Below are 54297 nucleotides of genomic sequence, written 5' to 3'. Positions count from 1 at the left end.
GCCTTGACCTACCTCGGCGCCGCCGCCTTCACCGGCTATGGCAACGCCAGTGCCAACGTCATTACCGGTGGTTCAGGTAACGATTTGCTGCTCGGCGGCGCGGGCGGTGACCGCTTCGTCGGTGGGGCCGGTGTCGATACCGTTTCCTACGCCGACACCAATACCGGCATCACCCTGAACTTCAAGACCGGCGAGCACACCGGAATCGCTGCCGGTGACACCTTCGAAGGCATCGAAGTGTTCCGTGGCTCGGCTGCGGCCGACCGCTTCGTCAGCGATGCTGTCGCGCACACCTTCGAAGGTGGCGGCGGGCTCGATACCCTGGATTACTCCGGCTCCGACGCGGCGATCACCATCAGTGTCGATGCGGCGAACCGTGGTACGGGGGCGGGTGGCGATGCTCAGGGAGACGTATTCACTGGTATCTCGTTCGTGGCGGGTTCGGTGTTCAACGACACCTTCACCAGTTACGGCTCGACCACGTTCCAGGGGGGAGCGGGGGACGATGTGTACTACCTCTACGGCAACTCCGTGGTGTCGGAGCTGGCAGGCGGCGGTTATGACGAGGTGCGCACCACCTTGGCCACCTACCGCCTGACCAACGAGGTCGAGGCGCTGACCTACCTGGGTACCAGCAACTTCACCGGCTATGGCAATGCCAGCGACAACGTCATCACTGGCGGTATCGCTAACGACCTGCTGTTCGGCGGTGCTGGCGCGGACCGGTTCGTTGGTGGTGCGGGTACCGACACGGTGTCCTACGGCGATGCTGTCGGCAGTGCTGGTGTGACGCTGAACTTCAAGACCGGGGTGCACGAAGGTATCGCTGCCGGCGACACCTTCGACGGCATTGAAGTGTTCCGTGGCTCGGCTGCGGCCGACCGCTTCGTCAGCGATGCCGCCGCACACACCTTCGAAGGTGGCGGCGGGCTCGATACCCTGGATTACTCCGGCTCCGGCGCGGCGATCACCATCAATGTCGATGCGGCGAACCGTGGTACGGGCGTGGGTGGCGATGCCCAGGGTGATGTGTTCACCGGTATGTCGTTCGTGGTTGGTTCAGCGTTCAATGACACCTTTACCAGTTACGGCTCGACCACGCTCCTGGGTGGAGCGGGGGACGATGTGTACTACCTCTACGGTAACTCCGTGGTGTCGGAGCTGGCCGGTGGCGGTTATGACGAGGTGCGTACCACGCTGACCAATCACCGGCTGGGCAACGAGATCGAGGCGCTGACCTATCTGGGGACCAGCAGCTTTACCGGCTACGGTAACGCCAGCGACAACATTATCACTGGTGGTATTGCCAATGACCTGCTGTTCGGCGGTGCTGGCGCAGACCGGTTTGTCGGTGGTGCGGGTACCGACACGGTGTCCTACGGCGATGCTGTCGGCAGTACTGGTGTGACGCTGAACTTCAAGACGGGTGTGCATGGAGGCATTGCTGCTGGCGACACCTTCGACAGCATCGAAGTGTTCCGTGGCTCTGCTTCCGCCGATGTGTTCGTCAGTGACGCCACCGCGCATGTCTTCGAGGGGGGTGGCGGTGCCGACACCTTGGACTACTCGACTTCCGATCAGGCGATCACCATCACCGTCGACACTTCTGGTCGTGGTACCGGTGTCGGTGGAGATGCCGAGGGTGACGTGTTCACGGGTTTCACGACCGTCATCGGGTCCAGCTTCGACGACACCTTCACCACTTCGGCGGCAACGACGGGGCTCGCTGGCGGCGCCGGCAATGATGTGTACTATCTGTACAACAATGCCTTGGTGACCGAGATGGCAGGGGGCGGCTATGACGAAGTGCGTACCACCCTGAACAACTATCGCATGACCAACGAGGTCGAGGCGCTGACCTACCTGGGTACTGCCAACTTCATTGCCTACGACAGTGCCAGCGACAACACCATTACTGGTGGTGTCGGCAACGACATGTTCTATGCCGGTGCCGGTGGTGCCGATCGCTTCATCGGTGGCGGCGGTACCGACAGCGTTTCCTACGCCAACAGCAATGAAGGTGTGACCCTCAACTTCAAGACCGGTGTGCACGGTGGGGTGGCGGCTGGCGATACCTTCGACAGCATCGAGAAGTTCTATGGTTCCAATCGGGAAGACGTGTTCGTTGCCAATGACGAGGTCAATGTGTTCGATGCCGCAGCCGGCGTCGATTTGCTGACGTTCGCCTCGGAGGGCGCAGGCATCGTACTGAACCTCAACAACACGGGGGTGGATACCTTCCTGAACTTCGAAATCTTCGAGGGTTCGGGCTTCAATGACACCTTGATCGGTACCGGTGCCAACGAGAACTTCATCGGCGGTGCCGGTGCCGACACCATCAACGGCGGTGCGGGCAAGGACTTCGCCTGGTACGTCAACAGTTCGGCGGGTGTGTCGGTCAACCTTGCGACCGGCGCAACCTCCGGCGGCGATGCCGAAGGCGATGTGTTGACCGGCATCGAAGGCCTGGCAGGCTCAGCCTTTGATGACGTGCTCAACGGTGACGCCGGTTCGAACACCATCTTCGGTGCCGAGGGCAGTGACATCATCAATGGCGGGGCTGGCAACGACTTCCTCTATGGTGATGGCATCTACTACGGTGATTTCGGGGTGTTCGCGCGTAACGAGAGCAAGACTGTCACACAGGCCGACATCATCAATGGTGGTGATGGCGATGACACCATCTATGGCGGTGGCAATGACCTTGGCGCTGTCCTGCACGGCGATGCTGGCAACGACACCATCCAGACTGCCCGCGGCACTGCCTACGGTGATGATGGCAATGACAACCTGGCCGGCAACGGCATCGGCTACAAGCTGTACGGCGGGGCTGGCGCGGATCAGCTGAAGATGTACGCCTCCGGCTTCGCCGATGGTGGTGAAGGGGGGGATACCTACACCGTTGATTCCTGGGCGCAAGTGACTATCCAGGACACCGGTGCTGCTGGCGTCGACAAAGTCATCCTGAAGAAATTCGAGGCGTTCAGCGACGTTGTCCTCAGTCGCCTGGGCGACGATGCCTTCCTGTTCACCAAGACCAGCTGGGAAACCGGCAAGCTCGACTCAGGGGTCAAGCTGACTGACTGGTACGCCGGCTCGAACACCATCGAGTCGTTCCAGACCAACAACGGAGACACCTTCACCATCACCTGACAGACAAGTGTCGCTACAAGGCGTCGAGGGCGGCCAGCCCTTGCCGCTGCCGGCTGCCCGCCGCCGAGATTTTGTCTCGCGCGCGCCGGGCTTTTCAGCAAAGGCCCCGTAAACCGGGGCCTTTGCCGTTTTTAAGTTAGTTGGCGCGAAACTTGCTCGACGCTTGCCACAGCCACGGCGACCGGCAATCGATCGCCCGTGCAGCGGAGGATGACTGTGGACAAGATGCTTTACGTGGCCATGACCGGCGCCAGCCAGAACGCGCTGGCGCAGAAGGCCCATGCCAACAACCTGGCGAACGTTTCCACCAACGGTTTCCAGCGCGACCTGGAGCAGGCGCGTTCGATGCCGGTGTTCGGCGACAGCTTTCCGGCGCGTGCTTTCGCCATGAGCGAGCGCCCGGCCACCGATTTCAGTGCCGGCCCGTTGGTTGAAACCGGCCGTGAGCTGGATGTGGCGGTCACCGGTGATGGTTTCATTGCCGTGCAGGCACCCGACGGCAGCGAAGCGTATGTGCGTACCGGCAGCCTGAACATTGACGCGCTCGGCGTGCTGCGGGCCGGCAATGGCATGGCGGTCATCGGCAACGGCGGCCCGATCGCCATTCCGCCAGAGCAGAAGGTCGAGATCGGTGACGACGGCACCATCAGCATCCGCGCCATGGGCGAAGACCCGCGGGTAATGGCTGAGGTGGATCGCATCAAACTGGTCAACCCGGACACCAAGGGCATGACCAAGGGGCTGGATGGCCTGATCCATACCACCAGCGGGCAACCCGCAGACGCCGATGTGAATGTGCGTGTGGTGTCGGGTTTCCTCGAGGGCAGCAACGTCAATGCCGTCGGCGAGATGACCTCGATGCTGGCGCTGTCCCGTCAATTCGAACTGCACGTCAAGATGATGAGCGCGGCCAAGGAAGGCGACGAAGCCATGGCGCGTGTTTTGCAAATCGGCTAATCACATTTGAACGAGTGCCGTAAAACAGGCGCACGAGGAGAACACTAAATGCTTCCGGCTCTTTGGGTCGCTAAAACCGGCCTGTCCGCCCAGGACACCAACCTGACGGTCATCTCCAACAACCTGGCCAACGTTTCGACCACCGGCTTCAAACGTGATCGTGCCGAGTTCCAGGACCTGCTGTACCAGATCAAGCGCCAGCCTGGCGCGCAGTCCACCCAGGACAGCGAGCTGCCTTCGGGCCTGCAGGTCGGTACCGGTGTGCGCGTGGTCGGCACCCAGAAAAACTTCCAGACCGGCGGGCTGCAGAATACCGAGAACCCGCTGGACATGGCGATCAATGGCCGCGGTTTCTTCCAGGTGCTCCAGCCTGATGGCACCGTGTCGTACACCCGCGACGGCACCTTCCACCTGAACTCCGACGGCCAGGTGGTCACCGCCAACGGTTTCGCGCTGGAACCTGCCATTGTCGTGCCGCCAGATGCACAGACCTTTACCGTGGGTCAGGACGGTACCGTGTCGATCACCACCCAGGGCAACCCGGCTGCGCAGATCATCGGCAACATCCAGACCGCCGATTTCATCAACCCGGCCGGTTTGCAGGCCATGGGCAACAACCTGTTCCTCGAAACCGCCGCCAGCGGCGCACCACAGGTCGGTACCCCGGGGTTGAACGGCTTCGGTCTCACCTTGCAGCAGACCCTGGAAAACTCCAACGTCAGCACGGTCGAAGAGATGGTGAACATGATCACCACCCAGCGCGCCTACGAGATGAACTCCAAGGTCATTTCCGCCGCCGACAAGATGCTGTCGTTCGTCACTCAGCAACTGTAAGCCCTGGCGGCCCAGTCACTTCGGGCCGCCGATAAACCGCACGCTGCTACAGCGCCTGCAAGAGGTAAGTGTCATGTATCGTCTGTTGTCCGTTTTCGCCCTGGGGGGGGCGGTGTTGCTGGCTGGTTGCGTCGCACCGACGCCCAAGCCCAACGACCCGTACTACGCGCCGGTTCTGCCGCGCACCCCGTTGCCGGCAGCGGCCAATAACGGCTCGATCTACCAGGCCGGCTTCGAACAAGGCTTGTATACCGACCGCAAGGCGTTCCGGGTGGGTGACATCATTACCATCACCCTCAACGAGCGGACCTCGGCAAGCAAGAACGCAGGCTCCCAGATCCAGAAGAACAGCAAGGCCGATATTGGCCTCACCTCGCTGTTCGGTACCGTGCCCAACACCAACAACCCGCTGGGCAGCGGGGACCTCAGCCTTGAAGCAGGCTACAGCGGCGATCGCTCCACCAAGGGCGACAGCAAGGCCACCCAGGGCAACACGCTCACCGGTTCAGTCACCGTTACCGTGGCCGAAGTGCTGCCCAACGGCATCATTGCCGTACGTGGCGAAAAATGGATGACCCTGAACACCGGCGAGGAGCTGGTGCGCATTGCCGGCCTGATACGTGCCGATGACATCGCCACCGACAACACCGTGCCGTCCACCCGTGTGGCTGACGCGCGCATCACCTATTCGGGCACCGGCTCCTTCGCCGATGCCAGCCAGCCCGGTTGGCTGGACCGTTTCTTCATCAGCCCGCTCTGGCCCTTTTGAGTACGGATGACCATGTTCAACGCTAGGCGGTTGATTGCCGCGACACTCCTTCTGTCCTGCGCGTTCGGCGCTCACGCCGAGCGTTTGAAGGATATCGCCAGTATTTCCGGCGTGCGCGCCAACCAGTTGATCGGCTACGGCCTGGTTGTCGGCCTGAATGGTACCGGTGACCAGACCACGCAAACACCATTCACGTTGCAGACCTTCAACAACATGCTGTCGCAGTTCGGCATCAAGGTGCCGCCTGGGTCTGGCAACGTGCAGCTGAAAAACGTGGCGGCGGTGTCGGTGCATGCCGACCTGCCGGCCTTCGCCAAGCCTGGCCAGGTCGTCGACATTACCGTGTCGTCGATCGGTAACTCCAAGAGCCTGCGTGGCGGCAGCCTGTTGATGACCCCGCTCAAGGGTATCGACGGCAACGTCTACGCCATTGCCCAGGGCAACCTGGTGGTGGGTGGCTTCGATGCCGAAGGCCGTGATGGCTCGAAGATCACCGTCAACGTTCCGTCGGCGGGCCGCATTCCTGGTGGTGCATCCGTCGAGCGTGCCGTGCCCAGCGGCTTCAATCAGGGCAACAGCCTCACCCTCAATCTCAATCGCCCAGACTTCACCACGGCCAAGCGCATCGTCGACAAGGTCAACGAATTGCTCGGCCCTGGCGTGGCCCAGGCCCTCGATGGTGGTTCTGTGCGGGTGACCGCGCCCATGGACCCAAGCCAGCGCGTCGACTACCTGTCGATCCTCGAGAACCTCGAAATCGACCCGGGCCAGGCCGTGGCCAAGGTCATCATCAATTCGCGTACCGGTACCATCGTCATCGGCCAGAACGTCAAGGTCTCGCCGGCCGCCGTCACCCACGGCAGCCTGACCGTGACCATCACCGAAGACCCTATCGTCAGTCAGCCGGGGCCATTCTCCAATGGCCAGACTGCGGTCGTGCCGCGTTCGCGGGTCAATGCCCAGCAGGAAGCCAAGCCGATGTTCAAGTTCGGCCCCGGTACCACGCTGGATGAAATCGTCCGTGCAGTGAACCAGGTAGGTGCGGCGCCAGGCGACCTGATGGCGATCCTCGAAGCCCTGAAGCAGGCCGGCGCATTGCAAGCCGACCTGATCGTGATCTGAGGGGGCGCCTGATGAATCCAAAAACTCAGGTGTCCAGCCAGATCGACAGCGGCGCCTACACCGACCTCAACCGCCTGAGCGCGCTCAAGCATGGCGATCGGGACAGTGAGGGCAATGTCCGCAAGGTCGCCCAGGAATTCGAGTCGATGTTCATCAGCGAGCTGCTCAAAGCATCGCGCAAGGCCACCGATGTGATGGCCGATGAAGACAGCCCGATGAACAGCGACACGGTCAAGCAGTACCGCGACATGTACGACCAGCAATTGGCTGTGAGCATGTCCCGCGAGGGTGGCGGTATCGGCCTGCAGGACGTGCTGGTGCGTCAGTTGTCCAAGAGCAAGGCTGCCTCTGTGAATACCAGCCCGTTCCCACGTATCGAGGGGCATGCCCCAGCGTTGTGGGCGTCGAAAGTCGCAGCGCCAGTGCATGCCGAGGCAGGTGCGGGTGTGCGTAATGACGTGGCGGCGCTCAATTCGCGGCGCCTGGCGCTGCCTGGCAAGCTCACCGATCGGCTGCTTGCCGGCATCGTTCCGTCTGCCGGCGCCCCGGCCACAGCGACCAACACGGCGGCATTGCCGCGTCGTGTCGACATCCCGGTCGGTGGCGTTGCAACCGGCGATTGGGAGCCGGCCAAGACGTTCGCGGCCCCGGGCGGCAATCTGCAGATCCTCGGGCGGGCCGTGGCGCAGCCTCCGCTTGCGCCGAAAAAGGCATTCGCCGACAGCGACGCCTTCGTCGAGACCATGCTGCCGATGGCCGAACAGGCTGCCAAGCGCATTGGCATCGACCCGCGCTACCTGGTGGCGCAGGCTGCCCTGGAAACCGGCTGGGGCAAGTCGGTCATGCGCAATGCCGATGGCAGTAGCAGCCACAACCTGTTCGGGATCAAGGCAACCGGCAATTGGCAGGGGGGCGAGGCGCGTGCGATCACCAGCGAGTTCCGCAATGGCGCGTTCGTCAAGGAGACCGCCGCGTTCCGTTCCTACGACAGCTACCAGGACAGTTTCCATGACCTGGTAACTTTGCTGCAGAGCAATTCACGCTATCAAGATGCAGTGAGCGCCGCCGATAAACCAGAACAGTTTGTGCGAGAGCTGCAAAAGGCCGGTTACGCCACCGACCCCAATTACGCCAGCAAGATCTCGCAGATCGCGAAGCAGATGAAGTCGCAGCAGAGCTACGCAATGCTCGGTACCAGTACACAACTTTAAGGGCAGGGAACCATGGCGAGTTTGATCAATATCGGTATGTCGGGGCTGGGTGCCGCCCAGTCCGGGATGTACGTCCTGGGTAACAACATCGCCAACGCCGATGTTGAAAGTTACTCTCGCCAACAAATGGTGCAAAAGACCAAGGGTGCCCAGCAGGTTGGCCAGGTATTCATGGGCACCGGCACCACCCTGGCCGATGTGCGACGGGTGTACAACGCCTTCATCGAGAACCAGTTGCGTACCACCACGTCGCTCTCCAGTGATGCCAACACTTATCTTAATCAGATCGGCCCGCTCAACACTGCCCTGTCCGGCGCCGACACCGGTATCACTGCCGCACTCAAGAGCTTCTTCAGCGCCATGCAGGATGCTTCGGCCAAGCCCACCGAAGATGCCTCGCGCCAGTTGCTGCTGACCAGCGCACAATCACTTGCCAAGCGTTTCAATACACTGTCGGCGCAGTTCACCCAGCAGAACGCCAACATCAACGGCAGTCTCGGGTCGATGGCCGAGCAGGTGAACAACATCACCAAGACCATCGCCGACCTCAACCAGCAAATTGCCAAGCTCGGTGCTGTCAATGGTCAGCCCAATGACTTGCTTGACCAGCGTGATGGCGCGGTGCGCGAGCTGAACAAGCTTGTCGGCGTGGATGTGGTGGAGCGCGAGGGCAGCTACGACATCTACCTGAAGAATGGCCAGTCCCTGGTGCTGGGCAACTCCACCCAGACGCTGGGTGTGGAAGCTGCCCCGACCGACCCGACGCGCATGAACCTTGTGCTCAACCGCGGTTCGACCAAGATGGACGTCACCGATAGCACTACCGGTGGCGAAATCGGTGGCTTGCTGCGTTACCGCAGGGACACCCTCGACCCTGCCCTCAACGAACTGGGCCGTGTGGCATTGGTGGTCGCCGACGCGATCAACAGCCAGCTGGCCCAGGGTATCGACAAGAATGGCCAGTTCGGTGCCACCCTCTTTGGCGATATCAACAGTGCAGCGGCCGTTGCCGGGCGCAGTATCCCCAAGCTGGGCAACAGTGCTGGCTCCGGCAACCTCGATGTGCACATCAAGGACAGTGGCAAGCTGACCACCAACGACTATCAAGTCGTCTTCACCAGCGCCACCGAGTATTCCGTGCGCCGGTTGCCCGACAACACCGAGATGGGCAGCTTCGACATCACGACCGACCCACCTCCCGTAATCGACGGTTTCACGCTCAACCTCAATGGTGGCGCCCCGGTTGCCGGCGACAGCTTCAAGATCACCCCGACCCGCAATGCGGCGGCCAGCATGGAAACCGTGCTGACCGACCCGAGCCGCCTGGCCATGGCCAGCCCGCTGACCGCCACCAGCGGTTCGGGCAACAAAGGGACCGGGCAGATCACCCAGCCGAATCTGACGTCGATGCTGGATATCTACGACGCCAAGCAGCGCTCGGACATGCAGGCCGGGCTGAAGTATTCGACCCCGGTCAAGCTGGTGTTTGGCGACGATACCGTATCGCCTCAGGCGTACACCATGTACGACGCCAAAGGTAACTCGATCGGTAGCGGCACGGTCATCCCTGGCCAGGAGAACAAGCTGCAGCTGTCTGTGCCAATGGTCGATGGCAGCGGCAACCCGATCAACGACGCCAGCGGTACGCAGATGAAGTTCTCGTTCGAGATGAGCATCTCCGGCGCGCCCAAGAGTGGTGACAACTACACCGTATCGCTGGCCAAGGCCGGTTCTGCAGACAACCGCAATGCACAGTCGGTGATCGACCTGCAGACCAAGCCCACGGTCAATACCGGCGATGGCAGCAAGGGCATCAGCTTCACCGATGCCTACGCCAAGCTGGTATCCAATGTCGGCGGCAAGACCAACCAGGCATCAATGGACAGCGACGCCACCAACGCGCTGCATGGCTCCGCGCTGACCAGCCGCAACTCAAGCTCCGGGGTGTCGGTGGATGAAGAGGTCGGAAACCTGGTCAAGTTCCAGCAGTACTACACCGCGTCGTCGCAGATCATCAAGGCGGCCCAGGAAACCTTCGCAACCTTGATCAACAGCCTTTAAGGAGCCGTAGGCCATGCGCATCTCCACTCCGCAGTTCTACGCCAGCAGCAGCGCCAATTACGAGCGTACTTTTGGCAATGTCAACAAGACCCAGCAAGAAGCCAGCGATTTCATCCGCGTGCGCACCGCCGCCGATGATCCGGTTGGCTATGCGCGTCTGTTGCAGCTCGAACAGCAGCAGAACATGCTCGACCAGTTCAAGGGCAACATCACCAACGTGCGCAACGCGCTGGGCTCCAGCGAAAGCACGCTCAATGCCATTGGCGCGGTGCTGCAGCGGGTCAACGAGCTGGCCATGGGCTCCGGCAATGCCGGCTTCACCGATGCCGACCGCAAGGCCAACGCCTCTGAGCTTGCCTCCCTGGAAGACCAACTGTTCTCGCTGATGAACAGCCGAGACGAGAATGGCAAGTACCTGTTCTCGGGCTCCAAGGGCGACACTCCGCCTTACGTGCGCAATTCCGACGGTACCTACAGCTATCAAGGCGACCAGAGCCAACTCATGCTGCAGGTGGGCGACATGCTCAGCCTGGCCGCCAACGAGACGGGCTATAGCGCGTTCGAGCAGGCACTCAATACCAGCCGCAGCGAGACCAAGCAGACTGCGCCACTTCCCGATGACGGCCGTGTGAGCCTGTCCAATGGCCAGGTCTCCGGCAGTGCCACCTACAACGACCGTTTCCGTAGCGGCGAGCCCTACAGCGTCGAGTTCACCAGCAGCACCGAGTACAAGATCCTCGATGCAGCGGGCAATGATGTGACCTTGGAAGCCAGTCAGGGCGGCAAATTCGACCCCAAAGGCGATAACATCAGCATCAACTTCCGCGGTGTAGACCTGCGCCTGAAGATCGATTTCAAGCCAGGTGACGAAGCCAACCCGGACGCGGCCATCGCCGGCCATACGTTCAGCCTGAGCTCCAAGGCCGACTCGATTGCCGGTACCCGCAGTCCAGGCAATACATCGTCGGAGCAGATCACCGACGCCAAGATCACCGACCCGACCGCCTACAAGGCCGCATTCCCGGGTGGTGGTGCTGTACTCAAGTTCACCAGTGCCACCGACTTCGAACTGTATGCAGCACCAATGACCGCCGACAGCCGCCCGATTTCCTCGGGAACCCTCAGCGGAAACACGGCCACCGCCGCAGGTGTGAGCTTCGAATTGTCCGGCCCGCCAAGCGCTGGGGATTCGTTCGGCGTCAAGGTCGATACTCACCAGAACCAGAACATCCTCAACACCATCGGCCAGTTGCGCGGCGCGCTGAACACCCCGCAGGACCATGATCCGGCTGCTCGCCAGGCCTTCCTTGCATCGCTGGATTCGGCGATCGGCAACATTGGCAGTGCCACTAACCAAGTGTCATCTTCCATCTCGGCCATTGGTGGTCGCGGCCAGGCCCTCGATGTACAGGCTGAAACCAACGAGGCCCTGGGTATCGAGAATACCAAGACCCAGGGGTCGATCCGCGACAGTGATATCGGCGAAGTGATGATGCGCCTGGAGATGCAGAAGAACCAACTGACAGCCTCGATGCAATCATTCGCTAAGATTTCCAGCCTGTCGCTGGTCAACTACATCTGAGCCACGCTGCTGCGCCGAATGGGTCAACTACGCGCAGCTCTGCCTCACCCTGTTCCGGGGTGAGGCACTTTGCGACGTTGCCAGAGGCCTTCGGGTGCTGAGCGGGGCAGGGTGTCGCCCTGTAGCGAATTTCTGTTTTGAGTGAGTACCTGTGAGCGCAAAACCCCTTGTCACCATCGCCATCCCTGCGTTCAACCCTGAGTTCTTCCGCGCCACACTGGCCAGCGCAATCGCCCAGGATTACCCGAATCTGGAGATTGTCGTGTGTGACGACAGCCCTGGGGGCGAGATCGAGGCGATCTGTGATGAGCTGCGTGTCACTTCGCCAGCTCCCTTGCGCTATGTGCGCAACTCGGTGCGCCTTGGTTTCGCCTGCAACCTGCTGGCCTGTCTGACGCACGCCTCGGGCGAGCTGATCAAGTTCCTCTGTGACGATGACACGCTTTTTGCCGGCTGTATCAGCCAGCAGGCCAGTGTGCTCGGCGAGTCGCAGCAGATCAGCATGGTCATTTGCCAGCGCCTGTTGTGCGCCGCCGATGACGTGCTGTTACCTTCACGCGCGCTGAACTTCGTTATTTCCATGCACAGTGCAGTGCTGCATGGCACCGACCTGCTGGAAAGCGTCGCCGATGATGCACCCAACCTGTTCGGTGGCTTGAGCCACGCCTTGCTGCGCCGTGCCCAGGTCGAAGCGTATCTGCCCACCCTGGTGCAGGATGGGCAGGGTTTTTCCGCTCGCCTGGACCTGGCGCTCTACGCTTGCGTGCTGCGCCGGGGGCAGCTGGCGAGCCTGGAGCAGGTGCTGAGCATGGAGCGGGTGCATCCGGGGCGTCTTAGCCATCAAGGCACCATGGTCGAGGCGTACAAGAGCGACACCCAGTGGCTGCTGCAGATGCTCGCCGAACGTAATGCCGAGCCGGCGCCCGCCCACGGCTGGGTGCGCTACATGCCGTTGGCGGACTACCTGGAAAACCCCCAGCAGAAGTGGGATGAACTCGATCTGCGGCGCTTCTTCGGGGCGCAGATGGCCAACTTCAACCAGCAGATCGGCACCCACAGCCTGAGTTTTGCCGAGCTGTACGCTGAATGGCTCGAGCATCGCCGGCTGTCTGCCGGGCAGGAGCGGCTCTTGCCCAAGCGTGTGGAGCAATGGCCAAGCCAGCCCGGTATCGCGGTGGTGGTGTTCTGTGAGGCGGGCGACGAAAAGGTGCTGGGTGCAACGCTGGACAGTCTCTGGCAGCAATCCTACCCGGCCGTGCAAGTCCTGGTAGTGATGCCTGAGGGTTTCGAGCGGCCGGTGCAAGAGCGTGTTCGTTACCTGGTGCGTGGCGATGCCGAGTTCGCCTCGCTCAATCAATGGCTGGCTGACGGTCCGTCACCCGACTGGCTGTTCCTGCTGCGTGCTGGCGACTGCCTGCATACCCATGCGCTGGTGATTATGGCCGAGCGCATGGCGCTGCGTGGTGACAGCCTGTGCCTGTACGTCGATGAGGGTGCCAACGACAGCCTCGCCGCGTCGGCACCGATCTTCAAGCCGGATTTCAACCTCGACCTGATGCGCAGCCTGCCCTACGTCGGGCGACTGTTGGCATTCAACAATGCGGCGGTGCGTGAGCTTGGGGGCTTTGACGCCAGCTTCGAAAGCCTGGCGCCTCACGACCTGCTGTGGCGAATGATCGAGGCTCACGGGCTACAGGTGGTCGAACATATCCCTGAGGTGTTGGTGCAGTGCCGACACGGCTATGCCGAATGGCTGGCCGACACTGCAGGCCACGTCCAGGCGCCGCGGGTGCTGGAGGCGCACCTGCGGCGCCTGGGTGTGGAGGCGCAGGTGCAGGGAATTGCTGGCAGCCTGATGACTCGGGTCACCTACCTGCACCCCCAGGTCGCGAGCGTTTCGATCATCATTCCTGCCGTTGGCGATCTGGCGGTGCTGGTGCGTTGCGTCGAGTCTGTGCTGGCCAGTACCGCGCATCCCGATTTCGAAGTGGTACTGGTCGCCGGTGCCGGGGCGCCGGACGATGTTCGTGCCTGGCTCGACGGTTTGCGGAATCTGGGGAGCGAGCAATTGCGGGTGCTCGATAGCGCCGCCCTGGGTCGAGCACAGTGCTTCAACGAAGGCAGTGTGCACGCTCGGGGCGACTATCTGCTGCTGCTGGATGCCGGCTGCGTGCTGTTCGAACCGCAGTGGTTGTCGGAGCTCCTGCAGCTTGGCCAGCGTCCTGAAGTCGGGATGGTCGGGCCCAAGTTGTTCGACAACAGTGGAACCGTGGTCTCGGCGGGCCTGGTCTTGGGGATGCAGGCCACGGCGGCCACTCCGTTCCTGGGTTGCCCGGTGAACGAAGACGGCTACATGAACCGGCTGAGCCTGGTACAGAACTGGAGCGCGCTGAGCCTGGACTGCCTGTTGGTGCGGCGTGAACTGTTTGCCGAGCTTGGGGGGCTGGACACAGCCGCGCTGCAGGCATCGCTGCACGACGCCGACCTGTGTCTGCGGGCGCGGGCGGCTGGTTATCTGTGTGTGTGGACGCCGTTCGCGCGTGTGGCCAAGCTGGGCACCCAGGCGGCCGAGGAAAGCTCACCGCGAAGCTGGCAGGACGACCGTGATGCTTTGTATGCGCGTTGGCTGGCCTGGGTGGCGAATGACCCGGCCTACAACCGCAACCTCAGCCTCAAGTTGCCGAACTTCAACTTCGACCCAGGATTGCGGGGGGGATGGGATCCGTTTATCGCGCGGGCCATGCCGTCTGTCCTGGCGTTGCCGAGCAGTACCTCGGCGGTCGGACACTATCGAGTGGTCCAGCCGTTCAATGAGCTGGAGCGGTCGGGCTGGATCCAGGGGCGTATCGACTACAGCGCGCCGGGGCTGATCGACCTCGAGCGGGAAAAACCCGATGTGGTGATCCTGCAGTGCCGCTACCTGCCCGCGAATGTCCGGGATATCGAGCAGTACAAGCGCTTTTCCAGTGCGCGGCGCATCTACGAGCTGGACGACTACATCATCGAGCCGCCAAAGAAGAACGACCATGCGCGTAACATGCCGAGCAACATGCGTGAGCTGGTCAGCAAGGCCATCTCCCTGTGCGACCGGGTGGTGGTCTCCACCGAGCCTCTGGCCGACGCGCTGTCCAGCATGCACCAGGACATTCGTGTAGTCCCCAACATGCTCGCCGCATCGCTGTGGAGCGGGCTGACCAGCCAGCGCCAGACCAGCGTGCGTCCGCGTGTGGGATGGGCAGGGGGTACCAGTCACCGCGGTGACCTGGAATTGATGCTGGATGTAATCAAGACCTTGGCCAGCGAAGTCGACTGGGTGTTCTTCGGCATGTGTCCAGAGGCGCTGCTGCCCTACGTCAAGGAGTTTCACCCGGGGATCTCCTTCGCGGACTATCCGCGCAAGCTGGCCAGTCTCAACCTGGACCTGGCCGTGGCGCCGTTGGAGCAGAACCTGTTCAACGACTGCAAGAGCAACCTGCGCCTGTTGGAATATGGCGCTTGCGGCTTCCCGGTCATCTGCACCGATACCAAGGCATACGCAGGCTACCTTCCCTGCACGAGGGTCCGCGAGAACACCACCGAGCAGTGGCTGGACGCGATCCGCATGCACCTTGCCGATCCGATGGCCAGCTACCGCCAGGGTGATGCGTTGCGCGAGGCGGTCCTGCGAGACTACGTACTGAACGAACACCATCTGCAGCATTGGGCCAACGCCTGGCTGGCTGACTGAATCCTGGCGCCTGGCCAAGCCAGGTGCCGAACCCCTTGAACAGGTGCCCTATGAACGAAACAACACTCGGATCGCGTGATGAAGTGACCGTCGTCCTGCTCGGGCATGAGCAGGCGGATCACCGTGCTCGTGCGGCGCACTACTATCAGCGGGCTGGCGTGCCGTGCCAGGGCCTGACGCCGGCAGCGGTGGTCGATGCTGCCGCCCTGGGAGAATTGCTGGCACAGGTGGCGACGCCGTTCGTTTGCCTGGCGCTGGATGCCGATTTCGTCCTGGGTGCCGCGCTGGACAATGCGGTGCGGTACCTGCGTGCCCAGCCGGAGGTAATGGCCGTGCAAGGCCACGCCCTGGCCTATGCGCCCGGTAATAGTCAGCTGACCTACCACAAGGTGGGGGAAGCTTTCGCTGCACATCCCGGGGAGAGTGTGCTGGATCGCTTGCGACACTACGCGGACGCCGAACAGCAAGCCTGGCGTGCGGTAATTCGTACGCAGGCGCTACGGGCCGCACTGGTGTCGCTGCCGGAAGGGCTCGATGCTGCAGGCTGGCGGGTGGCTTTGTCCTGCGCAATCCTGCTGCTCGGGGCAGTCGCCCATCTGGAGCAGACCGATGTGATCTGCGAATCGCAGCCTGAGAAGCTGTCCTCTGCCGTGCGCGAGGAGCGTATGGTCCAGACTGTGCGGGCTTTGCGTCAGTGGGGCGGCGGGCATGACGCGAGCGTCCTGTGCGCTGATGACGGCTTCGAGGCGCTCAATCGTTTCGTGCGCAAAACCTGGTGCCAGGGCGAGCAGCCGCTTCTCTTCACCTCGCGCTGGACCAGCGTGATCGATGACCCGGCGCGTTCGTTCGAGCCCGAGCAGCATGTGGAACTGCCTTATTACAATCGCCCGTTGTTCGATCGGTTGACCGAGGTGGAGTTCCTCTGTCATGCCTGGCCGACCGGCAAGCGTCATCGGCATGCCCTCGAGGGGGCCTGGGTCCGTCAGCGCGACCTGCTGGTGACGCACCCCAATGACACCCGTGAGAGTCTTGAGGAGCGTTACTGGAAGGCGCTGGGCCTGGGCCTTTTCAATGTCCAGGTGTGCCGCTCCCTCAACCAGGTGCTGACCGGTGAGGACAACACGCACCATGCCCGTGAGATGGGGGACTGGATGGCGCGGCTGCTCGGGGTGCCGGACAGCGAGACACGCCATTCCCTGCTCGACACGCCATCGGGGCAGGTGCTCGCGGCGATCGATGCGGCCACCCCGGATGAAGCTGCGCGCAAGCGGGTGCTGGCCCACCTGGCCAAACACCCGGCGCCGCAGATCGCCTTCGTCGTACTTGACCTGAACAACGATGATCTGGCCTTGCAGGCAACCTTCGACAGCCTGTTGGCCAGCGGCGTGCGCAATTTCAAGCTGGTGGTGCTCAAGGCCGGCAAGCCGCCGGCGATTACCACCGCGCGGGACACCTTGCACTTCATCCAGGTCGCAGAGGGCAACTGGGTCTCGCATCTGAACCAATTGGTGCGCCAGTTGCCCAGCGAGTGGCTGCTGTTGCTCGAGGCCGGCGATGTGCTTCTTGCTGGCGGGCTCATGCGCCTGGCGGTAGAGCTTGCCCAGGCCCCGGCTTGCCAGGCCATCGCCGCCGACGAAGTCCAGCGTGACAGTGATGGGCGCCTGTTCGCCGTGCGCCGGCCTGGCAGCGATCTGGACCTGTTGCGTAGCCAACCGGGGCTCATGGCGCGGCACTGGCTGGTTCGTCGTCAGGCCGTGCTCGACCTGGACGGCTACAACGGTACCGACCCGCAGACCCTGGATTATGACTTGCTGTTGCGCCTGGTCGAGCATCACGGTGCAGCCAGCCTGGCGCACATGGATGACTACCTGGTGGTCAGCCAGCAACCTTCCTCGGCATCCACCGAGGAGGCGCGCAAGATCCTCAATCGCCACCTCACCCAGCTGGGCTATCGCCCGCAGATCAGTGAGCAAGGGGCAGGAGGGCTGGCGATCGAGTTCCGCCATAGCGCCACACCGCTGGTCAGCATCGTGCTGGCGGGCGAGGTCGAGCCTGCGTGGCTGGCCGGCATTTTCCAGCGAACCCGCTACCCGCGCTACGAAGTGGTACTGGCGCTTCCCGGGCAACCTTCAGCGGCCCAGGTCGAAGCGTTCCAGGCATTGGGTGGCCGACTGCGGGTCGTAACCGGCGAAGTCGTGGCAACGCATCGGCAACTGCTCGGCCTGGCGGCCGGCGAGGCACGTGGCGATTACCTGGTGTTGCTGTCGCCGCATTGCCAGGTCATTACCCCGGCCTGGATCGAATCGCTGTTGAACGAGGCGCAGAGGCCTGAAGTAGGGGTTGTCGGTGCCAGCCTGTGGGCGGCTGACGGTACGTTGGCGCACGCAGGCTATCAGCTGCTGGCCGGCCCCAAAGTGCATGCCCCCTGGCGGCAACTGTCGCTCGAGGGTGCCGCCAAGGCCCGCTGGCCGCTGTCGGTACGCAGTTGTTCCGCAGTCTCGGATGGTTGCCTGATGGTGGACCGTGAAGCCTTCGTGCACTGCGGTGGCCTGCCGGTCGCAGGGGATGTCGGCGTCGGCTTGAGCCTGGCGGTCGCCCAGGCTGGGTTGATGGTGGTCTGGACGCCTCGCGCGCAGTTGCTTGCCACGGACCTGCCGGTCCTGGGTGATGAGGCGTCTTCGCAATTGGCGGCGCATTGGCCTGAGGCTTTCCAGGGAGATGGGCAGCTGGATTCCCTTGGCGCGGGTGAAGCGCCACCGTCCAGCAACTGGATCGCTCAGTTGGGATAATTCAACGCTATTGCGTCTAGTGGTAGATGCATGGTTGTGGACTGTTCCTGGCAACCGACTTGCCAAGCATGGCCGCCTACGGGGAGTGCAGTTCTCCGAGGCGGCCATGTGTCGTTTCGAGGGGCGGCGGAGCGTCTTGAGTCCGTGCCCATTGCACAAATTACAGGTAACAGGAATTGGGGGGCTGTGCATACCCAAGAAATAGTGCGCTGAATTAAAATTGCATAAATGCATTGCTTTTAAATGCGTAAATGCATAGAATTTCCTGGTTGGCACCTACGGGTGCCGGGGCGCGATCAATCATCTGTGATTGGCACGGAGCTCGCGCAGAAAACTCAAGGAAATTAAACGATGAAAAAAATGTTGAGCCGGATTTCGATCTTGGCCATTGCTTTTGGTGCGGCCCTCACCGTGCAGGCAGGCGAAGCTCCATTGGGATACTGGAAGCTGACCACATATCATGTGTCCAGCGGTGCTGTTGCCACTATTCAAATGGTCTGTTTCAAGCCCGACAAGACCTGGTATTCCACTACTGAAGCCAAATGGAATGGTGCATGGTTTGCCAACGGCAGTGAAATCCAGTGGTATGGCAATGTGCCGCTCGCCCATTACGGCAATGTCGCGACTATTGGTATCGGTGAGATGTCGACGCCAACCAGCATGTCGGGGAAGTATGCCGAGTGGTCGGCACCGGGGGCGACACCGTACAGTTTTGACAGGCATTACACCTATGCGCTGACTTATCAGCAGGCTGACTGTCCGCCGCCAAAACTGTAAATCGAAATCTGCCAAGGCCAGGTGCTATCAAGAAAGCGCGCCAACCAGTATCGCGGGTTTCAGTGCTTGGCGCATTGGGTGCGTCTGGTCATGCCTGGCATCCCGGGGCTGGCCGGCGGGGGCTTCGCTATCCGTCCAAAACCGCTTTGATAGCTGTCGGGTAAGGCCGGGAGGGCTGCGGCCCCTGTCGAAATCCATTCCGCGACTGTCTCCATGAGCGTCATCAAGGGAGCAAGGTGCTCCGTGCTTCCAGCTGGGCACGAGCTGGCGCGGGATTTGCAAAAGCCGGGCTACAAGCCCGGCTTTTTCTTGCCTGGCGGCGATTTATTGACAGGCTGAATGCAGTGCCTGTGCTGTGCCTATGAGGTTCGGGATGCAAAAGAAAGTGGCGGTGGTGCAATCGAACTACATCCCGTGGAAGGGGTACTTCGACCTGATTCGCAGTGTCGACGCGTTCGTGCTCTATGACGATGTCCAGTATACGCGTCGCGACTGGCGTAATCGCAATAAGATCAAGACCGCCCAAGGTGAGCACTGGCTCAGTGTTCCGGTAAAGAACCGTGGTCGATACGAGCAACTGATCAACGAAGTCGAGGTCAGCGAGGCGGATTGGGCGGCCAAGCACTGGAAGACAATCGAGATGAACTATCGGCGAGCCGCCTGCTTCGATCAGATGGAGCTCCCAGTTCGCACGCTCTACGAGCAAGCCGCCGCGGTCACTCGTCTTTCCTCCATCAACCAGCTTTTCATCACCGGCCTGTGCGCTCTGCTCGGTATCGATACACCGCTGTTTCGCTCCGAGGAGCTGGGGCGTAGCAGTGAAGGTAAGAACGAGCGGTTGATACATCTTTGTCAGGCCCTTGGGGCGACCGAGTACCTATCGGGACCGGCAGCCAGCAGCTATCTGGACGAGGCTGCGTTCGCCGCAGGCGGCCTTGAGGTCTCGTACATGAGCTATGCCGGCTATCCGGAGTATCCGCAGTTGTTCGGTGGGTTTGAGCACGCGGTCAGTGTCCTCGACCTGCTTTTCAATACCGGTAGTGAAGCATCCACCTTTCTGGAGCGTCATCCATGAGCACAGATATCTTGCAGGGTGTGGCGGATTACTATTCGTCGCGTATTCGTGCGCATGGCGCAACTCCAGAAGGGGTCGACTGGAATGGCAGCGCTTCCCAGCAACAGCGTTTTGCCCAGTTGCTTAAATTGGTGCCTGTCGAAGAGCAGCATGCGGGTTTCAGTCTTATCGATGTCGGGTGCGGCTACGGCGCGTTGTTGACCTGGATGCGTGAGCAGGGAATGGCTGTGGACTATCACGGTTATGACCTCTCCGAGCAGATGATTGCCGCAGCCAGGCAGCAGCATCCGGCTGATGACGCAGTGCGCTTCGAAGTGGCCGAAAGTGCGTCGCGGCAGGCGGATTATGCGGTCGCCAGTGGCATCTTCAACGTTTGTCAGAACACCGCTCGCGACGAGTGGGAGAGGTACATCGCCGACGTATTGCGTGCGATGGATGCCTGCAGCCGCAAAGGCTTTGCCTTCAATTGTCTTACCTCGTACTCGGACCCGCCCTTCATGCGTGATTACCTGTATTACGGTGATCCTTGTTTCTATTTTGATCTGTGCAAAAGAACCTACTCCAGAGAGGTGGCACTCTTGCATGACTACGGCTTGTACGAGTTTACCTTGCTTGTGCGCAAGTTTTCCTGACGCGCCGTCCTTATCCCTCTTTGCCTGGAGAACATCATGCTCAAAAGCGGTTCCACTTCTGTCACCCAATCCAGCGATAGTCAGCTCGACGCGCGCGAGCAACTTTGGCAGGCGTTCGCGAACGCACCTCTTGATGATGCTGAGAAAGAGCGAAATCTTGGTTTGTTCATTCGTTCTGCATCCTTGGCGCGAATGCTGGCAATTTCCGATCTGTACCGGGACATCGTTCGCCTGCCCGGCTCGGTGCTCGACTTCGGAACCTGGCGTGGGCAGAACGCCGTACTCTGCGAAAACCTGCGCGCCATCTTCGAGCCCTTCAACAAGCAGCGACGTATTGCTGCGTTCGACACTTTTGCGGGTTACCAATCCCATGCCGGCGACGGCAAGGTCGCCAACGTCAATTTCCAGGACGGGTGCTATGCCACCGGTAACGGTTACGCGGACTATCTGCGGCACTTGCTGAGCTTGCATGAAGGCATCAACGCACTGCCGCAGGTACCAGGCGGTCATCAAATCGTAGAGGGTGATATCAAGGATACCCTGCCGCAGTTCATCGAAGAACAGCGGAACTTGCTGGTGGCGCTGGCCTTCTTCGATATGAACCTTGAAGGGCCGACGCGCTTTGCCCTCGAGCAGATCCTGCCGCGTTGTCTGCCGGGCTCGCTGCTGGTGTTCTTCCAGTTGCAGCGCGACTTCCTGCCAGGTGAGGGCTATGCCTATGTAGCCGAAGTACTGGGGAAAGTGCGCCACGAGATCAAGCGATCGGAAACCTATCCGTCGCTGTGCATCGTCAAGCTTCTGTAAGGGGGTCACCATGTTTCTGATTGTTGGTAATGGCATGGTCGGCCTGGCTATCGCCGCAGGTTTGTCGCGTAGTGTTCCGGGCGAGTGCATTCAGGTTGTGGGCCCGGCAGCGCGCCCTTACAGCGCCTCCATGGCGGCTGCGGCAATGCTCAACTCTTTCGCCGAACTCGAGCCTGGCGCACTCGATCAGCCGCGTGATCGTCTGAAGTTCGAGTTAAGCCAGGCATCTGCTCGTCTGTGGGGAGATTTCGTAAAAGAATTCGATATTCCCGCTGAGCACTACCGTCTGGGTACTGTGCTGATAAACAACAACGCATCCAACCGTTTCGAGGATGCCGCCTTCGATGCCATCGCTGGTTATCTTGATGAGTTCGACGAGCCTTATGAGCGCGTCGATCCGCAGCTGGAACCCGCCTATGTGCCGGGTGAGCGCTATCGTACGCGCCAGGCTTTTTTCCTGCCGCGCGAGGGCGTGCTCAATCCGGATGGTGTGATCCATGCGCTGCAGGCCACCTTGGAAAGGCGTGGTGTGCGCTTTGTCGATGGCGTGGTGAAGTCGCTCGACAAAGTCGCCGGTCGGACTCGTGGCGTGACCCTTGAAGACGGGCGCGTACTGAGCGCCGAGCGGGTTGTGTTGGCCAACGGCAGCATGGCCACGCGCCTCTGGCAGGAGGAAGGCTGCATTCGTGTGATCAATGGCGCCGGCGCCACGGTGGTGTTGAAGAACCCAGGAATACAGGGGCGCTATGTCCTGCGCACGCCAAATCGTGGCGGTGCCTGCGGAATCTACCACGCGCCCTACCAGGGTGATCAGTTCGTCGTCGGGGCCACCAATCTGGTGACCACCGCCGACGAGCACTTCCCTCGCGCAGAGTCGATGGCCGCGCTGATTAACGGTGCGATCAACCAGGTCAACCATCTGCACCGTACCAGTGGTTTCATTCGTTACAACTTTGGCTATCGTCCGCTGAGTCTCGATGGCTATCCGGTCATCGGCCAGCTTAACGACAACACCTTCATTGCTTCCGGCACTCGTCGTGATGGTTACCATTTTGCGCCATGGTTGGCCGACAACCTGGCCGCCTTGCTGCTGGACAAGTCGATTTCGTCGCAGGCCAGCAGCTACTTCGAGTTCACCCGGCCGCAGCGTAGCGCATGGCTCGACCAGTCGGTGGAGGCATGCTGTCGCAAGTACGCGGCAGTCAAATGCTCGGCACTGTCGCAGCACGGCTTGGATGCGGGACATACCGATGCCGATCAGGCGCTGGAGCAGTATTACTACCAGCGGGCGCGCGCCTTCTTCGACAAGCATGAGCTCGAGCGAACAGTTCAGGTCGACTTCCTGGATGCCCTGCTGGGTGGCTACCTTTCCCTGTCGGACTTCGCCTGAGGCGTGGATACCGGAGACATGAACGTGAACAAGCAGATCATTCCTTTCAATAAGCCATTTGTGGTTGGCAAAGAGCTGTTCTATATCGCCCAGGCGGTTATGAATGGTGGCATCGCCGGCGATGGGCAGTTCACGCGCTTATGCCAGGAATGGCTCGAGGTCAACCTGGGGTGTCCCAGGGCGCTGCTGACGCATTCGTGCACGGCAGCCCTCGAGATGGCGGCGATCCTGGCGGATATCGGGCCGGGAGATGAAGTCATCATGCCGTCGTTCACTTTCGTGTCCACTGCCAACGCTTTCGTGCTTCGCGGCGCGGTGCCGGTTTTCGTGGATGTGCGCGAGGATACCCTCAACCTGGACGAGCGCCTTGTCGAGGCCGCCATCACCGAGAAGACCAAGGCGATTGTCGCGGTGCATTATGCGGGGCAGCCTTGCGATATGGCTGCCTTGCTGCACCTATGCGACAAGCACGGTCTGATTCTCATTGAAGATGCCGCCCAGGCGATCCTCGCCCGGGATAAAAATCGCGCACTGGGGACCTTTGGGCATCTGGGATGCCTGAGTTTTCATGAAACGAAGAATGTGATCAGCGGTGAAGGAGGGGCGCTACTCATCAACGATCCCAAGTTGATCGAGCGGGCTGAAATCATCTGGCAGAAAGGTACCAATCGCAAAGCCTTTTCCCGAGGCGAGGTGAGCAAGTACACCTGGGTGGATGTGGGGTCGTCTTTTCTCCCCAGCGAGCTGACGGCTGCTTTCCTCTATGCCCAGCTAGAGCAGGGAGAGAGCATCAATGGACATCGTCGCGCTTTGTACGAGTCCTATTACCACCAACTAGAGCCTCTTGAAGCGGACGGTTGCTTGACCTTGCCTTGCGCACCGGGTGGCAAGCCGGCCAACGCCCATATTTTCTATGTATTGATGCGTAGCAACGAGGCGCGTGGAGAGTTGATCGCGTTTCTTCGCGAGCGGGGGATCTATGCTGTGTTCCACTACGTGCCCTTGCATGATTCCCCGGCAGGCCTGCGCTACGCGCGCAGTGTCGGTCAGTTGCCTGTCACTCAGCAAGTTTCTGCAAGCCTGCTGCGCCTGCCCCTCTATTCCGACATGACCAGCGAGCAGGTCACCGAGGTGTGCGAGGCGATCTTCCAATTCTTCGCAGGTAGGCAGAAGGCGTAACGGCCTTGGCTCGGCGACTGTTCAGCTGATTTCTGGAGTTTTTACCCCATGTCGAATTCCGTGCAGGTGGGCGCGGGCCTTGAGCAGGCCATGAAGCGTCTTCGGTTGATGTATGCCCGGCCAGAGCACCCGTACTACATCATGGCGCCGGATTACCGGGAAACCTCATCGGGGATTGCCTCGCTTCATTACCTCTGTCACCTGCTCAACCTCAACGGGCGAGAGGCCTACATCCTGGGCGGCAAAGTGGTGAACCCCGAGCTCAAGACGCCGTTGCTCGATGATGAGGCCAGCGAGCGTCACAGACTTGCTGGTCGGGTGCCAATCGCGGTCTACCCCGAGGTCACGGTGGGCAACCCCTTCCATTGTTCGGTCGTGGCACGCTTTCTGTTGAACTTCGAAGGTTTCATCAGTGGGCGAGGAATGGAGGCGGCTCCCAGTGACCTGTGTTTCTACTCAGGCAAGCTGATCGCGCAAGACCACGGTCGTCCGGAGGGGGACCTGTTGTGCCTGCCTACCATCGATGTGGACCTGTTCTGTGCCGGAGAGCCAGTTGATCGGCGTGAAGGCCGGTATCTGTATCAGAATCGCCATCCGCTCGATGCCATTGACTATTCGATACTGCCAGAGGATATCCGCCTGCTGAGCATGGCGAACGCTCTGACGTTGTCGGAGTTGGCGCAGCTGCTTCGCCGGGCGGAGGTGATGTATACCCATGAATGGTCGATGACCTGCGTAATCGCGGTGCTTTGCGGGTGCCCGGTCATTTTCATACCCGGCCACGGCATCGACCAGGCCTTCCTTGACGCCAGCTTTGTCGGCAGTGCCGGCTTCGCCATGCTGGATCGCGAAGATGCGTTGGCACATGCCCGTGGCGGCCTGGATGGCGCGCTGCAGCGTTATGTCGAGCGAACGGCGCCGTTCTGGACTCAGCTTGAAGTGTTCATCGCCAAGACGCAGGCTGCCGCCCGTCGTGAAGCCGTGGGTGATCGGCTGGGAGGGCGTGGCTGGCTGCGTCAGCGCTATCCCCGGCCGCGACAGATGCAGGTGATTGATGAGCATCTGGCCAGTGCTGCTGCTGTGCGTTTTGTCGTGCTGGTAAAGGACCGTGGTGACGATGCAGCGCTGGCGGTTACTTTGGATAGCCTGGCTCGCGGCCTGTATCGGGGGGTGCGGACCTGTGTGCTGGATAGAGATGGTTCCCGGGCGGGATCGGTCACGGCCATTGATGCCTGCCTGCAGGGGGGCTCCGATGAATGGTTCATGCTGGTCGATGCAGGCACCGAGTTTACCGCCAGTGGTTTGCTGATGACGGCGCTTGAGCTGGTTCGGGCCTCGTCGGACTGCCTGGCTGTCTACGCTGACGAGGCCTTGTGTCAGGCGCAGGGTGTGGTCGAAACCGCGCTACGCCCTGATCTGAATCTGGATATGTTGCTGGCTTTCCCGGAGAGCCTGTCACGACATTGGCTGTACCGATGCGATGCCTGGCGTCAGCTAGGCGGTTTCAACGACGCTGCTGGTCGTGCGCTCGAGCTGGATTATCAGTTGCGTTTGATCAGTGAGCGCGGGTTGGGATGCGTTGGTCATGTCAGTGAGCCGTTGCTGATTGGCAATGCGCTGCTGCTACAGCCGTGCGAAGACGTCTGCGCGGTCATCGAAGCACACCTGCAGGGGCGAGGATATGACGGTGCTCGAGCGTTGCCATTGCCCGCTGCTCCTGGTCGCTATCGAATCGAGTATGCCCATCAACAATCGGTCTCGGTCAGCATCATCATCTTCCTTGAAGGGCAGCTGGTGAGCTTCCAACGTTGTCTGGAGAGCTTGCTGAAGCAGACAGCTCACGTCGAGTACGAGGTTTTGCTGGTTGAGCCAGGCGGCGATGATGAGGTGCTGCTGGACTGGCTGGCGATGGTCGGGCAAATGGGGGAGGGACGCTTCAGGGTCCTTCGCTTCGAGCCCGGCCATGCACGCGCGGCCATGTGCAATGCGGCAGCCGAGCAGGCTCGTGGCGATTATCTGCTATGGCTGGATGCTGATAGCGTGGTGCTTGATGATGATTGGCTGCCCACGTTGCTCAATCATGCCCAGCGTCCGGAGGTGGGGGCGGTTGGTTGCAAGCTGTTGTCCCGCGATGGTGCTATCCATCAGGCAGCCCTGGTGATGGGGCTGGGGGGCGGGGTTGGGCGTGCCTTCGAGGGGCGGTCGGTGCAGGATCCGGGTTACATGGGGCGCCTTGGGCTGGAGCAGGATTGTTCGGCTGTCGGTGGTGAGTGTCTCATGGTGCGCCGCTCGCTGTTTGTCGAGCTTGGTGGCTTCGATACCGATCCGTTGTATTCCCGCTGGGCGGCTGTGGACCTGTGCCTGCGGTTGGCTCAGGCGGGTTATCTGAATGTCTGGACGCCTCACGCCAGGGTATTGCTGGATGCTCCGCCGCCTGCGCCGGCCAGTGCCGAGCAGGAGGAAGCGCTATATGCGCGCTGGTTGCCGCAGTTGGCGCATGATGCGGCGTACAACGTCAACTTTTCGCTGAGTACCGGCGAGGAGTTCGCCGTTCAGGGCTATGAAATGAGTTGGCGACCGTTGCAGGGGGTGGTGCCAAGCGTGCTGGCCTTTGTGGTCGATCAGGAGCAGGCAGCACCCTCGCGGCTGCTGGAACCCATGGAGTCCTTGCGTGAGGCAGGTCGTCTGGAGGGTGCAGTGGTCGCCGGGACATTGTCAGTCGTGGAAATAGAACGCTTCAATCCCTCAAGTGTTGTCCTGCAGGGGGCGCTGGATGAGGCTGGGTTATTGACCTTGCGTAGGCTGCGAGCTTTCTCGCAGGCGTTCAAGGTCTACGATCTGGATCGTTATCCGCAGGACCTGGGCGGTGCGCAGTTGCTTCATGCCGAAGATCTGGAGCGGCGTATCCGGCCCGCAGTGATGCAGGCTGACAGGGTGCTGGTTGCAACAGCTGCCGCAGCCGAGAGGCTGCAGGGTTGGCATGACGATGTCCAGGTGCTCGAAAATGTGCTGCCAGCTTCGTGGGGACGCTTGCAAGGGGGGCGGCGCGCAGGAGAGAAGCCCCGCGTGGGATGGCTCGGGTGTCGTGATGCGTACCTGCTCGCCGAAGTAGTGCCGGTGCTGGCGGGCGAGGTCGACTGGGTTGTGCTGGGGGACTGTCCTGCCAGCTTGTTGCCCTATCTCAAAGAGCATCATCATGCTGTGGATGCGCAATCCCTCGGCGTCACCCTGGCTGCCTTGGACCTGGACATCGCCCTTGTGCCGATGGGCGAGTCTGAGGTGAACGCATTTTCCGGTGACGTGCGTGTGCTCCAGCATGCGGCGTGCGGTCAGTCGGTAATCTGTAGTCGGGTGGCTGGCTTCGCAGGTGGCGATACCTTGCCATTGTCGAGGGTGAGCAATCAGGCCTGTGACTGGATTCGGGCGATACGTCTGCATCTTGATGATCGTGATGCATCTGCGGCCCTTGGCAGCGCCCAGCAGGCGATGGTGCGCAGTGATTGGTTGCTCGAGGGACAGAGGCTGGACGCCTGGCGACGCGCCGTGCTCGTGGGTTGATCAGTAGGTGAATGGACAACAAGGGCGCCAGGAGTGGCGCCCTTATTGTTTGCATTGGCTTGCATGGGGTGGAGTGACCCATGCGGGGCGGTATCAGCAGAAGCTGATATTGTGCTGCTGGCTTCCGTAGACCACACGCGCTGCGGTGATCAACTGGTAGGGGATTTCGACGTAGGGGACGTCCGAGTTGGTCAGGGCCATGTCCATCAACTGAACGAGCATGGAGTTCTTCCTGACCAGAATTACATCCGACCAGTCGGTATTGGTCATGGCGACCGGGATGAAATCAGAGCGTTTGATGAAGCTGCCCAGTGCTTCGAGCACGCCCAGGTTCTGTTTGGTGCCATTCGGGCTGTGGCAGCAGTCATTGAGCATGATGAAGCCGTCTTCGGCGACCAGGTCCTGGTAGTACATCAGGTCGCGCAGGATATATTCGTACTGGTGGTTGGCATCGATGTACACCAGGTCGAACTTGCTGATGTCGGTTTCCTGTCGGATTTTTTCGATGGCGCCGATGGTCTCGGAACGGATAATTGTCACTTCCGGCAGGTGGGTGAAGCGTTCCCGGCATTCTTCGTACAGTTTGTCCCAGGTCTGCTGGTCGTGAAGCGAGCCCCCGTAGTAATAGGCGTAGGTATCGACTGGAGCGACCCAGGGCGGCAGTTGATCGAAAGGGCTGTACGCATCGTTGGCCGCCTTGCTCCAGCTGTCGATGAGCACCATCTTTTCCGGCGAGAGCGCCGAGTGAATTTTTAGTGCGTTTTCTCCGCGCAGAACCCCTAGCTCGGCGACGATCGGACGCTTTTCCATTATTTGGAAAAGTGCGCCCAGCAGCGTGTACAGATTTTCCCGATGGGTGTGGCAGACCTTCATTGCGCTGTCCTTTATCGTTGGGTGGTCTTGCTTGCAGAGGCCGAATCCGCACAGGTTCAATTCGCTTCGGCTCGGCCCGGCATTCTGGATCTGGGTTAGCTGAGGCAAGATATGTGCCGCTGGCGTGCCTTGCATGTGGCTGTATAGGTGGGAGAAATGCATCATTGCGTGACTTGGCAGTCGAAACGTGCATCTTTAATCTATTGAGTCAGCGGGCAGCCTCGTCGATGCGGTAGGCAGGGTGCATGATCTTGGTCGCGAAGCCCGCGAATTTTCGCCATTTCCATCGGGAAGCCACAATGATTGGCATCAAAAGCATCGCCAGTTACGTACCTGCAGAGGGTGTCGACAATTACGCCCAGGGTGCGAAATTCGGCAAGGATCAGGATTTTATCTTCGGCAAGATCGGTTCGACCTTCCTGCCGCGCAAGGGTGCCGATCAGGAAACCTCAGACCTGTGCGTCGAGGCCGCCCGCGCATTGTTTGCTGGTAACCCGGCGCTGGATCCGGCGTCCATCGATGTGGTGATCGTCGTTACCCAGAATGGCGATGCCGAAGGCCTGCCGCATACCGCGGCGATCGTCCAGAACAAGCTGGGGTTGTCCACCGCCATCGCGGCCTTCGATATCTCGCTGGGCTGCTCCGGCTATGTCTATGGCCTGTATGCCATGAAGGGCTTCATGGATGCCGCGGGGCTGAAGAATGGCTTGTTGATCACCGCAGATCCCTATTCGAAGATTGTCGACCCTGAGGACCGCAACACCACCATGCTGTTCGGCGATGCTGCAACGGCCACCTGGATGGGAGAGGGCGCTGCCTGGCAGCTGGGTAAGTCGCTGTTTGGCAGTGATGGGGCGGGTGCCGAGCACTTGCGCACCACCGAAGGCACGTTCTTCATGAATGGTCGTCAGGTCTATAATTTTGCCCTGGTCAAAGTGCCGGCGCACTTGCAGCAGTTGCTCGAGGCCAGTCAGTTGAAGGCCGAGGATATTGACCTTTACTGCCTGCATCAGGGGAGCGCGGCGATCGTCGATGCAGTCTCGCAGCGCTTCGATGAGGGGCGTCAGCGCGAGAAGTTCGTCAAGGACATGGTCGAGACCGGCAATACCGTGTCCTCGAGCATTCCGCTGCTGCTGGAGAAGCATGTGATCGGCTCGCAGTGCAAGCGTGTCGCCCTCAGTGGTTTCGGCGTCGGCCTGTCATGGGGCTCGGCAATCATCGAGCGCAATGGCTAAGCGTCGCGTGTCTGTATAGAAGAGGCGCTGCCCGTTATCGGTCAGCGCTTTTTTGTTTTTTGGCTGTTGCTAATTTCGCGTCAAACCCCTGATTTCATTGGAGTGGCAGGATGCCAGTAAAAAAATTGGGAAATCGTCCTAAAGCAAACTGCCCTGGCGACGATAAACATTACGAAGGTTCTCTAGGCCACCTACCCGGCGAATTGCCAAGGCCGGAAGCCGTAGTACCCAATCCAACGAGGAATTCGTCATGGCTTTGACTGTAAACACTAACACCACCTCTCTGGGCGTTCAGAAGAACCTGAACCGTGCTTCCGACGCACTGAGCACTTCGATGACCCGTCTGTCCTCTGGCCTGAAAATCAACAGCGCCAAAGACGACGCTGCCGGTCTGCAGATCGCTACCCGCATGACCTCGCAGATCCGTGGTCAGACCATGGCCATCAAAAACGCCAACGACGGTATCTCCATCGCCCAGACCGCTGAAGGCGCGATGCAAGAGCAGACCAACATCCTGCAGCGTATGCGCGAACTGGCACTGCAATCGCGTAACGACTCGAACAGCTCGCAAGACCGCGACGCGCTGGACAAAGAGTTCCAGTCGATGCTGCAAGAGATCGACCGTATCGCTGACTCCACCCAGCTGAACGGCAAGAACCTGCTGGACGGTACTGGCGGTCAGATGGTCTTCCAGGTTGGTTCGAACGTTGGTGCTGCCAACCAGATCACCATCAGCCTGAGCGCTGCGATGAAAACCACCGGTACCGGCGCAGCCCTGACTGCCCTGGCCGGCAAGAGCATCACTGGTGCTGATAGCACCGCTGCTCAGGCCACCTTCAGCGCCGCTGTCAGCGCTATCGATGCCGCTCTGCAGGCAATCAACACCTCGCGTGCCGACCTGGGTGCTTCGCAGAACCGTCTGACCAGCACCATCAACAACCTGCAAAACATCAACGAGAACGCCGAAGCCGCTCGTGGCCGTGTACAGGACACCGACTTCGCTTCGGAAACTGCCCAGCTGACCAAGCAGCAGACTCTGCAGCAAGCTTCGACCTCGGTTCTGGCCCAGGCCAACCAGCTGCCATCGGCAGTCCTGAAGCTGCTGGGCTAATCTGCCTGATAGCTGATGGCGGGGGAGTGCTCTCCAGGCGCTTCCCCGCCTTTTCATTGTGAGGTGCTGGACATGGACATGAGCGTCAAGCTGAACCTGTCTTACCCGGCTGCACGCACGGCCGAGCAGGTTGCTGAAAAACCGGTTGCGCAGTCGCCAGGCACTTCCGGTGATGGCGAGAAACATCAGGATCCGGGCAAGGTGCAGGGCGCCGACAAGGTGCAGGCTGCAAATGATGTCAAAGGCGCTGTCTCGGAAATCGAGAAGTTCCTGAAGGAAACGCGACGCAATCTGGAGTTCGTCACAGACGAAGAGTCCGGTAAGATCGTGGTCAAGGTCATCGCCAGTGAAACCGGTGAGCTGATTCGTCAGTTGCCCTCGGAAGAGGCCCTGCGGATCGCCCATAGCCTGAGCGATGTCAAAAGTATTCTGTTCGACGCCAAGGTCTGATTGGCGGCGAGCGCAAATATGTGATTCAAGTCAGTCTTGCAGGAGCGGGGCTGGCCCATCGAAGAGAGGAGCGACAGCATGGCAAGCCCGATTACTACCAACACGGGTGCGGGCTACGGGCTCGATATCAAGAACATCGTCAGTGTGTTGGTGAAGGCCGATACCTCGGCCAAGGCCAATCAGATTGCTCGACAGTCGAGCAACAACTCCGCGATGATCTCCGGTATCGGCTCCCTGCGCAGCGCCTTGACGGCGTTCCAGGACGCCATGAAGAAACTCAACGACAAGAACGCCCCTTCGTTCAATGCCTACGCCGGCACTTCCGCTGACGAAAAGGTGTTCAAGATCAAGTCGAGCAACTCGGCGGTTGCTGGGACCTACGATATCAAGGTAGACAAGTTGGCCACCGGCTCCAAGGTCGCCAGCAAGCAGTTCGCGGGTGGTGCCAGCACGGCGATCGGCGCCGGTGAGCTGACCATCAGTCAGAACGGCAAGGACTACAAGATCAACGTCGCCAGCGGTGCCACGCTGCAGAGCGTGCGCGACCAGATCAACAAGGAAATGAGCGCCAACGGCATCACCGCCAACATCATCAACGAAGCCGGTGGCTCGCGCCTGGTGTTCGGTTCCACCACGACCGGCAAGGGCAGCGACATCTCTGTCAGCGGTATTCCGGAGCTTGCCATCAACGGTACTCAGCCAATTGCTGGAAGCGGCGCGGGTTACATCAGTGGTCTGGCTCAGGACGCGGAATTCTCCATCGACGGGCTGGCACTGAAAAGCCCGAAGAATACTGTCGACCAGGCTATCAGTGGCCTGACCCTTGAGCTCACCGGTGTATCCACGGGCGTTAATCCCACGAAGGCGACTGTCGCGCTGGACAGCGAAGGCCTGAAGAAATCGGTGCAGTCCTTCGTCGATGCCTATAACACCCTGCAGAAGGCTGTCACTGCGCTGGTCACGCCTGAGAAAGATGCCAACGGCAACGTCAAGAGCCTTGGTCCGCTGACCAATGACCCGACTACCCGCTCGTTGCTTGGCGATGTGCGCAAGGTTCTGACGGACGTCGGTGCAGGAGACAAGCTGACCACGCTCAGCCAGTTGGGTATCAACACCCAGAAAGATGGCACCCTGGAGTTCAATAGCACCAAGTTCACCTCCGCATTGAACGACAAGAAGCTGGGGTCTGAGATCCAGGAGCTGTTCACGGGCACCAATGGTTTGTTCGAACGGATGAACAAGGCCATCGATCCATACAACTCGACCGGTGGCATGCTCGATTCCCGCAAGACGAACCTCGACAAGGCGGCCAAGAATCTGGAAAACCAGCAGGCGGCGCTGGATCGTCGCACCGAGTTGCTGACGGCATCGTTGACCAAGAAGTTCTCCGCGCTCGATACTGCCCTGGCCAAGATGAAGAAGCAGGGCGAACAGATAACCTCGATCTTCGAGGCGATGAACGCCCAGGCCAAGAAGTCCTGATCGATCGAACAGACAATGGCCCGGCGGCGCCTCACAGGCGTGCCGGGCTTTGTTTTTTCCGGCTAAAGTTTTTTGACGTGGCGGCGATACAAGAGGTATATGCACCTTTTCGCTGCAACGAGGTAGATCCATGAACCCGATGTTGGCCCTTCGGCAATACCAGAAAGTCAATGGCGCGGCGCAGACTTCCGAAGCCAGCCCCCACCGCCTTGTGCAGATGCTCATGCAGGGTGGTCTCGACCGCCTGGCCCAGGCCAAGGGCGCCATTGCCCGCAAGGATATCGCCCAGAAGGGCATTCTGATCGGCAAGGCCATCGATATCATCGGTGGTCTGCGCGAGGGCCTCGACCTGGAAAATCACGCCGACAGCCTGACTGACCTGGATAACCTGTACACCTACATGAGTCGTCGCCTGGTCGAGGCCAACGTCAACAGCGACCCTACGATCATCGACGAAGTCGCGCGCCTGCTGATCACGGTCAAGGAAGGCTGGGATGCGATCGGCGAACAGCAGCCGGCGCCCTGAACCAGGAGGTTGTCATGAGTGAGGTGATCGAGCGTATCGACCAGACCCGCGAACTGCTGCTCGCCGCCCTGGCCAGTCGTGACTGGGAGGCGGTTGGCGAGCTGGATCTGGAGTGTCGCCTGTGCGTGGACGATGTGCTGGCCGAGGCGCTGTCTAATGAGGATGAAGTGCGGGCCAGTCTGGAGCAATTGCAGGCTGTCTATCGGCAGCTAATCGAAGTTGCAAGTGGCGAGCGTCAATCGGTAGTCGACGAGATGGCGAAGATCCGTCAGGCAGAAAACGCGACAAAGGTATACCATCTGTTCACCTGACCACAGGTGACACAAAAATCAGCGCGCCATAAATTTGACTGTGTGCCGTTTTTTGACTTTACTAGTGGCTGTTTTCGAAATTCAGACGTCCGAACACTGACCATTCAGTCGGAATGATGTCGTGCACGCCTTCGGGCGCCGATATGACTAGGGAAGTTGCTATTGCATGTGGCGTGAAACCAAGATTCTCCTGATCGATGACGACAGCGAACGCCGCCGCGATCTGGCGGTGGTCCTGAATTTTCTCGGCGAAGAAAACCTGTCCTGCTCCAGCGACGACTGGCAGCAGGTGGTCGAGGGTTTGTCTTCTAGCCGTGAAGTGCTGTGTGTCCTGATCGGTACCGTAAATGCTCCGGCCAGCGTGCTGGGGCTCCTTAAGACAGTGGCCGGGTGGGATGAGTTCCTTCCCGTTCTGCTTCTGGGTGAAATTTCTTCTGCGGACTTCCCCGAGGACCTGCGCCGTCGTGTGCTGTCCAACCTCGAAATGCCGCCGAGCTACAGCCAGTTGCTCGATTCCCTGCACCGTGCCCAGGTCTATCGCGAGATGTACGACCAGGCCCGCGAGCGCGGTCGTCAGCGCGAACCCAACCTGTTCCGCAGCCTGGTCGGCACCAGCCGTGCGATCCAGCATGTGCGGCAGATGATGCAGCAGGTGGCCGATACTGACGCCAGCGTGCTGATTCTGGGCGAGTCCGGCACTGGCAAGGAAGTGGTTGCGCGCAATCTGCACTACCACTCCAAGCGTCGCGAGGCGCCGTTTGTGCCGGTCAATTGCGGAGCGATCCCGGCAGAGTTGCTCGAGAGCGAGCTGTTCGGTCACGAGAAGGGCGCCTTTACCGGGGCGATCACCAGTCGTGCCGGGCGCTTCGAGCTCGCCAACGGCGGTACGTTGTTCCTCGACGAGATCGGCGACATGCCGCTGCCGATGCAGGTCAAGCTGCTGCGCGTGCTGCAGGAGCGTACCTTCGAGCGGGTCGGCAGCAACAAGACCCAGAGCATCGATGTGCGCATCATCGCTGCGACGCACAAGAACCTCGAGACCATGATCGAGGACGGGACCTTCCGCGAAGATTTGTATTACCGGCTGAACGTGTTCCCTATCGAGATGGCGCCGTTGCGTGAGCGGGTGGAAGATATACCGCTGCTGATGAACGAGCTGATCTCGCGCATGGAGCACGAGAAGCGCGGGTCGATCCGCTTCAACTCCGCGTCGATCATGTCGCTGTGCCGCCACGGCTGGCCGGGCAACGTCCGTGAGCTGGCCAACCTGGTGGAGCGCATGGCAATCATGCATCCGTATGGGGTGATCGGCGTGGCGGAGCTGCCGAAGAAATTCCGCTACGTCGATGATGAAGACGAGCAGTTGGTGGACAGCCTGCGTTCTGATCTGGAAGAGCGTGTGGCGATCAACGGCCATGCGCCGAATTTCGCCAACCATGCCATGCTGCCGCCGGAAGGGCTGGACCTGAAGGATTATCTCGGTAGCCTGGAGCAGGGACTGATCCAGCAGGCACTGGATGACGCCAATGGCATCGTTGCTCGTGCTGCCGAGCGTCTGCGTATCCGTCGGACCACGCTGGTCGAGAAGATGCGCAAGTACGGCATGAGCCGACAAGGTGGCGAGGACCAAGCCGACGAGTGACGTTTGCTCGCCAGGGGTCGCGATGCGGCCCTTGGCGTTGACGTCGATCAGCGTGCAATGCTGGCTGGTGTTATTGTCCCCATCTTCGGCACGGCTATTGCTACACCGCAGGCAACATACCGTTTTTATGACGGTCAGCCATGCGAGAGAGCACGATGCCCCAGGCCGCCCACCGTTCCCCAGCCCCCGATTCGCGAGGGCATACCCCGCTTGAGCAGGAGAGCCGGCAGGGTCTTGAGCAGGCGTTCGCCCTGTTCGATCAGGTTTCCAGCCAGTTGAGTCATTCGTACAGCATGCTTGAGTCGCGGGTCAGCGAGCTCAAGGGCGAGTTGGCGGTAGTAAGTGCCCAGCGCATGGCCGAGCTGGACGAAAAAGAGCGCCTGGCCAACCGCCTGCAGAATCTGCTCGATCTGCTGCCCGGCGGGGTGATCGTCATCGATGGTGAGGGCTGGGTGCGCGAGGCGAATCCAGCGGCTTGCGAGCTGCTGGGTGAACCTTTGACCGGGTTGCTGTGGCGCCAGGTGATTGCGCGCAGTTTCGCGCCGCGCGAGGACGACGGCCATGAAGTTTCCTTGCGTGACGGGCGTCGTCTGTCCATTGCCACCCGTTCTCTGGATGCCGAACCTGGGCAGTTGGTACTGCTCAATGACCTGACCGAAACGCGTCGCCTTCAGGGACAGTTGGCGCGACACGAGCGTCTATCGTCGTTGGGGCGCATGGTTGCCTCCCTCGCGCATCAGATTCGCACGCCCTTGTCGGCCGCGATGCTCTATGCCAGCCACCTGGCGGACCCGGAGCAGGCGTTGGCTTGTGACACGCGCCTGCGTTTTGCCGGCAACCTCAAGGAGCGCCTGCATGAACTGGAGCATCAGGTTCGCGACATGCTGGTGTTCGCCCGTGGCGAACTGCCACTCAATGATCGAGTCAGTCCCAAAGGGTTGTTCCAGGCCTTGCAAAAAGCCGCTCACTCCCATGTGCAGGGGCATGCGGTGCGCTGGCAATGCGATAGCCATCTGGGGGAGCTGCTATGCAACCGCGATACGCTGGTGGGTGCGTTGCTCAACCTGATCGAAAATGCCGTGCAAGCCGGTGGCGAGTCGGCGCGTTTGAAGATTCATCTGCTGCGCCGCGAAAACGCTGTGCGCCTGTGTGTCAGCGATGCGGGCAGTGGTATCGATAGCCAGTTGTTGGCGCGTTTGGGTGAGCCGTTCTTGACCACCAAGTCCACGGGTACCGGGCTGGGGGTGGCTGTGGTGCAGGCAGTGGTGCGAGCGCACCGCGGAACACTGCGCCTGCGTTCCCGGGTGGGGCGCGGGACATGCGCCATCGTCGAGCTGCCATTGATTGGTGTGCAGGAGGAAGCAGGGCAATGACGATGAAGGTGCTGCTGGTCGAGGATGACCGAGTCCTGCGCCAGGCGCTGGCCGACACCCTGGAAATCGGCGGCCTCGCTCACCGCGCAGTTGGCAGTGCTGAAGAGGCATTGCGGGCGGTTGCAGAGGAATCCTTTGCGCTGGTGGTCAGTGATGTGAACATGCCGGGCATGGATGGCCACCAGTTGCTGGCGCAGTTACGTCGTCACCATCCGCATTTGCCGGTGCTGCTGATGACGGCTCACGCGGCTGTGGAGCGTGCGGTAGAGGCCATGCGCCAGGGGGCGGTCGACTATCTGGTAAAACCGTTCGAGCCCAAGGCCTTGCTCGATCTGGTGGCGCGCCATGCCGTGGGTGGCGGTGCGGTGGGTGACGAAGCGGGCCCTGTTGCCTGTGAGCCTGCCAGTCGGCAATTGCTGGAGCTGGCTGTAAGGGTTGCGCAAAGCGACTCGACGGTGTTGATTTCCGGTGAGTCGGGCACGGGCAAGGAAGTGCTGGCGCGATTCATACATCAGCAGTCGCGCCGGGCAGGGCAGGCGTTCGTGGCAATCAACTGCGCGGCGATTCCTGACAACATGCTCGAGGCCACGCTCTTTGGCCATGAAAAAGGCGCATTCACCGGGGCCATCGCCGCGCAGGCAGGCAAGTTCGAGCAGGCGGACGGCGGTACCTTGCTGCTCGATGAGATCTCTGAAATGCCGCTGGGTCTGCAAGCCAAGTTGCTGCGCGTGCTGCAGGAGCGTGAGGTGGAGCGCGTAGGCGGGCGCAAACCAGTGGTGCTGGATATTCGCGTGCTGGCCACCACCAACCGTGATCTGGCGGGCGAGGTTGCTGCCGGGCGCTTCCGGGAGGACCTGTACTACCGCCTATCGGTATTCCCCATGGCCTGGCGAGCATTGCGCGATCGGCCGGCCGACATCGTGCCGCTCGCTGAGCGTTTGCTGGCACGTCACGTCAGCAAGATGCGCCACGCTCAGGTCAAGCTATCCGCTGAGGCGCGTGCCTGCCTGAAAGCCTACGCCTGGCCCGGCAACGTCCGCGAGCTGGATAATGCGCTGCAGCGGGCGTTGATCCTGCAGCAGGGCGGAGTGATCGAGGCGGCGGATTTTTGTCTGGCGGGCGCCATTCCATTGTCGGCAGCCAAAGTGGCCACTATTGAGCCAGTATTTGCGGATTCTGTGGGTGAGGCCGGTGGGCTTGGGGATGACATGCGTCGCCACGAATACCAGATGATCATCGACACCTTGCGTGCCGAGCGCGGTCGTCGCAAGGAGGCGGCCGATCGTCTGGGGATCAGCCCTAGAACCTTGCGTTACAAGCTTGCGCAGATGCGTGACGCGGGGTTCGATGTCGAGGCCAGTCTGTTCGGCTGATACGTCTTTTGAATGTTTTCTGGATGGCTGGCACTTCTCTTGCTAGCTCCATCACTATTCGCTGCATGAGTGTCAAAAAAAGTGCGGCCGCCGGAGAGAGAAGTCCATGACCCAAGGTGTTGAATTCAATCGTCTGATGTTGGACATGCGTGCCATGCAGGCCGATGCCATGTCCCTGCCCAAGGTTGGCGCCGCGCCTGAGCTCGCGCCTGGGCAGAGCAGCTTTGCCGATATGCTCGGCCAGGCCATTGGCAAGGTGAATGAGGTTCAGCAGGCATCCAGCCAATTGTCCAGCGCCTTCGAAATTGGCAAAAGCGGTGTTGACCTGACTGACGTGATGATCGCCTCGCAAAAGGCTTCCGTGTCGTTCCAGGCACTTACTCAGGTTCGTAACAAACTGGTGCAAGCGTACCAGGACATCATGCAGATGCCGGTATAAGGGCGAGAGTGAGTCATGGCCGAAGCAGTCGTCGATAACGCCCCCGCCAAGAGTGGCCCCCCAGTAGCCAAGCCGCCGCTGTTCGGCATGTCGTTCCTGGAAAACATTTCGCAGATGCCCATGTTGCGTCAGGTCGGCCTGCTGGTCGGGCTGGCGGCAAGCGTGGCCATCGGCTTTGCCGTGGTGCTCTGGTCGCAGCAGCCGGACTACCGTCCGCTCTATGGCAGCCTGGCGGGCATGGACACCAAGCAGGTGATCGATACCCTGACCACCTCCGACATCCCGTATCGCGTCGAGCCCAACTCCGGCGCGCTGCTGGTCAAGGCCGACGATCTCTCCCGTGCGCGCCTGAAACTTGCCGCGGCCGGCGTGGCGCCGAGCGATGGCAACGTCGGCTTCGAATTGCTCGATAAAGAGCAAGGGCTGGGTACCAGCCAGTTCATGGAAGCGACCCGCTACCGTCGCAGCCTCGAAGGCGAGCTGGCGCGTACGGTTTCGAGCCTGAACAACGTCAAGGCTGCCCGTGTGCACCTGGCGATCCCGAAAAGTTCGGTGTTCGTGCGCGACGAGCGCAAGCCCAGCGCTTCGGTACTGGTCGAGCTGTATCCGGGGCGCGCCCTGGAAGCTGGCCAGGTGATGGCGATTGTCAATCTGGTGGCGACCAGTGTGCCGGAGCTGGACAAGTCCCAGGTGACCGTGGTTGACCAGAAGGGCAACCTGCTCTCCGAGCAGTTGCAAGACACGGCCCTGACCATGGCCGGCAAACAGTTCGACTACAGCCGTCGCATGGAAGGCATGCTCACGCAGCGTGTGCACAATATTCTGCAGCCGGTGCTGGGTAACGACCGCTACAAGGCAGAGGTGTCTACTGACGTCGACTTCAGTGCTGTCGAGTCCACCTCCGAACAGTTCAATCCCGACCAACCGGCACTGCGCAGCGAGCAATCGGTCAACGAGCAGCGCGCCAGCAGCCAAGGGCCGCAAGGTGTGCCGGGGGCGTTGAGCAACCAGCCGCCGGCCGGTGCTTCTGCCCCCGAGAACGCTACCGCTGGCGCAACACCTGCCGGCGCGATCCAGCCGGGCCAGCCGCTGTTGGATGCCAATGGCCAGCAGGTCATGGACCCGGCCACCGGCCAGCCGATGCTCGCGCCGTATCCGAGCGACAAGCGTCAGCAGAGCACCAAGAACTTCGAGCTGGACCGCTCCATCAGCCACACCCGCCAGCAGCAAGGTCGCCTGACCCGCCTGTCGGTGGCCGTGGTGGTGGATGACCAGGTCAAGCTCGACGCCGCCACCGGCGAAGCCACCCGTACCCCGTGGGGTGCCGAGGACCTGGCGCGCTTCACTCGCCTGGTGCAGGACGCGGTGGGCTTCGATGCCAGCCGTGGCGACAGCGTCACCGTGATCAACGTGCCGTTCGCCGCCGACCGTGGCGACGAGCTGGTCGATATTCCGTTCTACTCGCAGCCCTGGTTCTGGGACATCGTCAAGCAAGTGCTGGGCGTGCTGTTCATCCTGGTGCTGGTGTTCGGCGTGCTGCGTCCGGTGCTCAACAACATTACAGGTGGCGGCAAGCAGGCGGCCACGGACAGCGACATGGAGCTGGGCGGCATGATCGGTCTGGATGGCGAACTGGCCAACGACCGCGTCAGCCTGGGTGGCCCGACAAGCATTCTGTTGCCGAGCCCGAGTGAGGGTTACGAGGCACAGCTCAACGCAATCAAGGGCCTGGTGGCCGAAGACCCGGGTCGCGTGGCCCAGGTCGTGAAAGAGTGGATCAACGCCGATGAGTGACAATCGAGCCATTACCGCCAAGCTGAGCCGCGTCGACAAGGCGGCCATCCTCCTGCTCTCGCTCGGCGAGACCGATGCCGCGCAGGTGCTGCGCCACATGGGGCCCAAGGAGGTGCAGCGGGTCGGTGTGGCCATGGCGCAGATGGGCAACGTCCATCGCGAGCAGGTCGAGCAGGTGATGAGCGAGTTCGTCGAGATCGTCGGCGACCAGACCAGCCTGGGCGTTGGTTCCGACGGCTACATCCGCAAGATGCTCAACCAGGCCCTCGGCGAGGACAAGGCCAACGGCCTGATCGACCGTATCCTGCTCGGTGGCAACACCAGCGGCCTGGACAGCCTCAAGTGGATGGAGCCGCGCGCCGTGGCCGATGTCATTCGCTACGAGCACCCGCAGATCCAGGCCATCGTGGTCGCCTACCTCGACCCCGACCAGGCTGGCGAGGTGCTGAGCAACTTCGACCATAAGGTGCGCCTGGACATCGTCCTGCGCGTGTCGTCGCTCAACACTGTGCAGCCGGCGGCGCTCAAGGAGCTCAACCAGATCCTCGAGAAGCAGTTCTCCGGCAACTCCAATGCCGCGCGTACCACCCTGGGTGGCATCAAGCGTGCCGCCGATATCATGAACTTCCTCGACAGTTCGGTGGAAGGCGCGCTGATGGACTCGATCCGCGAGATCGACAGCGACCTGTCGGAGCAGATCGAAGACTTGATGTTCGTCTTCAACAACCTGGCCGACGTCGACGATCGCGGTATCCAGGCGCTGCTGCGCGAAGTGTCGTCCGACGTGCTGGTGGTGTCGCTCAAGGGCGCCGACGAGCGGGTCAAGGACAAGATCTTCAAGAACATGTCCAAACGTGCGTCCGAGCTGCTGCGCGACGACCTGGAGGCCAAGGGGCCGGTACGGGTCAGCGACGTGGAAACGGCGCAGAAGGAAATCCTCACCATCGCCCGCCGCATGGCCGAGGCCGGCGAGATCGTGCTTGGCGGCAAGGGCGCCGAGGAAATGATTTAAGCGGCAAGTCTCAAGCGGCAAGCGACAAGAAACGGCGGACCGAGCGAGGGCTGCCTTTTCTTGCTGCTCGAAGCTTGATGCTTGCCGCTAAAGAGGTTTTTGAGCATGTCCACCACTGAACATCCCAGCGATTTGATCCGTGCCCGCGACCTTGAGGGCGTGGATGTATGGGCGTTGCCAAGCTTCGATCCAGAGCCTGAGCCACAGCCTGAGCCTGCGCCGACCGTCGTCGAGGAAGAAGTCGAAGAGGTGCCGCTGGAGGAAGTCCAGCCGCTCACCCTTGAAGAGCTCGAGGCTATCCGCCAGGAGGCCTACAACGAAGGTTTCGCCACGGGGGAGCGCGAAGGCTTCCACAGCACCCAACTGAAGGTTCGCCAGGAGGCCGAGGTGGCCCTGGCGGCCAGGCTGGCCAGCCTCGAGCAGATCATGGGTCACCTGCTCGAGCCCATCGCCGAGCAGGACACGCAGATCGAAAAAGCCCTGGTGCAACTGGTTGCCAGCATGACCCGCCAGGTCATCGGTCGCGAGCTGCGCGCGGATTCCAGCAAGATCACCCATGTGCTTCGCGAGGCGCTGAAGCTGCTGCCGATGGGCGCTGACAACATCCGTATCCATCTCAACCCCCAGGACTTCGAGCTGGCCAAGACCCTGCGCGAGCGCCATGAGGAAGATTGGAAGCTGCTTGAGGACGAAGCCCTGCTGCCTGGCGGTTGCCGGATAGAAACCGCCCACAGCCGCATCGACGCGACCATGGAAACCCGTATCGAGAAGGCCGTGGCGCAGCTGTTCGATCAATCCCATGACCAGGCATTGCACCCCGCGGCGCCGGATATTCAGGTCGAACTCGATGTGCCTGCAGGTGAAACCGATGCGCCTTGAACGCACCAGTTTCGGCAAGCGCCTTGAAGGCTACGCCGATGCGGTGAGGCTGCCTGAGCAGCCAATCGTCGAGGGCCGCCTGCTGCGTATGGTCGGCCTCACGCTTGAGGCCGAAGGCCTGCGGGCAGCAGTAGGTAGCCGCTGCCTGGTGATCAACGACGACAGCTATCACCCTGTGCGGGTCGAGGCTGAAGTCATGGGCTTTGCTGGTGGCAAGGTGTTCCTGATGCCGGTCGGCAGCATTGTCGGGCTGGCGCCCGGTGCCCGCGTGGTGCCGCTGGATGACAGCGGCCGTTTGCCGATGGGCATGAGCATGCTCGGGCGGGTGCTCGATGGCGCCGGCCGTGCGCTGGATGGCAAGGGCGGCATGAAGGCCGAGGATTGGGTGCCGATGGATGGCCCGGTCATCAACCCTCTGAACCGTGACCCGATCAGCCAGCCATTGGATGTGGGCATTCGCAGCATCAATGGCCTGCTTACCGTGGGCCGCGGCCAGCGTCTGGGCCTGTTCGCCGGTACGGGTGTGGGTAAGTCGGTGCTGCTGGGCATGATGACACGCTTTACCGAGGCCGAAATCATCGTGGTGGGGCTGATCGGGGAGCGGGGCCGCGAGGTCAAGGAGTTCATCGAACACATTCTTGGTGAAGAGGGCCTCAAGCGTTCGGTGGTAGTGGCCTCGCCTGCGGATGATGCCCCGCTGATGCGCCTGCGGGCAGCCATGTACTGCACGCGAATCGCCGAATATTTCCGTGACAAGGGCAAGAACGTCCTGCTGTTGATGGACTCGTTGACCCGTTTTGCCCAGGCCCAGCGTGAGATCGCCCTGGCAATCGGCGAGCCACCGGCCACGCGCGGGTATCCGCCGTCGGTGTTCGCCAAGCTGCCCAAGCTGGTGGAGCGCGCCGGTAATGGCGAACCGGGCGGTGGCTCGATCACCGCGTTCTATACCGTGCTCTCCGAGGGCGACGATCAGCAGGACCCGATCGCAGACTCGGCGCGGGGTGTGCTCGACGGGCACTTTGTGTTGTCCCGGCGCCTGGCCGAAGAGGGGCACTATCCGGCCATCGATATCGAGGCCTCGATCAGCCGGGTGATGCCTCAGGTGGTAGACCCCGATCACCTGCGCCAAGCGCAGAAATTCAAGCAGTTGTGGTCGCGTCTCTCGCAAAGTCGCGACTTGATCAGCGTCGGCGCCTATGTGGCCGGCGGCGATCCGGAAACCGACCTGGCCATTGCCTTGCAGCCCAAGCTGGTGGACTTCCTGCGCCAGGGCCTGGATGAAAACGTTGGCATGGCCCAGGGTCGCGAGCAGTTGGGCGCTATCTTTGCGCCGCCGGGGAACTGATAGGCCATGGCCCAGCCCAGCCGTGCCGCACGCCTGGCTCCCGTGGTGACCATGGCCGAGGAGGCCGAGCGCAAGGCCGCCCAGCGGGTGGGGCATTTTCAGCGGCTGTTGACCGATGCGCAGGCCAAGCAGGCCGAGCTTGAGAGTTTCCGCGAGGCCTACCAGCAGCAGTGGATCAGCCGTGGCTCCAAGGGGGTCGACGGCAACTGGCTGGTCAATTACCAGCGTTTCCTCGGTCAGTTGGAAACGGCCATGACCCAGCAGCGCCAGAGCATGGCCTGGCACCAGAACAATCTCAATAACGCACGTAATGCCTGGCAGCAGACGTACGCACGGGTAGAGGGGTTGCGCAAGCTGGTGCAGCGCTACATCGACGAGGCACGCAGGGCTGAAGACAAGCGCGAGCAGCGCCTGCTCGACGAGTTGTCCCAACGCTTGCCGCGGCAGGGGCATCTGTAGGAAAGGCCTTGCCCGTCCGGCGTCAGCGCCTTGCACCACCCCAAGACGCCTGCTAAACCTTCAGGAGTTGCATTCGCCATCATCGAAGGAATCGCTCGTATGGCAGTCGAATCTTTTTTTTCTCCGGACGAGAAAAAGCTGACTATCAAGATCAAGGGTCGTTTCGATTTTGGTCGGCATCAGGAATTTCGCAGCGCCTATGAGAAGCAGCCCAAGTCTGCGAACACGGTAGTGATCGATCTCAAGGAGGCGACCTATCTGGATAGTTCTGCGTTGGGGATGTTACTGCTTTTACGGGATTACGAAGGCGGGGAGGATGCCTGCATCAGCGTGATCAATACCAGCGCCGACGTGCGCAAGATCCTGGCCATTTCCAACTTCGACAAACTGTTCGACATCAGTTGAGTGTGGCCATGTCCGCCCATCAGCCGTTGACCGTGCTGGTAGCCGAGGATGGCGCCGCGGACAGGCTTTTACTGGCGCAGATCGTCCGGCGCCAGGGGCATGAGGTGCTCACCGCCGAAAACGGTGAGCAGGCCGTGGCAATGTTCGCCGAACGGCGGCCGCAACTGGTGCTGCTCGATGCCCTGATGCCGGTCATGGACGGGTTTGAAGCGGCGCGGCGGATCAAGGCGTTGGCCGGCGAGGCCCTTGTGCCGATCATCTTCCTGACCTCGCTCAACGAAGAAGAGGGCTTGGTGCGCTGCCTCGAGGCCGGTGGCGACGATTTCATGGCCAAGCCTTACAGTGCCGTCATCCTGGCGGCGAAGATCCGTGCCATGGACCGCTTGCGCCGGTTGCAGGCGACGGTGCTCGAGCAGCGTGACCAGATCACCCGGCATCATCATCACCTGCTCAACGAGCAGCGGGTGGCCAAGGCGGTGTTCGACAAGGTTGCCCATGCCGGCTGCCTGAATGCGCCGAACATACGTTACCTGCAGTCGCCGTACGCGCTGTTCAATGGCGACCTGTTGCTGGCGGCGTTCACGCCTTCGGGCGACATGCATGTGCTGCTGGGTGACTTCACCGGCCACGGCCTGCCGGCGGCGGTCGGCGCGATGCCGTTGGCTGAAGTGTTCTATGGCATGACCGCCAAGGGTTATGGCCTGGTCGAAACACTGCGGGAGATGAACGCCAAGCTCAAGCGTATCCTGCCCGTGGACATGTTCTGCTGCGCGCTGCTGCTCAAGCTCAGTTTCCAGCGGGCAACGGTGGAGGTATGGAACGGCGGCATGCCGGATGGCTACCGCTTGTCCGTGGCGGGCGAGGTGCTCGAAGTGCTGCCTTCCCGCCATCTGCCACTTGGGATCCTGCCTCCCGAGCAGTTCGACGATACTACCGAGGTATTACCGCTCGTGGCGGGGGAGCGCTTGTTCCTGCTGTCCGATGGCGTGGTCGATACCGGGGATGCGCAGGATTGCCTGTTCGGTGTGCAACGCTTGCGCCAGGTGCTGGCCGCCAATCGAGACCCGTCTGTGCTGTTCGATGAGGTCATGCAGGCGCTGGCGCGCTTCGGTGGCCAGTCCCGTGACGACATCAGCCTGTGTGATATCCGCATGCTGGGGCCCGACCACGGGATGGCGCAAGCCGTGGTGTATTCTGACAGCGGTCGCTCCAGCCCGCTGGACTGGTCGATGCAGTTCGAACTGCGCGGGGAGAGCCTGAGGCGTTTCAACCCGGTCCCTTACCTGGTGCAACTGTTGCAGGAAATACATGGGCTGCGCCCCAGCAGCGGCAGGCTGCACAGCGTGCTCAGTGAGCTGTACTCCAACGCGTTGGAGCATGGTGTGCTGGGCCTGGACTCGGGGCTCAAGCGCGACGCCGAGGGCTTCGCCGAGTACTATCGCCAGCGCGCCGAGCGCCTGGCGCGGCATGTGCAAGGGTTTGTCGGCATTGCCCTGCGGGTGGAACCGCAGGGGGCGGGTGGCCGTCTGACGATAGAGGTTCGCGACAGTGGGGCGGGCTTCGATGTGGCGGGCATGCTTGCCGACGAGCCTTCGGAGCGGGGTTTCAGTGGGCGTGGAGTAAGCCTGGTGCGGCGGCTTGCAGGAAATGCTCAGTGGCTGGAAGGTGGTCGCCTGGCACGTGTGGAATTCCAATGGTGAGCCGGCGGCGTCGGGTGACCTGGGCTCGGGCGTAATCAGGCTTGATCAGGGAGTGAGCAAGTGGTGGACATGCATATTGATCGGAAGGTGCTGAGTGACTTGCGGGAAGTCATGGAAGATGGCTACCTGCAGTTGTTGGAGACTTTTCTGGAAGACTCCGAGCGACGCCTGAACCAGCTGCACAAGGCCAGGGATGCCGATGAGCTGGGCATGGCAGCGCACAGCTTCAAGGGCAGTAGCAGCAATATGGGGGCCGTGGGCCTGGCCGCCTTGTGTCAGCAGCTTGAAGAGCGTGTGCGCCAGCAGCACTTGTATGGTATCGAGGACCTGATCAATCGCATCGATCAGGAATACCTGGTGGTCCAGCGTTACTATCGCAGTGAGCGGCAACGAGTTTCCGCGCAATAGCCGAACCTGGCGCGAGTTTTGCTATTCCAGCCCCAGACGTATTTTTCCAGGTTCTGGAGCGGAGATTGTTCAATGCCTGTCGCACCCAATCCATTGTTGCAAGCCGGCCTCGCCAATCAGGCGCAACGCCAAGCTGCCAGTGCGGCGGAAAAACCGCTGCAGGCCGCGAAGCAAGGCGCCGGCTTTGATCAGGTGATGGCCCGACAAGAGCGTGACAGCACCCCAGTCAAGAGTGCCCTGGCAAGGGATGAAAAATCCGCCAGCCAGGTGCCGCCGGCGAAGAACAAGGCGCAGCCAGACCCAGCCGCGGGCGGCAAGCAGGCCGCGAGCAAAGCGCCGGACGTTGCCGATGACGGCAAGAGCTTGCCATCGACTGTACCGTCGCAGCCCGCCGACGACACTGATGAGGCCGCCGATGGCAGTACATTACCCCCGCTCGATGCCAGCCTGGTCGCCGGCCAGGTGACCGACGCCCAGGCCGGGGCGCAACTGCTCCAGGCCCAGGCGGAAGCGGTAGCCCCCGTGTTGCAGGCGGCGGTTCAAGCGCCGCCAGCGCCACCGCCAGCACCGGTGCAGGTAGCGCCAGAGGCCGAACAAGCCACGGCGTTCGATCCCGAGGCCGATGCACTTGCCGATATGCCCGCCTTGCGTCTGGCGCTTGAGCAGGATGCGCAGTCCAAGGGCAAGACGTCGGCCCATGCCGTTGTCGACAACAACGGTCAGCAAACTGCCAGTCCTGCTGCTGCGGCCGTCAATACCTTGGCGACTTTGGCCGAGAAAGGGGAGTCGGAGCCGGGGCAGGGTGAGCGCGGAGACAAGGCCTTTGCCGGCCTGCTCGATGACGGCCTCAAGGACATCAAGAGTGCCAGCAGTGATACCCGCGTCGACGATTTCGCCAACCGCCTGGCCAGCCTTACCCAGGCGGTGACGCCCAAGACCGCCAACGCCGTGCCCGCCACGCCTGGGCCGCTGCAGCAACCGTTGGCGATGAACCAGGGGGGCTGGACCGAGGGGTTGGTCAATCGGGTCATGTACCTCTCCAGCCAGAACCTCAAGTCTGCGGACATCCAGCTTGAGCCGCGGGAGTTGGGGCGCCTGGATATTCGCGTCAACGTGGCGACAGACCAGTCGACCCAGATCCACTTCGTCAGCGGCCATGCCGGTGTGCGCGACGCCCTGGACAGCCAGGTACATCGCCTGCGCGAGCTGTTCGCCCAGCAGGGCTTGGCCCAGCCCGACGTCAGCGTGGCTGATCAGTCCCGTGGCCAGCAGCAACAGCAAGAGGCGCAGCAGGGCGGGTCAGGGCTGTCGGGGGTGGCGGCGCGGCGTGGCAACGCAGCGGCTGGGGACGATGCCGAACCCGCTGAAATCGCGCGCCCTGTCGAGCAGCAAGTGGTGGTAGGCGACAGTGTGGTCGATTATTACGCTTGATTGTTCGGGCTTGCCTGGCGTTGCCTGCGCGCAGCGACGCCAGTCGTAAGTTTGCAGATGCCGCACCCCGTAAAGGGGTTGCCCATCCCTCCAGCAGTTTGCAAAGGCAAATCTGGCATAACACTTGCTCAGCCACGTCATCCTTCTTTGAAACCCCGATGGACGACGGATTATTGGCATGGCGAAGAGCGACGCAGTGAAAGACCCCGCCACTAAAGGCAAACTCAAGCTGATCCTGCTGCTGGTGCTGGCGCTGCTACTCGCAGTCGGCCTGTCGGTGGGTGCGACCTGGTTCTTCATGCACAAGAGCGAATCGGCTCCGGCGCCTGAAGCAGCCCAGAGCAACATCAAGCCAGCGGCCATCTACGAGCCCCTGGCACCGGCCTTTGTCGTCAACTTCAACCAGAATGGTCGCCAGCGCTACATGCAGGTGAGCATCACCATGCAGGGTCGCAGCCAGGCGGATCTGGAAGCGCTGAAAGTACACATGCCGGTGATCCGCAACAATCTGGTGATGATGTTCTCCGGGCAGGGTTTCGACACCCTCGCCGCGAGCCCGGTCGGCCAGGAAATGCTGCGCCAGAAGGCCACCGCGGTGGTCCAGGAAGTGGCCCAGAAAGAAGTCGGCAGGCCGGTCGTCGACCAGCTGCTGTTCACCAATTTCGTATTGCAGTAGGAGCACATAGATGGCCGTGCAGGACCTGCTGTCCCAGGATGAGATCGACGCCCTGCTGCATGGGGTGGACGATGGGCTGGTACAAACCGAGAGCACCGGCGAGCCCGGCAGCATCAAGAGCTACGACCTGACCAGTCAGGACCGTATCGTCCGGGGGCGCATGCCGACCCTGGAAATGATCAACGAGCGCTTCGCCCGCTACACCCGCATCAGCATGTTCAACCTGCTGCGCCGCTCCGCCGACGTGGCGGTGGGCGGCGTGCAGGTGATGAAGTTCGGCGAGTACGTACATTCGCTGTACGTGCCGACCAGCCTGAACCTGGTCAAGATCAAGCCTTTGCGCGGCACCGCGCTGTTCATCCTCGACGCCAAGCTGGTGTTCAAGCTGGTGGACAACTTCTTCGGTGGCGACGGCCGTCACGCCAAGATCGAGGGGCGTGAATTCACCCCAACCGAGCTTCGCGTGGTGCGCATGGTCCTGGACCAGTGCTTCGTCGACCTCAAGGAAGCCTGGCAGGCGATCATGCCGGTCAACTTCGAGTACATCAACTCCGAGGTCAACCCGGCCATGGCCAACATCGTTGGTCCCAGCGAGGCGGTGGTGGTTTCGACCTTCCACATCGAACTCGATGGCGGTGGCGGCGACCTGCACGTGACCATGCCGTACTCGATGATCGAGCCGGTGCGCGAAATGCTCGATGCCGGCTTCCAGTCCGACCTGGACGACCAGGACGAGCGTTGGGTCAAGGCGCTGCGTGAGGATGTGCTGGACGTCAATGTGCCGCTGTCGGCCACTGTTGCTCGCCGCCAGCTCAAGCTGCGCGACATCCTGCACATGCAGCCGGGCGACGTGATCCCGGTGGAACTGCCGGAGCACCTGGTACTCCGCGCCAATGGCGTGCCGTCGTTCAAGGCTCGGCTGGGTTCGCACAAGGGCACCCTGTCGCTGCAGATCATCGACCCGATCGAGCGCCGCTGACGGCGTGCTGGTCGCTTTAAAGAATTGAATGCCTGTCGAGGAAATCATGGCTAACGAAAACGAGATCAACTCTCCAGACGACCAGGCTCTGGCCGATGAGTGGGCTGCGGCCCTGGAAGAGACCGGCGACGCCGGCCAGTCCGACATCGATGCGCTGCTGGCTGCAGACTCCGGCGCCGGCCGTCTGCCGATGGAAGAGTTCGCAAGCTCCCCCAAGCCCAACGAGAATGTCAGCCTCGAAGGCCCCAACCTGGATGTGATCCTGGATATCCCGGTGAGCATCTCGATGGAAGTGGGCAGCACCGAAATCAACATCCGCAACCTGCTGCAACTCAACCAGGGTTCGGTGATCGAGCTTGATCGCCTCGCTGGCGAGCCGCTGGATGTGCTGGTCAACGGCACGCTGATTGCTCATGGCGAGGTCGTGGTGGTCAACGAGAAGTTCGGCATTCGCCTGACCGACGTGATCAGCCCCAGCGAACGTATCAAGAAGTTGCGCTGAGTGAAGCGCATGGTGCGGGCCATGCTGGCCCTTGGCACGCTGCTGGCCAGTGAGGTGGTGATCGCTGCTGCCGAGCCGCTAGCCGTACCGGCTGCGGCGCCTGCCCCTGGCGGCTTCGGCGCGCAGCTGGCGCAAACTTTATTCGGCCTGCTGGTGGTCGTCGGTCTGATCTTTTTCCTGGGCTGGTTGCTGCGACGCATGCAGGGTTCGGTGCAGCGGGGGGCTCCGGTCATCGAGATCGTCGGCACCCGTGCCATTGGCCCGCGTGACCGGTTGCTGCTGATTCAGGTGGGCAAGGAGCAGATTCTCATCGGCCATACCCCTGGCAGCATCGAGGCGTTGCATGTGCTGGCCGAGCCTGTCGACGTGCCCGCCGATGCGCGCCAGGCCACGCCGGAATTCGCCCAGCGGCTGCTTGAGCTGATGGGCAAGGACCAGAAGGACAAGAAGTGATGACCGGCGCACTGCGCTTACTGTTGACGCTGGCGCTGCTGCTGGCTACACCGCTGACCCTGGCTGCCGACCCGTTGTCCATCCCGGCCATTACCCTGTCCAATGGGGCGGACGGGCAGCAGGAGTATTCGGTCAGCCTGCAGATTCTGCTGATCATGACAGCGCTGAGCTTCATCCCGGCGTTCGTCATCCTGATGACCAGCTTTACCCGCATCATCATTGTCTTCTCCATCCTGCGTCAGGCTCTGGGCCTGCAACAGACACCCTCGAACCAGATCCTCACCGGCATGGCGCTGTTCTTGACCATGTTCATCATGGCGCCTGTGTTCGAGCGAGTGAACAAGGATGCCATCCAGCCTTACCTGGCCGAGCAGATGACGGCTCAGCAGGCCATCGACAAGGCCCAGGGCCCGTTGAAGGACTTCATGCTGGCACAAACCCGGCAGAGCGACCTGGACCTGTTCATGCGCCTGTCCAAGCGCACCGATATCGCAGGCCCGGATCAGGTGCCGCTGACGATCCTGGTGCCGGCGTTCGTGACCTCCGAGCTCAAGACGGCGTTCCAGATCGGCTTCATGATCTTCATTCCGTTCCTGATCATCGACATGGTGGTCGCCAGTGTGCTGATGGCCATGGGTATGATGATGCTGTCGCCGCTGATCATTTCGTTGCCTTTCAAGATCATGCTGTTCGTGCTGGTCGATGGATGGGCGCTGATCATGGGCACCCTGGCGGGTAGTTTTGGCGGTGTCTGACGCCATCAAGGAGAGCCTTGCATGACACCTGAAGTCGCGGTCGACCTGTTCCGTGAAGCCTTGTGGATGACCTCCATGATGGTGGCAATCCTGGTGGTGCCGAGCCTGCTGGTCGGCCTGGTGGTAGCGATGTTCCAGGCGGCCACGCAGATCAACGAACAGACCCTGAGCTTCCTGCCGCGCCTGTTGGTGATGTTGGTCACGCTGATCATCGCCGGCCCTTGGCTTGTGCAGAAGTTCATGGAGTACTTCATTGGCCTGTACACCAGCATTCCGCAGTTGATCGGTTGAGGCGGCCATGCTGGAGCTGACCGATACTCAGATCGGCACCTGGGTGGCCACCTTCATCCTGCCGTTGTTTCGGGTGACGGCGCTGATGATGACCATGCCGATCTTTGGCACCAAGATGCTGCCGGCCCGAGTGCGGCTGTATGCGGCGTTGGCCATTACCGTGGTGATAGTGCCGGCCCTTCCGCCGTTGCCGCCGATTGACCCCTTGAGCCTGCGCGGCGTGCTGTTGTGCGGCGAACAGGTGATCGTTGGGGCGTTGTTCGGGTTCTCCCTGCAGTTGCTGTTTCAGGCGTTTGTGATTGCGGGGCAGATCATTGCGATCCAGATGGGTATGGCGTTCGCCTCCATGATGGACCCGACCAACGGGGTCAACGTCGCGGTGGTCAGCCAGTTCATGACGATGCTGGTGAGTGTGTTGTTCCTGTTGATGAATGGCCACTTGGTAGCGTTCGAAATCCTTACCGAGAGCTTCACCACGCTTCCGGTTGGCAGCGCCCTCGTGGTCAACCACTTCTGGGAAATGGCGGGGCGCCTGAGTTGGGTGCTGGGGGCTGGGTTGCTGTTGATCTTGCCGGCCATTGCATCGCTGCTGGTGGTCAACGTTGCCTTCGGTGTGATGACCCGTGCAGCGCCGCAATTGAACATCTTCTCCATTGGTTTCCCGCTGACTCTGGTGTTGGGCCTGATCATTTTCTGGATTGGCCTGGCCGATATTCTTTCTCACTACCAGGCACTGGCCAGCGAAGCGCTGCAGTGGTTGCGTGAGCTGGCACGGGCACGCTGAGCATGGCAGAGAGCGAGAGCGGTCAGGACAAGACAGAAGACCCCACCGACAAGCGCAAGAAGGATTCGCGCGAGAAGGGGGAGATTGCCCGTTCCAAGGAATTGAACACCGTCGCGGTCACCTTGGCCGGTGCGGGGGCCCTGTTGGCCTTCGGTGGCTATCTGGCCGAGACGTTGATGACCTTGATGCGCATGAACTTCAGCCTCACGCGGGAGGTGGTGGTCGACGAGCGCAACATGGCGGCATTCCTGCTGGCGTCGGGCAAGATGGCCATCTGGGCTGTGCAGCCGGTCATGTTGCTGTTGTTCGTGATCTCGTTCGTGGCGCCGATTGCCCTGAGCGGCTTTATCTTCTCGGGGAGCCTGTTGCAGCCGAAATTCAGCCGTATGAACCCGCTGTCGGGGATCAAGCGCATGTTCTCGCTGAACGCGCTGACAGAGCTTCTCAAGGCCATGGCCAAGTTCTTCATGATCCTGATCGTTGCCCTGGTGGTGCTGTCGGCGGACCGCCAGGCGTTGCTGGCCATTGCCAATGAGCCGCTCGAGCAGGCGATTATCCACTCGGTGCAGGTGGTGGGGTGGAGTGCGCTGTGGATGGCGGCGGGGCTGCTGTTGATTGCGGCGGCGGATGTGCCGTTCCAGCTTTGGCAGACGCACAAGAAAATGAAGATGACCAAGCAGGAAGTGAAGGACGAGTACAAGGACAGTGAGGGCAAGCCTGAGGTCAAGCAGCGTATCCGACAGTTGCAGCGTGAGGCGTCGCAGCGGCGAATGATGGCGGCAGTGCCTGAGGCGGATGTGATCATTACCAACCCGACTCACTATGCGGTGGCGTTGCAGTACGACCCTGAAAAGGGGGGGATGGCGCCGTTGCTTGTGGCCAAGGGTACCGATTTTGTTGCGCTGAAGATCCGTGAGATCGGGGCCGAGCACAATGTGCAGATACTGGAGTCGGCGGCCCTGGCGCGGGCTATCTACTACTCCACCGAGCTTGAGCAGGAGATCCCGGCGGGGTTGTACCTGGCGGTGGCGCAGGTATTGGCGTTTGTGTTCCAGGTTCGGCAGTACCGGGCAGGGAAGGGCAAGCAGCCTGAGCCTTTGAACAAGGATTTGCCGATTCCCGAGGATTTGCAGCGGGATAGCTGAGTTTGTAGTTTGTAGTTTGTGGTTTTCGGTTGTATCGGGGTTGTGTGCGCATTCATTTGCGATGTCGACGCACAGTCACCTTTCCGCCCTTACGGCGGCTTACTTTGGTCGTGGCCAAAGTAAGCAAAGCCGTGGCGCTCCATTCATCCGGCCCTGCGCTTCGCTCCGGGTCCCCTCACTCCGGCCTTGCTCCCGGGAGGGCCGCGCTGAACGCCCCATCCTGGGGCGCAGCGCTTGACGGGCATCCATGCCCGTCACCTCCCTCCGCAAGACCTGCGTTCGGCCTCCTGAAGTCGCGAAGTTACGGGCGGCGCCTGGGCTAACGCAGCTAGTCGCTAGTTGCCATCGAGGGAACTCTAGACCAACATCGCGGGGCAAGCCCGCACGATAGTTTGATTATGTGATTCAACGTGGGAGCGGGCTTGCCCCGCGATGACGTAATGAAGAACAACATAATATCCACTAATAAAGCCAACGTATCTGCTCTTGATCTTGCTTCTAAGCGCGCGGTAGTTCAGGCGACACAAATTGCGACTTCAGGAGGCCGAGCGGAGTTCTTGCGTAGTGGGGCGACGGCCATGGATGGCCGTCGAGCGCTGGGGCCCAGGATGGGCCCTGCAGCGCGGTACCCACGGGAGCAAGAACGGAGCGAGGGAACCCCGGAGCGCAGCGTAGGGGCCGTATGAATGGAGCGATGTACGGATCACCCACATGGGTTACACAAAAGTTCACTCACATAGGTGACAACACCTTAAGTGTTACATAACCATCAGTGGCATCCCGCACATCGACCCTGCCAAGGATGATGGGACCGAAAATAACATCCCAGACGCCATCCCCAACC

At 61.2% G+C, this 54297-nt stretch carries 45 protein-coding genes; 44 read left to right on the top strand and 1 reads right to left on the bottom strand.

Annotated elements, in window-relative coordinates; translation table 11 throughout:
• The 17 genes from ABZO33_RS25365 to ABZO33_RS25285 form a co-directional block, all read left to right on the top strand.
• Window positions 1-3153, top strand: a 3153-nt coding sequence (locus ABZO33_RS25365; protein WP_414538294.1) for a calcium-binding protein, incomplete at its 5' end; no start/stop codon positions are given.
• A 216-nt stretch (window positions 3154-3369) separates the two neighbouring features.
• Complete coding sequence (gene flgF / locus ABZO33_RS25360; protein WP_414538293.1) at window positions 3370-4110, top strand: flagellar basal-body rod protein FlgF; 741 nt, start codon at window positions 3370-3372, stop codon at window positions 4108-4110.
• A gap of 48 nt (window positions 4111-4158) precedes the next feature.
• On the top strand, window positions 4159-4944 hold the full coding sequence (gene flgG / locus ABZO33_RS25355) for a flagellar basal-body rod protein FlgG (RefSeq protein WP_046854649.1): 786 nt from the start codon (window positions 4159-4161) through the stop codon (window positions 4942-4944).
• A 73-nt stretch (window positions 4945-5017) separates the two neighbouring features.
• On the top strand, window positions 5018-5713 hold the full coding sequence (gene flgH, locus ABZO33_RS25350; protein ID WP_414538292.1) for a flagellar basal body L-ring protein FlgH: 696 nt from the start codon (window positions 5018-5020) through the stop codon (window positions 5711-5713).
• A gap of 12 nt (window positions 5714-5725) precedes the next feature.
• Window positions 5726-6835, top strand: coding sequence for a flagellar basal body P-ring protein FlgI (locus ABZO33_RS25345; RefSeq protein ID WP_046857711.1), 1110 nt, complete (start codon window positions 5726-5728; stop codon window positions 6833-6835).
• A gap of 11 nt (window positions 6836-6846) precedes the next feature.
• Complete coding sequence (gene flgJ, locus ABZO33_RS25340) at window positions 6847-8046, top strand: flagellar assembly peptidoglycan hydrolase FlgJ (protein ID WP_414538291.1); 1200 nt, start codon at window positions 6847-6849, stop codon at window positions 8044-8046.
• Window positions 8047-8058: 12 nt separating this feature from the next.
• A complete protein-coding gene (flgK, locus tag ABZO33_RS25335) occupies window positions 8059-10107 on the top strand; it encodes a flagellar hook-associated protein FlgK (RefSeq protein WP_414538290.1) in 2049 nt (682 codons plus the stop codon).
• A gap of 13 nt (window positions 10108-10120) precedes the next feature.
• The gene (locus ABZO33_RS25330) at window positions 10121-11689 is read left to right on the top strand and encodes a flagellar hook-associated protein 3 (protein ID WP_414538289.1); all 1569 of its coding nucleotides are present in this window, start codon (window positions 10121-10123) and stop codon (window positions 11687-11689) included.
• 151 nt (window positions 11690-11840) lie between these two features.
• The gene (locus ABZO33_RS25325) at window positions 11841-15416 is read left to right on the top strand and encodes a glycosyltransferase (RefSeq protein ID WP_414538288.1); all 3576 of its coding nucleotides are present in this window, start codon (window positions 11841-11843) and stop codon (window positions 15414-15416) included.
• A gap of 50 nt (window positions 15417-15466) precedes the next feature.
• Window positions 15467-18205 carry a glycosyltransferase gene (locus ABZO33_RS25320; protein ID WP_414538287.1) on the top strand — a complete coding sequence of 913 codons (2739 nt, stop codon included), beginning with the start codon at window positions 15467-15469 and terminating at the stop codon, window positions 18203-18205.
• A gap of 351 nt (window positions 18206-18556) precedes the next feature.
• Entirely contained in the window at window positions 18557-18982 is a 426-nt protein-coding gene (locus tag ABZO33_RS25315; protein ID WP_414538286.1) for a hypothetical protein, read from the top strand.
• Window positions 18983-19355: 373 nt separating this feature from the next.
• Window positions 19356-20057, top strand: coding sequence for a WbqC family protein (locus ABZO33_RS25310; RefSeq protein ID WP_414538285.1), 702 nt, complete (start codon window positions 19356-19358; stop codon window positions 20055-20057).
• Entirely contained in the window at window positions 20054-20689 is a 636-nt protein-coding gene (locus ABZO33_RS25305) for a class I SAM-dependent methyltransferase (RefSeq protein ID WP_414538284.1), read from the top strand. Before ABZO33_RS25310 ends, ABZO33_RS25305 begins: the two co-directional genes overlap by 4 nt.
• A 36-nt stretch (window positions 20690-20725) precedes the next feature.
• On the top strand, window positions 20726-21493 hold the full coding sequence (locus ABZO33_RS25300) for a dTDP-6-deoxy-L-hexose 3-O-methyltransferase (protein WP_414538283.1): 768 nt from the start codon (window positions 20726-20728) through the stop codon (window positions 21491-21493).
• A 10-nt stretch (window positions 21494-21503) separates the two neighbouring features.
• A complete protein-coding gene (locus ABZO33_RS25295; protein WP_414538282.1) occupies window positions 21504-22883 on the top strand; it encodes an NAD(P)/FAD-dependent oxidoreductase in 1380 nt (459 codons plus the stop codon).
• Between the two features lie 24 nt (window positions 22884-22907).
• Window positions 22908-24062, top strand: a complete 1155-nt coding sequence (gene rffA, locus ABZO33_RS25290; protein WP_414538281.1) for a dTDP-4-amino-4,6-dideoxygalactose transaminase — start codon at window positions 22908-22910, stop codon at window positions 24060-24062.
• A 48-nt stretch (window positions 24063-24110) separates the two neighbouring features.
• A complete protein-coding gene (locus ABZO33_RS25285; protein ID WP_414538280.1) occupies window positions 24111-27620 on the top strand; it encodes a glycosyltransferase in 3510 nt (1169 codons plus the stop codon).
• A 93-nt stretch (window positions 27621-27713) separates the two neighbouring features.
• Here the strand turns inward: ABZO33_RS25285 and ABZO33_RS25280 are convergent, their stop codons facing one another.
• Window positions 27714-28493, bottom strand: coding sequence for a class I SAM-dependent methyltransferase (locus ABZO33_RS25280; RefSeq protein WP_094012439.1), 780 nt, complete (start codon window positions 28491-28493; stop codon window positions 27714-27716).
• A 299-nt stretch (window positions 28494-28792) separates the two neighbouring features.
• Between ABZO33_RS25280 and ABZO33_RS25275 the strand changes: the two genes are divergently transcribed.
• From ABZO33_RS25275 to flhB, 27 genes are all read left to right on the top strand, one after another.
• A complete protein-coding gene (locus ABZO33_RS25275; RefSeq protein ID WP_414538279.1) occupies window positions 28793-29728 on the top strand; it encodes a ketoacyl-ACP synthase III in 936 nt (311 codons plus the stop codon).
• Between the two features lie 250 nt (window positions 29729-29978).
• Window positions 29979-30839, top strand: coding sequence for a flagellin domain-containing protein (locus ABZO33_RS25270; RefSeq protein WP_414538278.1), 861 nt, complete (start codon window positions 29979-29981; stop codon window positions 30837-30839).
• Window positions 30840-30911: 72 nt separating this feature from the next.
• Window positions 30912-31289 (top strand): flagellar protein FlaG, encoded by a 378-nt coding sequence (locus ABZO33_RS25265; RefSeq protein WP_414538277.1) that lies wholly within the window; start codon window positions 30912-30914, stop codon window positions 31287-31289.
• A gap of 78 nt (window positions 31290-31367) precedes the next feature.
• A complete protein-coding gene (gene fliD, locus ABZO33_RS25260; RefSeq protein ID WP_414538276.1) occupies window positions 31368-32771 on the top strand; it encodes a flagellar filament capping protein FliD in 1404 nt (467 codons plus the stop codon).
• Window positions 32772-32901: 130 nt separating this feature from the next.
• Window positions 32902-33297 (top strand): flagellar export chaperone FliS, encoded by a 396-nt coding sequence (gene fliS / locus ABZO33_RS25255; protein ID WP_414538275.1) that lies wholly within the window; start codon window positions 32902-32904, stop codon window positions 33295-33297.
• Between the two features lie 14 nt (window positions 33298-33311).
• The gene (locus ABZO33_RS25250) at window positions 33312-33608 is read left to right on the top strand and encodes a flagellar protein FliT (RefSeq protein WP_186714840.1); all 297 of its coding nucleotides are present in this window, start codon (window positions 33312-33314) and stop codon (window positions 33606-33608) included.
• A 166-nt stretch (window positions 33609-33774) separates the two neighbouring features.
• Window positions 33775-35250: a transcriptional regulator FleQ gene (fleQ, locus tag ABZO33_RS25245; RefSeq protein ID WP_046854671.1), complete on the top strand. Its 1476-nt coding sequence runs from the start codon at window positions 33775-33777 to the stop codon at window positions 35248-35250.
• 155 nt (window positions 35251-35405) lie between these two features.
• Window positions 35406-36623: a sensor histidine kinase gene (locus ABZO33_RS25240; protein WP_414538274.1), complete on the top strand. Its 1218-nt coding sequence runs from the start codon at window positions 35406-35408 to the stop codon at window positions 36621-36623.
• Entirely contained in the window at window positions 36620-37996 is a 1377-nt protein-coding gene (locus ABZO33_RS25235; RefSeq protein ID WP_414538273.1) for a sigma-54-dependent transcriptional regulator, read from the top strand. Before ABZO33_RS25240 ends, ABZO33_RS25235 begins: the two co-directional genes overlap by 4 nt.
• A 106-nt stretch (window positions 37997-38102) precedes the next feature.
• A complete protein-coding gene (gene fliE, locus ABZO33_RS25230) occupies window positions 38103-38435 on the top strand; it encodes a flagellar hook-basal body complex protein FliE (protein WP_046854674.1) in 333 nt (110 codons plus the stop codon).
• Between the two features lie 15 nt (window positions 38436-38450).
• Window positions 38451-40229 carry a flagellar basal-body MS-ring/collar protein FliF gene (gene fliF, locus ABZO33_RS25225; protein WP_414538272.1) on the top strand — a complete coding sequence of 593 codons (1779 nt, stop codon included), beginning with the start codon at window positions 38451-38453 and terminating at the stop codon, window positions 40227-40229.
• Window positions 40222-41241 carry a flagellar motor switch protein FliG gene (gene fliG / locus ABZO33_RS25220; protein ID WP_023631000.1) on the top strand — a complete coding sequence of 340 codons (1020 nt, stop codon included), beginning with the start codon at window positions 40222-40224 and terminating at the stop codon, window positions 41239-41241. Before fliF ends, fliG begins: the two co-directional genes overlap by 8 nt.
• A gap of 105 nt (window positions 41242-41346) precedes the next feature.
• On the top strand, window positions 41347-42120 hold the full coding sequence (gene fliH, locus ABZO33_RS25215) for a flagellar assembly protein FliH (protein ID WP_414538271.1): 774 nt from the start codon (window positions 41347-41349) through the stop codon (window positions 42118-42120).
• Window positions 42110-43465, top strand: coding sequence for a flagellar protein export ATPase FliI (fliI, locus tag ABZO33_RS25210; protein ID WP_414538270.1), 1356 nt, complete (start codon window positions 42110-42112; stop codon window positions 43463-43465). Before fliH ends, fliI begins: the two co-directional genes overlap by 11 nt.
• 6 nt (window positions 43466-43471) lie before the next feature.
• Window positions 43472-43924 (top strand): flagellar export protein FliJ, encoded by a 453-nt coding sequence (gene fliJ / locus ABZO33_RS25205; protein WP_414538269.1) that lies wholly within the window; start codon window positions 43472-43474, stop codon window positions 43922-43924.
• A 99-nt stretch (window positions 43925-44023) separates the two neighbouring features.
• Complete coding sequence (locus tag ABZO33_RS25200) at window positions 44024-44329, top strand: STAS domain-containing protein (protein ID WP_414538268.1); 306 nt, start codon at window positions 44024-44026, stop codon at window positions 44327-44329.
• Between the two features lie 8 nt (window positions 44330-44337).
• On the top strand, window positions 44338-46029 hold the full coding sequence (locus ABZO33_RS25195) for a SpoIIE family protein phosphatase (protein ID WP_414538267.1): 1692 nt from the start codon (window positions 44338-44340) through the stop codon (window positions 46027-46029).
• A 69-nt stretch (window positions 46030-46098) separates the two neighbouring features.
• Window positions 46099-46437 carry an Hpt domain-containing protein gene (locus ABZO33_RS25190; RefSeq protein WP_414538266.1) on the top strand — a complete coding sequence of 113 codons (339 nt, stop codon included), beginning with the start codon at window positions 46099-46101 and terminating at the stop codon, window positions 46435-46437.
• Window positions 46438-46509: 72 nt separating this feature from the next.
• Window positions 46510-47868: a flagellar hook-length control protein FliK gene (locus tag ABZO33_RS25185; RefSeq protein ID WP_414538265.1), complete on the top strand. Its 1359-nt coding sequence runs from the start codon at window positions 46510-46512 to the stop codon at window positions 47866-47868.
• 178 nt (window positions 47869-48046) lie between these two features.
• Complete coding sequence (fliL, locus tag ABZO33_RS25180; protein WP_046854681.1) at window positions 48047-48544, top strand: flagellar basal body-associated protein FliL; 498 nt, start codon at window positions 48047-48049, stop codon at window positions 48542-48544.
• Between the two features lie 10 nt (window positions 48545-48554).
• Window positions 48555-49523: a flagellar motor switch protein FliM gene (fliM, locus tag ABZO33_RS25175; protein WP_046854682.1), complete on the top strand. Its 969-nt coding sequence runs from the start codon at window positions 48555-48557 to the stop codon at window positions 49521-49523.
• A gap of 46 nt (window positions 49524-49569) precedes the next feature.
• The gene (gene fliN / locus ABZO33_RS25170; protein WP_414538264.1) at window positions 49570-50025 is read left to right on the top strand and encodes a flagellar motor switch protein FliN; all 456 of its coding nucleotides are present in this window, start codon (window positions 49570-49572) and stop codon (window positions 50023-50025) included.
• Window positions 50026-50478, top strand: a complete 453-nt coding sequence (gene fliO / locus ABZO33_RS25165; RefSeq protein ID WP_414538263.1) for a flagellar biosynthetic protein FliO — start codon at window positions 50026-50028, stop codon at window positions 50476-50478.
• The gene (gene fliP / locus ABZO33_RS25160) at window positions 50478-51233 is read left to right on the top strand and encodes a flagellar type III secretion system pore protein FliP (RefSeq protein ID WP_414538262.1); all 756 of its coding nucleotides are present in this window, start codon (window positions 50478-50480) and stop codon (window positions 51231-51233) included. The genes fliO and fliP overlap by 1 nt, the downstream gene beginning before the upstream one ends.
• A gap of 21 nt (window positions 51234-51254) precedes the next feature.
• The gene (gene fliQ, locus ABZO33_RS25155) at window positions 51255-51524 is read left to right on the top strand and encodes a flagellar biosynthesis protein FliQ (protein WP_046854686.1); all 270 of its coding nucleotides are present in this window, start codon (window positions 51255-51257) and stop codon (window positions 51522-51524) included.
• 7 nt (window positions 51525-51531) lie between these two features.
• Complete coding sequence (fliR, locus tag ABZO33_RS25150; protein ID WP_414538261.1) at window positions 51532-52308, top strand: flagellar biosynthetic protein FliR; 777 nt, start codon at window positions 51532-51534, stop codon at window positions 52306-52308.
• A 2-nt stretch (window positions 52309-52310) separates the two neighbouring features.
• Entirely contained in the window at window positions 52311-53453 is a 1143-nt protein-coding gene (gene flhB, locus ABZO33_RS25145; protein WP_414538260.1) for a flagellar biosynthesis protein FlhB, read from the top strand.
• The last annotated feature ends 844 nt before the right edge of the window (window positions 53454-54297 follow it).

This window comes from Pseudomonas sp. CAM1A (assembly GCF_047501685.1).
GTDB lineage: Bacteria > Pseudomonadota > Gammaproteobacteria > Pseudomonadales > Pseudomonadaceae > Aquipseudomonas.
The sequence above is the reverse complement of the archived record's forward strand: the minus strand, read 5'-3'. Positions and strand labels throughout refer to the sequence as shown.

Excerpts from the sequence above, each read along its gene's own strand:
- flgG (WP_046854649.1), top strand. The coding sequence starts at position 4,159 with ATGCTTCCGGCTCTTTGGGTCGCTAAAACCGGCCTGTCCGCCCAGGAC.
- flgH (WP_414538292.1), top strand. The coding sequence starts at position 5,018 with ATGTATCGTCTGTTGTCCGTTTTCGCCCTGGGGGGGGCGGTGTTGCTG.
- ABZO33_RS25345 (WP_046857711.1), top strand. The coding sequence starts at position 5,726 with ATGTTCAACGCTAGGCGGTTGATTGCCGCGACACTCCTTCTGTCCTGC.
- flgJ (WP_414538291.1), top strand. The coding sequence starts at position 6,847 with ATGAATCCAAAAACTCAGGTGTCCAGCCAGATCGACAGCGGCGCCTAC.
- flgK (WP_414538290.1), top strand. The coding sequence starts at position 8,059 with ATGGCGAGTTTGATCAATATCGGTATGTCGGGGCTGGGTGCCGCCCAG.
- ABZO33_RS25330 (WP_414538289.1), top strand. The coding sequence starts at position 10,121 with ATGCGCATCTCCACTCCGCAGTTCTACGCCAGCAGCAGCGCCAATTAC.
- ABZO33_RS25320 (WP_414538287.1), top strand. The coding sequence starts at position 15,467 with ATGAACGAAACAACACTCGGATCGCGTGATGAAGTGACCGTCGTCCTG.
- ABZO33_RS25315 (WP_414538286.1), top strand. The coding sequence starts at position 18,557 with ATGAAAAAAATGTTGAGCCGGATTTCGATCTTGGCCATTGCTTTTGGT.
- ABZO33_RS25310 (WP_414538285.1), top strand. The coding sequence starts at position 19,356 with ATGCAAAAGAAAGTGGCGGTGGTGCAATCGAACTACATCCCGTGGAAG.
- ABZO33_RS25305 (WP_414538284.1), top strand. The coding sequence starts at position 20,054 with ATGAGCACAGATATCTTGCAGGGTGTGGCGGATTACTATTCGTCGCGT.
- ABZO33_RS25300 (WP_414538283.1), top strand. The coding sequence starts at position 20,726 with ATGCTCAAAAGCGGTTCCACTTCTGTCACCCAATCCAGCGATAGTCAG.
- ABZO33_RS25295 (WP_414538282.1), top strand. The coding sequence starts at position 21,504 with ATGTTTCTGATTGTTGGTAATGGCATGGTCGGCCTGGCTATCGCCGCA.
- ABZO33_RS25285 (WP_414538280.1), top strand. The coding sequence starts at position 24,111 with ATGTCGAATTCCGTGCAGGTGGGCGCGGGCCTTGAGCAGGCCATGAAG.
- ABZO33_RS25280 (WP_094012439.1), bottom strand. The coding sequence starts at position 28,493 with ATGAAGGTCTGCCACACCCATCGGGAAAATCTGTACACGCTGCTGGGC.
- ABZO33_RS25275 (WP_414538279.1), top strand. The coding sequence starts at position 28,793 with ATGATTGGCATCAAAAGCATCGCCAGTTACGTACCTGCAGAGGGTGTC.
- ABZO33_RS25270 (WP_414538278.1), top strand. The coding sequence starts at position 29,979 with ATGGCTTTGACTGTAAACACTAACACCACCTCTCTGGGCGTTCAGAAG.
- ABZO33_RS25265 (WP_414538277.1), top strand. The coding sequence starts at position 30,912 with ATGGACATGAGCGTCAAGCTGAACCTGTCTTACCCGGCTGCACGCACG.
- fliD (WP_414538276.1), top strand. The coding sequence starts at position 31,368 with ATGGCAAGCCCGATTACTACCAACACGGGTGCGGGCTACGGGCTCGAT.
- fliS (WP_414538275.1), top strand. The coding sequence starts at position 32,902 with ATGAACCCGATGTTGGCCCTTCGGCAATACCAGAAAGTCAATGGCGCG.
- ABZO33_RS25250 (WP_186714840.1), top strand. The coding sequence starts at position 33,312 with ATGAGTGAGGTGATCGAGCGTATCGACCAGACCCGCGAACTGCTGCTC.
- fleQ (WP_046854671.1), top strand. The coding sequence starts at position 33,775 with ATGTGGCGTGAAACCAAGATTCTCCTGATCGATGACGACAGCGAACGC.
- ABZO33_RS25240 (WP_414538274.1), top strand. The coding sequence starts at position 35,406 with ATGCCCCAGGCCGCCCACCGTTCCCCAGCCCCCGATTCGCGAGGGCAT.
- ABZO33_RS25235 (WP_414538273.1), top strand. The coding sequence starts at position 36,620 with ATGACGATGAAGGTGCTGCTGGTCGAGGATGACCGAGTCCTGCGCCAG.
- fliE (WP_046854674.1), top strand. The coding sequence starts at position 38,103 with ATGACCCAAGGTGTTGAATTCAATCGTCTGATGTTGGACATGCGTGCC.
- fliF (WP_414538272.1), top strand. The coding sequence starts at position 38,451 with ATGGCCGAAGCAGTCGTCGATAACGCCCCCGCCAAGAGTGGCCCCCCA.
- fliG (WP_023631000.1), top strand. The coding sequence starts at position 40,222 with ATGAGTGACAATCGAGCCATTACCGCCAAGCTGAGCCGCGTCGACAAG.
- fliH (WP_414538271.1), top strand. The coding sequence starts at position 41,347 with ATGTCCACCACTGAACATCCCAGCGATTTGATCCGTGCCCGCGACCTT.
- fliI (WP_414538270.1), top strand. The coding sequence starts at position 42,110 with ATGCGCCTTGAACGCACCAGTTTCGGCAAGCGCCTTGAAGGCTACGCC.
- fliJ (WP_414538269.1), top strand. The coding sequence starts at position 43,472 with ATGGCCCAGCCCAGCCGTGCCGCACGCCTGGCTCCCGTGGTGACCATG.
- ABZO33_RS25200 (WP_414538268.1), top strand. The coding sequence starts at position 44,024 with ATGGCAGTCGAATCTTTTTTTTCTCCGGACGAGAAAAAGCTGACTATC.
- ABZO33_RS25195 (WP_414538267.1), top strand. The coding sequence starts at position 44,338 with ATGTCCGCCCATCAGCCGTTGACCGTGCTGGTAGCCGAGGATGGCGCC.
- ABZO33_RS25190 (WP_414538266.1), top strand. The coding sequence starts at position 46,099 with ATGCATATTGATCGGAAGGTGCTGAGTGACTTGCGGGAAGTCATGGAA.
- ABZO33_RS25185 (WP_414538265.1), top strand. The coding sequence starts at position 46,510 with ATGCCTGTCGCACCCAATCCATTGTTGCAAGCCGGCCTCGCCAATCAG.
- fliL (WP_046854681.1), top strand. The coding sequence starts at position 48,047 with ATGGCGAAGAGCGACGCAGTGAAAGACCCCGCCACTAAAGGCAAACTC.
- fliM (WP_046854682.1), top strand. The coding sequence starts at position 48,555 with ATGGCCGTGCAGGACCTGCTGTCCCAGGATGAGATCGACGCCCTGCTG.
- fliN (WP_414538264.1), top strand. The coding sequence starts at position 49,570 with ATGGCTAACGAAAACGAGATCAACTCTCCAGACGACCAGGCTCTGGCC.
- fliP (WP_414538262.1), top strand. The coding sequence starts at position 50,478 with ATGACCGGCGCACTGCGCTTACTGTTGACGCTGGCGCTGCTGCTGGCT.
- fliQ (WP_046854686.1), top strand. The coding sequence starts at position 51,255 with ATGACACCTGAAGTCGCGGTCGACCTGTTCCGTGAAGCCTTGTGGATG.
- fliR (WP_414538261.1), top strand. The coding sequence starts at position 51,532 with ATGCTGGAGCTGACCGATACTCAGATCGGCACCTGGGTGGCCACCTTC.
- flhB (WP_414538260.1), top strand. The coding sequence starts at position 52,311 with ATGGCAGAGAGCGAGAGCGGTCAGGACAAGACAGAAGACCCCACCGAC.